The sequence below is a fragment of the Bacillus sp. 1021 genome (assembly GCF_014534735.1).
Lineage (GTDB): Bacteria > Bacillota > Bacilli > Bacillales > Bacillaceae > Bacillus > Bacillus siamensis.
In genome coordinates this window covers 1,140,490-1,194,827 of record NZ_JACVSR010000001.1, presented here as the reverse complement: position 1 = coordinate 1,194,827, position 54,338 = coordinate 1,140,490, and the positions used below count along the sequence as shown (strand labels likewise).

Here is a 54,338-nt window from a genome sequence, read left to right as displayed (position 1 = left end):
GAAAGAGGTCGCGCCGGTCATTGACGTCTCAGCATTCACACATCACGTAAAAGACGTGAAATCGCCGAAACAGTTTTTTGAACAGAACGGAAAAGCGGCATTTGTGGAGGGGCTCAGGCTCAGCCTGCAAAAAGTGACAGAAAGCTGGCTTGAGCAGGAGAAAGAAAGCCTTTCAGCGCGCTATACTGAGCAGGTGCGCCGGCTTCAGGAAAAAATGGCGGTTCAAAGTCTGTCCCAGATCCGCGAGCAGCGTGACACTTATTTACAAGGGCTTTCAGAAAATACCAGTTATGGAGAAATTGAACGTCTTTACGAGGCCGGAAAAGCATGGAAAAAGAAAGATGAAATCCTGAAAATTTAAAAATCGGGTTGGCGGGTATATAACAGTCGTGGTAGACTAAAATGAAAAAAGCGAGATGAAACCTTTTATGTCAGAAGTCCATAAAGCAATTTCAGCACATTCCGCAAAACAGCATCAGCACGTCAAAACATTTGTGCAGCTTGACTATCAGCGTGAACAGGCGATTGAAGAAGCCATTGTAAAATGCAGACGGAATGAACCGTTCACGACAGATGCCATCAACGGCATCACCGCAAAAATGAACCAGCTGGCTGAAAAGGGAATAGTGCCGCAAAGGCGATTCGTAAGTGAAGAAATGGTGAAAGAATTCGTCAGCAGACAGTAATGGTTGAACCTGCCGTGTGTGGCGGCAGCGCTTGCTGCGCATACTATCCGTATCTTCTCTAAGGGGGGATATGACAATGGGCAGAACAAAACTGGGAAACAGAAATGCACAGCAGAATAACAACGCCAAAAAGAAAAACGGCTTCGGACAGAAATTTGATTCCTATGCCGGCCGTGAAGCTGAAAAGCTGATGGCAAGCAATAAAAGACACGGCGAGTAACGTGACGGCAGCATCTTCCAAACGGGAGGATGCTGTTTTTTTACGGCTTTCCTATGGTAAAATAGGAACATTGAATAAAAAAGGAGTTTTCGATATATGAATAACAAATTACTGCTCGTTGACGGCATGGCGCTTTTATTCCGTTCGTTTTTCGCGACGGCCGTGCATCGCAATTTTATGAGAAATGAAAACGGAATTCCGACAAACGGAGTCAACGGATTTTTAAAGCATCTCATTACGGCGGTTGATGCTTTTCAGCCCACACATGTCGTCTGCTGCTGGGATATGGGAAGCAAAACGTACCGCAATGACTTGTTTCAGGATTATAAGGCCAACCGGAGCGAGCCGCCTCTTGAGCTCATTCCGCAATTTGATTTAGCGAAAGAAGCAGCGCGTGAGCTCGGGTTTTTAAACATTGGCATAAAAGGCTATGAAGCGGATGACTGTATCGGTACGCTGTCTGCCTTATTTTCCGGTGAAGCGGAAATTACGATTGTAACGGGCGATAAGGATCTGCTTCAATTGCTGAATGAACAAGTTCAGGTGGCCCTGCTGCAAAAGGGAATCGGCAATTATAAAGTATATACAGATGAGATATTCAGAGAAGAAACGGGAGTTCCTCCAAAAGCGCTGATTGACATAAAGGCGCTGATGGGAGATACAAGCGACAACTATCCCGGCGTTAAAGGAATCGGAGAAAAAACGGCGTACAAGCTGATCCGTGAATACGAAAACATAGAACGGTTATTAGAAAGTCTCGCTTTACTGCCGAAGGGCCAGCAAACGAAAATTCAGCAAAGCTTAAAAGAATTGGAGCTGTCAAGGCAGCTTGCTGAAATACATTGCGAAGTGCCGTTAGTCTGTACGCTTGAAGAAGCGATTTTTTCATTGAAGATGGAAGAAGCATCCTTAATGCTCAGACGCCATCAGATAAAAGGAATTGAAAGGATGCTCGAAAAGCTGAACGCCAGAGAGATCAGCTGATCCCTCTAGCGTTTTGTATTGCTTTTTTTTGCGTTGTTTTCAAGGGCTGATTTCGGGTCTTTGTGCGCATTTCCCTCCATATTTCCCTGAGGATTCACGCCTCCGGTCAGCCGGCCTTTATTTTCTTTTCTCATAGCTGTTCACCTCAATTTTAGGATGAACAGTGTGACGCAATTTCATTCCGGTTATTTATTCAGCCGAACCGCTTTTTTTGCGAGCTGATCGGCTGTCTGGTTCTGTCTGCCGGGAATCCACTTAATAAAAAACAATGGAAACCCGGCCTTTAATCGGACGATTTCATCCACAAACGGCTGGAAAGCCTTATTTTTAACCGCTTCAAGTTCCGCGGCCCGCTCCACGATATCTGAATCCGTCCGGAATGACACGGAATCATATCCGCGGGCGGCACACAGCTTCATTCCTTCAATTAAAGCGAGAAATTCAGCTTCCTGATTTGAATGGTCGCCGATCGGAATTGAGAAAGATTCTGATTTCCCGTCATGCTTAATAAAAATACCGATACCGGACGGACCCGGGTTTCCGGCGCTTGCACCGTCTACATAAATTTCAGCGGGCATCATCCGTCACTCTCCGTTCGGTGTCATTCGTTTTGCCGCATATGCATATGGGACAGAAATGAGTGATACCGCAAATTTAATCAGATAAGTTGAAATAAAAATGCTGAACCATACTCCCGCAGAATAAACACCGATAAAGGCCACGGCAGTGAAGATTAATGTATCCAGCAATTGGCTGAGCGCCGTGCTTCCGCTGTTTCTGAGCCAGAGAAGCCGATCTGAAGGAAAGATTCGCCGAATGGCGGAATATACATAAACATCTATCGTTTGGCTGAAAATAAAAGCCAAGAGGCTCCCGAGCGCAACACGCGGCAGAAAACCGAAAATCGTCTCAAGGGCAGGCTGCGCGATATCTGACGCAGCCGGTTTATATAAAAGAGCCCCCTGCATGGCGCATGTCAATGCGAGCAAAGTGGAAAAGCCGAGCCAAACGGCTTTGCGCGCTTCCCGGGGACCGTATTTTTCGTTCAGCACATCCGTTGCGAAGAAAACGGTGCCGTACATGATATTTCCGAGTGTCGCCGTAAGACCGAACAGCTCAACTGTTTTGACGACCTGCAAGTTGGCGCACACCGTGGCGAAACCGATCCATACAAATAGGCCCGTTTTGCCAAATCCTTTATAAAACAAAAGAACAATGATAAAATGAATGATCGCAAATAAAATCCATAATACATCATTAAACAAAACCTGCTGACTTCCTTTCAATTTGAGAATGGTTTGATTATAGCACACGCCCGTCAACTAATGAATGGTAAGGTGATTTCAATGAATCTTAAGCCGTATATCGAAATAGAAGCAAAAGGAACAGGCCCAGTCGCGTTTTTTTCTGAAGATTGGCTGACCGTTCCGAAAGCGCGCATGCTTGCAAGAGAAGTCAGCCGCTTTCCATATATAAAAGACATTTATTTTGAGGATGAAAAAGGCGCAAGCTGGACGCTAAAAGAGCTGGAAAAACTTACGGAAGAGCTTGCGCACGAACCTGACGACATTACGGTGTATTTCGATGGCGGCTTTGACAAAAAAAGCAGCTTAGCCGGACTCGGAATTGCCGTGTATTATTCTCTCGGCGGCAAACGCCACCGGATACGGAAAAACAAAAGCTTAACGCTTCAGACGAACAATGAGGCGGAATATGCCGCGTTGTACGAAGCGCTTAAGGAAGTGCAGGAACTTGGCGCAAGCAGAAATTCAATCACGATAAAAGGGGATTCCCTCGTCGTTTTGCATCAGCTTGACGGCAGCTGGCCGTGCTATGATGATACGCAAAACGACTGGCTCGATAAAATTGAAGCGCTGCTCGAATCCTTAAAGCTGACACCGACATATGAAGCCGTAAACCGAAAGGAAAATCAAGAAGCGGATGACCTTGCCAGAAAAATTCTTTCGGACGGCCGGCAGATTGAAAGCCGCATAATACTAGAAGGTAACGGAGATGACTGATATTGGATAAAAAAAGCATTTATAAAGAATTGACAGAGCTTCAGGATGAATATTGCAAAGACTGCTTTGTTAAAAAGCATTTCCGCAAGGAGTTCGGAAAAACGCACGCCCATTCTTTCTGCATTAATCAATGCACGGTGGGGGAGAAACTGAAAGCCTACGGCAAGGTGCTGACAAATCAATAAAAAATAAAACCGCAGCTTTTGCGGTTTTATTTTTTGAATTCATCGAGCTGATGCTGGCAATCGTCCAAAAGCATTCGCTGCTTTTGCAGGAAATCTTGATCGAGTGCCTGCAGTTCACTGGATTGTGACATCGTTCTCGCATCCTGAATCGCCTGGTAAGCAGATTCAACCAAAGTTGAATTTTGACCCCGAGTAGCCGCGCCTGTTGTTTTCTGGGCCGTTTCCACTGCTAATTCAAGCTGGCGTTTATCCGTCAGTCCGTTTGGAAAAAATTCAGAGTCCATAAAAAACACCTCCGCAAATAGTTTGGAGATTTTTTTTAGAAATATGTATGGAAAATAGAAAAAAATATAGAAAATAAGCCGATATAACTATTGAACCTGATAATTAGGGCTTATTTACTATTATTCAGGGTATCTTGGGAGAGAAGGGAAAAACCAGCCGTGAATGATAAAGATTTAAAAACAATCCTTCAGCAGACATTTAAAGAAATATACGGTGATTTGGGAAGTTTAGCGGAAATGGCGAAAAAAGGAATGCCGTCAATGGAGAAACAAATTGAAGAAATCGAGCAGCGGTGCAAGCAGAATCTTGTAGCAATCGAGATTCAGACGGCAATCAAATAGGAGAGGCATGCGCCTCTCCTCTATTTGTCATCTGATCAACATGTATTGAGTTTAGAGTTTTACAACATTAGAAGCTTGAGGTCCACGATTACCTTCGACAATTTCAAAAGAAACTTCTTGTCCTTCTTCTAATGATTTGTATCCTTCTCCTTCGATAGCAGTGAAGTGAACAAATACATCGTCTCCGCCTTCAACTTCGATGAAGCCGAATCCTTTTTCGTTATTGAACCATTTTACTTTACCGTTTTGCATATTGCTTAATTCCTCCTAGTACTGTAGCACCTTCGTGCTAAAAAAAATTTTGTCATCATCCAACCGTACGTATGTAAACGTTGTTAAATGATGGTTCAACTATACACCAAATGGGAGCGGGCGTCAAGCGGCCGCTCTCTATTTTTTATCTTTATTTTTCCAGCGGCAAAACTTATCCGAACAAAAAGCACACGAATGATTCGTGTGCTTTTTGTTATGACATTGCCATATCTGCCTTCCCGGCCATCAGTTCAGATTCTTTTATAATGTCCTGCAAAATGACTTCAGAAGAGTTGGGGAGGTGAAGGCTTTTAATATTGTCCTTCATCCGGTTCAGCTTTTCCTCATCCGCAAGAAGGGAGGTGACAGACTCTAAAATTTCTTCGTGGCGGTTGACCACGACAGCCGCACCGCGATCTTCAAAGAAAATGGCATTTTCCTTTTCCTGTCCTGGCACGGGTTTGTACAAAATAACCGGTACGCCGATCGCTGTCGCTTCCGTCAGCGTGATGCCGCCCGGTTTTGTAATCATGCAGTCCGTAATCCGGAACAGCTCGTCGATTCTTTCTACATAGCCGAGCACTTTCAGCCGGTCGGTGTTGCCGCTTTCCAAGCTGCTGAGTGATTCTTTCAGCGAGCCGTTTTTGCCGCATACCACTACAACCTGGACCTGATCGTCATGAACGAGGTTTTCGCACAGTTCTTTTACGTTTTTCAGCACACCATGCGCTCCCGCCATAATAAGAAGCACTTTTTTGTCGGGAGAAAGATTGTATTTTTTATAAATCGGTTCTTTAGGCATCGTTTCCTCGAATTGAGGCCTGATGGGAATGCCTGTGATCTTTACGTTGTTCGGATGAGTGCCGATTTCAATCAGTTTTTCCTTCACATAATCCGTGGCGACATAGTATTTATCCACATTTTCATGAACCCAGATTTTGTGAAGGCAGAAATCGGTCATAACGTTGAACGTCGGGATCACTTTTCCGGTTCTCCGTCTGTATTCCGGTACGACAATCATCGGAAATGTATTGATTATAATGTCCGGCTTATGCTCTTCGACGAGCTGGCCCAGACGTTTATTTCCCATTTTAAAATAAATATTGAATTTGCGTTTATTATAGATTTTGTCAACTCCGTAATAAAACAAACGATAAAACTGTTTCCCGATTGAGAAGCTTTTTAAATAAAGGTATTGAGTAACCTCTGAAACAATCGGATTTGACTCTTGATACAAATTGGAAACCGTAACATCTAAGCCGAGACGCAGACATTGTTCGTAGAGCGTTTTGGCCACTTGAACATGTCCGTTTCCGTAATTTGCAGTCAAAATTAATACTTTTTTATTGGTATTCAAGTAAATTCACCTCAATGTAATCAACAACAAGCAAGCTTCATGCATCGTAAGGAGTTATTGTCTATAGATAAACATAACACAAGTACATCATTTTATAATAAGCGCGGCAACATATTTAAACTAAATTTAATTGATATGTTCCAGTATTTTAAAGTTCTGTTATACCCATACTGAATCAAGAGTATTTTATCATATTTTTGTCACCGTATCACTCAAAACAAAAATTAATCCCATTCATACGGGGTTTCCTGATATACATAATAATTCAGCCAATTCATAAACAATAACGTCGCATGAGCCTTCCAGCGGTTTACAGGTTCTTTCCCGCCGGGTGCAAAATAGTGCTTAGGAGCTTCTACGTTTGAAAGCTTTCTTTCTATATCCCTCTCATACTCCTGAAGAAGCGTATCAGTATCGTATTCCGGGTGACCCGTTAAGAAAATCTGCTTTTCGTCTTTAGAAACGATTAAACAGACACCGGCTTCTTCTGAAACGCTCAGCACATCCAAATCTGAAGCCGATTTCAGCTGCTCCGTATTAATATCTGTATGCCGTGAGTGGGGCACATAGTATAGCTCGTCAAAGCCTCTTACCAATCTCTCGTGTTTTTTAAGAACGGTATGCTCAAACACTCCGAAGATTTTTTTCGGCAGCTCCGTTTTTTCAATGCCGTAATGGTGGTATAAACCGGCTTGAGCTCCCCAGCAGATATGGAGCGTTGAAGTGACGTTCGTTTTGCTCCACTCCATAATTTCCTTTAATTCTTCCCAGTAAGAAACATCTTCAAACGGCAGGTGCTCAATCGGAGCGCCGGTAATAATCATTCCGTCAAACCGTTTGTGGCGGATGCTGGAAAATTCCGTATAAAATTCATCCAAATGCTGCCTTGCTGTATTTTTTGGAGTATGTGTGCTCGGAATTAGGAACGTAAAGTGAACTTGTAAAGGCGAATTCCCAAGCAGCCTGAGGAGCTGGGTTTCCGTTTGGATTTTTTTCGGCATCAGATTTAAAATCACGATCTTCTGCGGCCGGATATCCTGAGAAAAAGCCCGGCTTTCATCCATTACAAAGATGTGTTCACTTTCAAGCACCTGCTTAGCGGGCAGGTGATTTGGTATATTAATAGGCAACATGCCACCTCCGTTATTCCCCGTTAATTTTCTTCATTATAGAAATTTTTAAGCCATTTTTCAATCCATCCCGGCGTAATAAACCGCAATTAACGCATAAAGACAGGATGAAAGCGGCAAAAGGGCATAAATTCGGGGCGGCTCTTTATTATGACGGGCAAAGAGCCGTTTGGTTCCTCGAAAAAAATGTTTACCGGTAAATGGAAGGGAAAAGCGGTTTCCGTTTGTTTTGCATTGTAAAACAGTTAAAATAAATGAAGAATGAAAGTAGGAGGGGCGCAGATGACAATCTACGACATAAACGTACGGACCATAACTGGTGAAGACATGACGCTATCGGCTTACAGGGGCAAGGTGCTGATCATTGTGAATACAGCGAGCAAATGCGGGTTCACGTCCCAGCTCAAGCAGCTTCAGGAGCTCTATGATACATACCGGGAGGAAGGGCTTGAAATATTAGGATTTCCCTGCAATCAATTTATGAACCAAGAGCCTGGAAACGAGGCGGAAATTCAGGAATTCTGTGTGAAAAATTACGGCGTCACATTCCCGATGTTTGCGAAAGTGGATGTCAATGGAGCAGACGCTCACCCTCTTTTCACATATTTGACGGAGAAGGCGAAGGGGATGCTTGGCACAAAGGCGGTCAAATGGAATTTCACTAAGTTTATTGTGGACCGAAACGGCGAGGTCACCGGGCGTTTTTCTCCAAACGTCAACCCGAAGGAGCTTGAAGATACAGTACAGAGGCTTTTGGCTCTATAAGAGGTGACACGGTGAACGAAAAGAAAAAGAACAGCTTATCAATGAAAGAACGGGCCATGACTGGCTTCATTCCCGGATCGCAACACTTCCTGTTTGTATTGCAAAAGAAGAAGGCGCACCGAGGCGGCCGCGCTGGTTCATGGTCTAATTGATGATAACCCAAAGAAAGCCTGACGGCGGGCGGAGTGACAGAACAGCTGGCTGCTTTCAACATCGCGCATGACTCCATTCAGGAGATTGCGGATATGATCACGGGGATGTCATTTTTGCACAGGGAACCGCTGAAAAAACGGCCGCTTTCATTGGAAGGAAAAGTTATTCAGGATGCAGACATGCTTGATGCGATCGGCGCTGCGGGTATCGGCTTAATGAATACAAAAACAGGAGCCGGATTGGCAGAGGAGCAGCATCAATTTCTATTGCAGTTTGCCGCCCGCATTCCAAAAGAGGCCGGCATGGCAAAAAGCTAAGCGGGGCAATAGAACGCTTGTGCAGGCTGTGTTAGAATAAGTGTCAGATTGTGCATAGGAGGACCAATATGAAGATTAAATCAATAGAACCGACGCCGAGTCCGAACACGATGAAAGTGATCTTGACTGAAGAGCTTCCGGCCGGCAAAAGCAACAATTATAAGCCGGATCAGGCAGAAGATGCTCCGGCCGTCGTACGTGATATTTTAAAGATTGAGGGAGTAAAAGGCGTTTATCATGTTGCTGATTTTTTGGCTGTGGAGAGAAACGCCCGTTTTGACTGGAAGGAAATTCTGCCGCAAGTCCGATCAGCCTTCGGAATGGAACAAACGGAGCAGTCTGAGAGCCGTTCTGAACAGGAATCATTCGGAGAAGTGAAGGTTTTCGTCCAAATGTTCAGCGGAATCCCGATGCAGGTCAAATTGACAGACGGCGAACGTGAAGAACGGTTCGGCCTTCCGGAACGTTTTCAAGAAGCCATATTAAAGCTGCGTTCAGAAGCCTCAAATGTCGTATTTGAGCGCTCCTGGAAAGAACAAGGCGTCCGCTTCGGAGATTTTACCGAAATCGGACACGATGTCACAGAAGAGCTTCAGGCTGCTTACAGTGATGAGCGGCTCAAACGCCTGACCGAAGCGGCCGCACAGCAAAAAGGTGAGGCCAAGCCGGCAGTGCAGCGGAAAGCTTATAAAGTGACACCGGATATGCTCGATGATGAAGACTGGAAACAGCGCTATGCCCATCTTGAGCAAATGGACCCGGATGAAGACGATTTACCTGTATTGGAAAAAGCGCTTCATGATCCGAAGACCTCGATCAGAAGACAAGCCGTCGTCTATTTAGGAATGATCGAAAAGCCGTCTGTGCTTCCGCTGCTATACAAAGCGCTTGAAGACAAAACGGTGACGGTCAGAAGGACGGCGGGTGACTGCCTGTCAGATATCGGCGATGCGAGCGCCATCCCGGCAATGATAAAATCGCTCAGTGACTCAAGCAAGCTCGTGCGCTGGCGCGCGGCCATGTTTTTATATGAAGTCGGCGATGAAACAGCGCTGGAAGCATTAAAAGCGGCGGAAGACGATCCGGAATTTGAAGTCAGCCTGCAAGTCAAAATGGCGATTGAACGGATTGAGCACGGAGAAGAGGCGAAAGGTTCAGTCTGGAAACAAATGACTGAAAGCAGAAAAAAAGAACAGCAGTAATAAAAAGGTGCGCCATGCACCTTTTTTATTTGAATTCACTTTTTATAAAAATTATTTAGAATATTGTTGAAAAATGATTCAAAACTCTATATAGTAAGTACAATATTAATTGTTGGAGGGTTTTTATCGAGATACAAAAAGAATACGAAAGCGGACAGGGCGGAAACGCTGTAACTGGAGATATATACAGAATGCGCCCTTAAATAAACTGAAAATTTTAAAAATATCGCACAGTCTAAAAACAGTAGGGGGATCACCATGGCAGAATTACGCAGCAACATGATCACACAGGGAATTGACAGAGCGCCGCACCGCAGCCTGCTTCGCGCTGCCGGCGTAAAAGAAGAAGACTTCGGCAAGCCGTTTATCGCGGTCTGCAATTCATACATCGATATCGTTCCCGGACATGTTCATCTGCAGGAATTTGGAAAAATCGTAAAAGAAGCAATCAGGGAAGCGGGCGGAGTGCCTTTTGAATTTAACACCATCGGAGTAGATGACGGAATCGCAATGGGGCATATCGGCATGAGATATTCGCTGCCGAGCCGTGAAATCATTGCCGATTCAGTTGAAACGGTCGTCTCGGCGCACTGGTTTGACGGAATGGTCTGCATTCCGAACTGTGACAAAATTACGCCGGGAATGCTGATGGCGGCTATGCGGATTAATATCCCGACCATTTTCGTCAGCGGAGGGCCGATGGCAGCCGGCCGCACAAGCGACGGCCGCAAGATCTCGCTTTCTTCAGTATTTGAAGGCGTCGGCGCCTATCAAGCCGGGAAAATCGGTGAAGGCGAACTGCAGGAGCTGGAACAGTTCGGCTGTCCGACGTGCGGATCTTGTTCAGGCATGTTTACGGCAAACTCGATGAACTGTCTGTCTGAAGCGCTCGGTCTGGCGCTTCCGGGCAACGGAACAATTCTTGCGGCTTCTCCGGAAAGAAGAGAGTTTGTGAGAAAATCAGCGGCTCAATTGATGGAAACCATCAAAAAGGACATTAAGCCGCGCGATATCGTCACCGAAAAAGCGATTGACAACGCGTTTGCGTTAGACATGGCTCTCGGCGGCTCAACCAACACAGTGCTTCATACGCTTGCGCTTGCCAATGAAGCGGGAGTCGAGTACTCATTAGAACGCATTAACGAAGTGGCAGAACGAGTACCTCACTTATCGAAATTGGCGCCGGCCTCAGACGTCTTCATTGAAGACCTGCACGAAGCGGGCGGAGTCTCTGCGGCCCTTAATGAATTGGCGAAAAAAGAAGGCGCGCTTCATCTTGACGCGCTGACTGTGACAGGCCGGACACTCGGAGAAACAATAGCAGGTCATGAAGTAAAGGATTATGACGTGATTCATCCGCTTGACAATCCATTTACCGAAAAAGGCGGTTTGGCCGTGCTGTTTGGGAATCTGGCTCCGGATGGCGCCATTATCAAAACAGGCGGCGTACAAGACGGGATTACAAGACACGAAGGCCCCGCTGTCGTCTTTGATTCCCAGGATGCCGCGCTTGAAGGGATTATAAACCGCAAAGTAAAAGAAGGAGACGTTGTCATTATCCGTTATGAAGGTCCAAAAGGAGGCCCTGGCATGCCGGAGATGCTCGCTCCGACTTCTCAGATTGTCGGAATGGGGCTCGGCCCCAAAGTGGCGCTTATTACAGACGGACGTTTTTCAGGGGCGTCCCGCGGCCTTTCAATCGGCCACGTATCCCCTGAAGCGGCTGAGGGCGGCCCGCTCGCATTCGTCGAAAACGGAGACCATGTTATCGTTGACATAGAAAAACGGATTTTGGATGTGCAAGTGCCTGAAGAAGAATGGGAAAAACGTAAGGCGAATTGGAAAGGCTTTGAGCCGAAAGTCAAAACAGGATATCTTGCCCGGTATTCCAAACTCGTGACAAGCGCCAATACGGGCGGAATCATGAAAATTTAAATCAGCGGCCTGAACAATTGAATTCCGGCTCCCTCTATAGTATCCTTGACATCATATAAGGATTTTAGAGGGGGCTTTTTTATGTCAATGGCTTATGAAGAATATATGCGCCAGCTGGTCGTGCCGATGCGCCGCGAGCTGACGGGCGCGGGTTTTCAGGAATTAACGACGGCGGAAGAAGTGGAAAGCTTTATGGAACAAGCTGAGGGCACGACATTGGTCGTTGTCAACTCCGTGTGCGGCTGTGCCGCGGGTCTTGCCCGTCCGGCTGCGACTCAGGCTGTTTTACAGCATGAAAAAGCGCCTGATCATACGGTTACCGTATTTGCCGGTCAAGATAAAGATGCGACTGCAAAAATGCGTGAATATTTTACGGGGCAGGAACCTTCCTCGCCATCAATGGCGCTGTTAAAAGGGAAAGAGGTCGTTCACTTTATTCCCCGCCACGAAATCGAAGGGCATGACATGGAGGAAATTATGAAAAATCTGACAGATGCCTTCGATGCACACTGCTGAAATGCCCGAATTCCGGGCATTTTCTTTTTGGAGAAATAAATGATCACAACCAGTTACAGACCTAGCGAATATACGATACACATAGCACAGTCTCTCAGTGACAGGCTGGGTGACACCTATTGCAGCCGCAATAAACAGCCCATTGAAAAAATGCTGGAACGAGCGGCAAACGATCTTTTGGTCATTGGAAAGGAACGGTTCGAACTTTACACGAAGCAAGGGGAAAAGTTCTTTTTTCACCCGAATACAGCGATGTTCCGGGCAAAGCGGTTTTTGAGAGGGGAAGCCGAGCCGATGTTAAAAGCAGCCGGTTTACGCGAAGGGGACTCCTTTTTAGATTGTACGCTCGGCCTGGCATCCGATGCGATTTTGGCAAGCATGGCTGTCGGAAAAAGCGGACAAGTAATCGGCCTGGAGAAAAATGAGCTTGTCTCATTGCTTGTTAAAACAGGCCTTCAAACGTGGGAAACCGGTATTGAACCGCTCCAAGCCGCCATGAAACGCATTCAAGTCAAGCGTGCCGACTGCGCCGATTATTTGCGGGAGCTTCCTGATTCATCGGTAGATGTCATCTATTTTGACCCGATGTTTCACGAACCTGTTGAAACGTCAGACGGCATTGCGCCGCTCCGTGCGCTGGCAGAAGAAGGTTTTAACGAAGAGTGCATCACGCAAGCCGTTCGGGCGGCGAAAAAATCTGTAGTGCTTAAAGACCATTGGAAAAGCCCGCGGTTTGAACGATACGGCTTCAAGGTGCTGAAAAGAAAAACGGCGCTTTTCCACTTCGGTGTCATTCATGTAAGCTCATGATATCATGAGCTTTTCTTTCGTTAATCAGTGATTTCCATGACGACAAAATAAAGCAGCGTGAGAAGTGATACAGTCGCAAATAAAGCGTTAATCATCTCATCCCCTCCTTTTTTCTCTTTCTTATTGTAAGCGGTTTAGCCGCTCGGTCACAGTTACCAATTTCCCATATTGTATGATCATGCGCTTCCGGACATGACGCCGCGCTTTGTTCTATGCTAGAATATAGGGACAAGAGGACAATAAAACAGAGGGGAACTATCTATCATGAAATTGTGGATGAAAAAGACCCTTGTGGTTCTGTTTACCATTGTAACGTTCGGGCTCGTGTCTCCTCCGGCTGCTCTGATGACAGACAAGCCTTCAGGACAGTCGAGCAGTCTTGAGCAGAATGATTACACCGCTTTTTATGATGAACACTCCCTGCCGGGGGAAGAGAAGGCAGGGCGGGAGCCTGAATTACCGTTTCAATCGTATCAGCAGCAGCTTCTCGGTGATGCTGAAAATCAAGCATTTTTAAAATTCGGCAGCAAAATCTCTCCGGTCATTGAAGATGATTACAGAAGTGAAATTCTGCCGAAAATCGAAGATGTGATCACAGGACATTTAGCCAAGTTTCGAGATGATGAAGCGTATCAGGATGTGGTCATTTCCAGCAAGCCGTCGGCCGGAAAAACCGAAAAAATTTTTCATGTGTATAACAGGCTGACGGGTGAAGATCTTTTAAGATTCCACGTCCGCCGGGATCATCCTCCGCAAGACGGCTACTGGTTTAATTTTCATTACCATACCGCTGAAGACGGATTCCAATCACACCATGAGCTCGGCAGCATTTATTGGGACCGGAATACGCCGCCTGACTGGATGAGCGTGTAATAACGTGAAGAAATAAAAAAATCATTTCTGAGAAATTTTGCAGAAATGATTTTTTATTGTGTTACACTACTAAAAGACTACGTTAAAAGGATGAAAAAGATGAAACAATATAAAGATTTGTGCCGTCATGTGTTAGAAAACGGAGAAAAAAAAGGAGACCGTACGGGAACGGGCACGATCAGCACGTTCGGCTACCAAATGCGGTTTAACCTTCAGGAAGGTTTCCCGATGCTTACGACGAAAAAGCTCCATTTTAAATCAATCGCGCACGAGCTGCTTTGGTTTTTAAAAGGAGACACGAATGTCCGCTATCTTCAGGAAAACGGAGTACGCATCTGGAACGAATGGGCCGATGAAAACGGAGAGCTTGGACCGGTTTACGGCTCTCAATGGCGCTCATGGCGCGGAGCGGACGGCGAGACGATTGATCAAATCTCCCGGCTGGTTCATGACATCAAGACCAATCCGAATTCCCGGCGTTTAATCGTCAGTGCGTGGAATGTCGGCGAAATTGATCATATGGCGCTTCCTCCTTGCCACTGCCTGTTTCAGTTTTATGTCGCTGACGGAAAACTGTCGTGCCAGCTTTACCAGCGGTCGGCGGATGTCTTTCTCGGCGTGCCGTTTAATATCGCGTCTTATGCGCTTTTAACAATGATGATCGCGCATGTGACGGGTCTTGAACCGGGTGAGTTTGTTCATACGTTCGGAGACGTCCACATTTATCAAAACCATGTGGAACAGGTGAATTTGCAGCTGACAAGAGATGTCCGCCCGCTGCCGAAACTGCGGTTTGCGCGCAACGTTGATTCTATTTTTGATTTTACGTTTGAAGACTTTATCATTGAGGATTATGACCCGCATCCGCATATAAAAGGAGCTGTCAGCGTATGATTTCGTTTATTTTTGCGATGGATGAAAACCGGCTGATCGGAAAAGATAACGATCTGCCTTGGCACCTTCCGGACGATCTCGCATATTTCAAAAAAGTGACGACGGGACATACCATTGTGATGGGGCGGAAAACGTTTGAATCAATCGGACGTCCGCTTCCGAATCGGCGTAACATCGTTGTAACTTCACGGGACGAATCCTTATTTCAAGGCTGTACGGTCGCTTCCTCGGCTGAGGAAGTGCTCAAATTGATCCCGGGGAATGAAGAATGCTTTGTAATCGGCGGCGCCCAGCTGTACAGTGCGCTCTTTCCATATGCGGACAGACTCTACATGACTAAAATTCATCATGTCTTTGAAGGTGACCGTTTTTTTCCGGAGTTTAATGAAACTGAATGGGAATTGACATCTCGCAGACAGGGAGTAAAAGATGAAAAAAACCCTTACGATTATGAGTACCTTGTATACGAGAAAAAGAAATAAGCAGGGGGACAAGAATTGATTCGGTACGGCTGCCTTGTGATGTACGTTGTATTTATGTTCATGAAAAATATTCAGGAATATATCAATCTAAAAGAGCTTGACCCGCGGCTTTCTTTTCAAAAACAGATGAAACGGGTGTACGAACAGCCCAAAGCGTTTATGAGAGGCTGCATTGACTTGTCGGGATCGGTAATCAGCATTCATCATGATCGGCCGATACCGGACGGACCTGTATTGTATGTGCATCCCAGATTAGGTGTGGGTGATCTTGTGCTGCTTGCGGGACATCTTGAAGATCCGGCTGGTTTTATCGCCGGCAAGAAAGCTTTTCGGATGCCGTTTCTGGGGAATTGGCTGAGACTGATGGGTGTCATTTGTGACGGAGAAAGCCGGGACGTGCGTCAGGAGGCGGAAGTCAGCCTGCAAAAAGGACAAAGCCTGATTCTTTCTGAAGACGGCAAAATCAATCCGGAGGAACTGGCCCTGCGTTTTGATCTTCCGATTGTTCCGGTCAGCACAACGGGAACAGACCGGCTGCTTCGGGGCAGATTCTTGAAACGGCTGAAACCGGCTGACATTGAATTGCATGTCAAGCCCGCTTATTATCCGGCCGTTCAAAAACGGCTCCGTGCATAAAAAAAGCACAGTCTCTTTACGAGAGGCTGTGCTTTTTTATTTCAGATAAAGGGAACTTTGACACAATAAAATAAAATACAGAAAAACATTGAGGCGCTGCCGCCTAAAACAAAGCTGTGCCAAATGGCGTGATGAAACGGGATCTTTCTCCAAATATAAAAAACGGTGCCGGCGGAATATAATAAGCCGCCGAGAAGAAGAAGGCCGAATCCCGGGCCTGACAGCGAAGCGTACAGCGGTTTAATGGCGACGATAATCAGCCAGCCCATCATTAAATAGACAAGCGTTGAAAAAATGATAAACCGCTTCACGAAAAAGATTTTAAACACGATGCCTCCGAGGGCAAGCGACCAAACGATAATTAAAAGAGTCAGGCCGAGTGCGCCTTTAAGCGGCCCTAATAAAAATGGCGTATATGTCCCCGCTATCAAGACGTAAATCGCGGAGTGATCCACAATCTCAAGAATGTCTTTCGTTTTTTTATGCTGAATGCTGTGCAGGAGAGTCGAGCTGAGATACAGAAGCAGCATTGAGGCGCCGAAAATCGAGAAGCTGGCGATGTCTGTCGGCGATCCGTATTTTACCGCGAAGATAATGAGAAAAATCAGCGCCGGAATCGACAGCAATACACCGATTCCGTGTGTGATGGCATTTGCGATTTCTTCTTTAATCGTGAACAATCAAATGTCCTCCTTTTAAAGGATTTGTTTTTGCAGTGACTGCAAAAAGCCTAACCCTTCTATTGTGATTTTTGTTCCTGCGCGTCCCCGGCCTTTTGTGACATAGTTCATCTTTTCTAAGTAATCAAGCCTGTTTCTGACCTGCTGAGGCGTCAATGTCATTGTGCCGTTCTCACTTAATTCGGATATGCTCCGTCTGCTGGCGGGTTCGCCTTTGGCATTTAAGCCTTTGATTGATTCCAAAATAAACAAAAATTCTTCTTTCTCCATCAATGTCAGGCGCTTTTCTTTTTTCTTGGCGGTTTTCGCTTTCTGGCTGTTTTTGATATAGGGCGGGACATCCTCGGGATAAATCGTACCGCCGGAGGCTGCCGCAGCCATATAATGCGCCGCGTTTTGAAGCTCTCTAATGTTGCCGTTAAAGGTGTGCCGCTCAAACAGCGGATAAACGGACGGATCGAGATGCAATTGCTGCCCAGAGGCTGCCAGCATATGCTGAAGAAGGAGCGGTATATCGCCTTTTCGTTCAGATAGAGCAGGGAGCTGAAGGCATAACACGTGAAGCCTGTAAAATAAATCTTTGCTGAACGTGTTTTCCGTATCGGCAAGATCAGCCGTGCTGCTTGCAATGATGCGGGCGGAAAGCCCGGCATCAAGCTCCGAAAGAAGGCGGGCCTGTACCGACAGCGGCATGTCTCCGATTTCATATAAGAATAATGTTCCGCGGCGGGCCCTATTTAATGCACCTTCAGCACAGAACAGTTCATGATTGAGCCGCTCTTCGCTTTGGCTGCAGTGAACGGTAATAAATAGTTCGCTGTTTCTGCGGGATTTATGGTGGATCGCTGCGGCCATTTGTTTTTTTCCGGTTCCGACTTCACCCGTGATGAAGACCGGCAGATCCGATAAGGCGAATTTGGCGGCCAATCGTTTCGTTTCTAAAAAGGATTTATGTTCGCCGGCTAGCTGATGAAAGGGATCAGATTGTTCAATTACAGTCATGAATTGGCTCCTTTTGGTTCTAATTGGTTTAAGTATAACATGTTTTCACCTTTGAAAATATCTTTTTCTTATGAATCGGTTTATTTAATTTTATTTACGAAATTCAAATAATTATCTTATTATTTGAATATTCATGTTATAATGGCATATTAAATAGGGATTTAAATAAGAAAGGACTCTGTAAATGAAACCGTTACTTAAAGAAGACTCTCTCATCCAGGTAAAAGACATTTTAAAAGCGCACCAAAACGTAAAGGACGTTGTGATACATACGCCTTTGCAGAGGAATGACAGACTTTCTGAGAGATATGACTGCAATATCTATTTGAAAAGAGAAGACCTTCAGGTGGTCAGATCATTTAAGCTCAGAGGGGCTTATAATAAAATGAGACAGCTCTCAAAAGAGCAGACTGAAAACGGAATTGTCTGCGCCAGTGCGGGAAACCACGCGCAGGGGGTTGCGTTCTCATGCAAACATCTCGGCATTCACGGCAAGATTTTTATGCCGTCAACCACACCGAGACAAAAGGTATCTCAAGTGGAGCTGTTCGGAAAAGAATTTGTTGAAATCATATTGACGGGTGACACTTTTGATGATGCATATAAGAGTTCTGCGGAATGCTGTGAAAAGGAAAACCGCACGTTTATTCATCCGTTTGACGATCCGGATGTCATGGCGGGGCAGGGAACGGCTGCCATTGAAATTTTAAATGACATTGACGTTGAGCCGCATTTCCTCTTTGCGAGTGTAGGGGGAGGAGGACTCCTTTCCGGTCTCGGCACGTACATGAAAAACATTTCGCCGGAAACAAAAATCATAGCGGTGGAGCCGAAGGGCGCAGCTACATATTTTGAATCGAAAAAAGCCGGACAAGTCATTGAACTTGAGAAAATCGATAAATTTGTTGACGGGGCGGCTGTGAAAAAAATCGGCGCGAAAACTTTTCAGACGCTTGAAACCGTAGTTGATGACATTCTTCTTGTCCCGGAAGGAAAAGTGTGCAGCACAATTCTCGAATTATACAATCAATGCGCCATCGTAGCTGAGCCGGCGGGCGCATTGTCCGTGTCGGCACTTGATCTGTACAAGGAAGAGATTAAAGGAAAAAACGTCATCTGTGTGGTCAGCGGAGGGAATAACGACATCGGCAGAATGCAGGAGATGAAGGAACGCTCCATGATTTATGAGGGGCTGCAGCACTATTTTATCGTCAATTTCCCGCAAAGGGCGGGAGCGCTTCGCGAATACCTTGATGAAGTGCTCGGGCCTGATGATGACATCACCCGGTTTGAATATACGAAAAAAAATAACAAAAGCAGCGGACCTGCATTGGTCGGTATTGAGCTGAAACATCGGGAAGATTACGGCGCGCTCATTGCCCGGATGGACCAAAAAGGATTTCATTACGTAGAAGTGAATAAAGATCAGGACCTGTTCCACCTGTTAATCTGACTTTTTTTAGAACGGCCGCGCAAAATGACAGACACGCTTTCTCAGATTGTATATAATAAAAAGAAAACAATCGAAAAAGAAGGATTGATATCTTGTTACTCAAAAGCCTAGAGTTCAAACGACAGGACGGGATTCAGGTGAAAGTGACAGAAATACCGGTTGTCACGAAAGGTGAACATTATTTTTTTCAAATTCATCGGCACCTTGAGCTTTATTTGAGAGAAGTTTTTGCTTCACGAAGTGTGAGAACAGTGTATTCATTCCGGCAATATGTTAAGCGCCGTATGAAGTGGAAAGATTACGAGGCCGTTTTCAACCAAGAGGTATTAAAACATAACGCATGACGGCGCGCATTCCTTAGCGCCCTCCTTTTGATAAGGGAGGGTGCGGGGATTTTTTTATGATGAATGCTGTAAGCGTTTTATCCATGGGGGGAATGGAAATGAAAAAAATGAAAAGCTTCGCTGCCGTCATCTGTTTGCTGCTCTTGTGCGCCTGCGGGGGGAAGACGATAAAAGACCCGCTGAACTATCAGATTGAGCCGTTTTCATATCAGAACCAAGACGGAAAAACAGTGTCACTGAAAAGCCTGAAGGGGCATGTCTGGATTGCGGATTTTATGTTTACAAATTGTAATTCGGTCTGTCCGCCGATGACAGCCCATATGACTGAACTGCAAAAAAGACTGAAGGCTGAGAACCCGGATGTGCGGATTGTGTCGTTCAGTGTAGATCCTGAAAATGATACGCCTAAACAGCTGAAAGCATTTGCTTCCAAATATCCGCTTTCACTTCGCAACTGGGATTTTCTGACCGGTTACAGCCAAAAGGACATTGAAGATTTTGCGCTGAACAGCTTTAAAGCAATCGTCAACAAGCCGAAGGGGGAAGATCAGGTCATACATAAAACTTCTTTTTATTTAGTCGGACCTGACGGCAAGGTGCTTAAAGATTATGACGGCGTGCAGAAAGTTCCGTATGATGACATCCTCTCAGATGTCAAAGCGGCTGAGAAGCTCAAGTAAACTGGCAGATTAGACATTTTCAAATCTGAAAAAACATGTTACACTTTCCACTAGTAGACGGGGAAGGAGCAACCAGATTGAAGCTGCGAATGTTCTCATTGATCGCCGGACTGGCCTTGCTTTTATCAGCTTGTTCTGTCCAGCGCACCGGTTCTGATGCTGAAGAACCGAAAACGAAAGATCATATTGTCATAGCTGCGGTCGGAGATTCATTGACTGAAGGAGTAGGAGATTCTGACGGTTCAGGATACGTCGGCAAGGTGGCGGATTCCCTTAAGAAAAAGGGACATGTGAAAACAGTAGATATTAAAAATTATGCGGTGCAGGGCGACAAGACGTCTGACCTGCTTAAAAAGCTTGATGATAAAAAAGTGCAGAAATCATTGAAGGGCGCCGACTATATCTTTTTTACCATCGGCGGTAATGATTTAATGAAGGTGCTCCGCCAGAACGTTATGCAGCTGACGGTTCAGCCGTTCCAAAAAGAAGAGAAACCTTTTGAAAAACGGTTCAAGGCGATCATTTCAAAAATACGCAAATACAATCAAAACGCTGAGCTGGTGTATGTCAGCATGTACAATCCGTTCACATTTACGCTGCCTGAGTTAAAAGAGATTAACGGGGTTGTGACTGATTGGAACCAGATCGCCGCAAAAGAGCTGAAAAAAGATCCTCACGCCGCCGCGGTGAATGTTGAAGACTTGTTCAGTCAAAAAAGCGGCAGCAGCCGGATTTCAAAGGATGATGATTTTCATCCGAATGCAAAAGGGTATGCACTCATCGCCGATCGATTGTACGGCACTATTGAAAAACAAGGGTTACCAGCAGAATAGGGTGAAATGATGAAGAAATGGAAATCGCTGTTTTTTATTCTTCTTGCACTCAATGTGATTGCCGCCGCGGTAATCGTGACATTGATGGTTATGCCGGGAGAACAGGCGAAAATACAAGATGAGACAAAAAGCGAGTACGGCTTTCATATCACCAGCTCCAAAGAATCACTTGCCAGGTTTGTGAATTCGTACTTAAAAGAGAAGGCATCGAATCAGCTTGACTACAAAGTGGATATCAATAACGACGTGCACGTAGCCGGTAAAATCAAGGCGTTCTCAACATCCATTAATGCGGTTGTCACATTTGAACCGTCCGTACAAAAGAACGGAGATGTGGTTCTGAAAGTGACGAAGTTTTCATTAGGTGAATTAAGCCTTCCGATCAGCTTTGTGCTGAATTATATGGACAGCTTTTACGAACTGCCGTCATTTGTGCATGTTCACCCAAGTGATAAAAGCATTGAGGTCCGTCTGTCGGAAATGCCATTAGACAACGGTATGTATGTTAAGGCTGATAAAATCAATCTCGACACGGATGAAATTGAATTTTCCTATTATCATCCGAAGCAATAAGTTTTCATAAAAAAACACAGATCCTTTCTGGGATTTGTGTTTTTTACGTTTCAGCGTTTTTTATCCAGCTTGCTGAACAGTTTGATTAACGTTGCGAGCTCTTCATCAGAGTAGCAGTCAAACCGTTTAAAAAAGTATTCTGTTTTTTTCTGGTTGAAATGATCGACAATTTTCTCCCCGTCTTCCGTAATATGGATTCTGATAATTCGTCTGTCCTCTTTAGAACGGATGCGGGTGATCCATTCCTTTTCTACTAAAGCGTCGGTCACTGCGGTAATGTGGCTTGCGGAGACCTCAAGAATGGGAGCGAATTCCGTAACTTTTTTAGGGCCTTGTTCACTGAGAATCCGTAAAATGGTGAATTCGTTCCTGGACAGCTCTTTATCTAGAATTTCATTAACTTCATTTCTGATTTGTTTAAACACTTTTCGAAGCAAAGCTTCCATATGATACATCATTTGTGTTCTTACTTTCAAATCATGAACCTCCAATATGTAGTCAGCGCGGTATTCGGCTTATGCTTCCCCTGAAGAAAGCAGAATTATTTTTATTCTGTTTATACATGCTATAATATAATAATACCACGTATGAACAAAGGAGGGCACCCGTATGTCAGAAAAAAAAGAAATCGCCACATTTGCAGGCGGCTGTTTTTGGTGCATGGTGAAGCCGTTTGACGAACAGCCTGGAATTGAAAGAGTGGTGTCCGGCTATACAGGAGGCCATACTGAGAATCCGACTTACGAAGAAGTGTGCAGTGAAACGACCGGCCACAGGGAAGCCGTTCAAATCACATTTCAACCAGACATTTTCCCGTATGAAAAGCTTGTCGAGCTGTTTTGGCAGCAGATCGACCCGACTGACGCAGGCGGCCAGTTTGCGGACCGCGGCAGTTCATATCGGGCGGCGATTTATTACCATAATGATGAACAAAAAGAGATAGCTGAAGCCTCAAAAAAACGGCTTGAAGACAGCGGCATCTTTAAAAAGCCGATCGTGACAGACATTTTAAAGGCTGAGCCTTTTTATGAAGCGGAAGGCTATCATCAGCATTTTTATAAGAAAAATCCTGATCACTACGGGCGCTACCGTGTAGGCTCCGGACGTCAAGGATTTCTGGATGAACATTGGAGGGACAGATAGGATGGCTCTAAATAAAGAAGAAAAAATCAAATCATTAAACCGCATGCAATACGAAGTCACGCAAAACAACGGAACAGAGCCGCCATTTCAAAATGAATTTTGGGATCACAAAGAAGAGGGGCTTTATGTTGATATCATTTCAGGAAAACCCCTGTTTACTTCTCTGGATAAATTCGATTCTCATTGCGGATGGCCGAGTTTTACCAAACCGATTGAGGAAGAAGAGGTTGACGAAAAACTGGACACGAGCCACGGGATGGTCCGGACGGAAGTGAGAAGCAAAACAGCGGACTCCCACTTGGGCCACGTTTTTAATGACGGCCCTGGGCCGACCGGTCTCCGTTATTGCATTAACTCTGCGGCACTCCGTTTTATTCCGAAGGATAAGCTGAAGGAAGAAGGCTATGAAACCTATCAGCATTTATTTGAGAAATAGAGCTCAGCAATGAGGCCTGCCGATTTAGACAGGCCTTTTTTCTATGCTTTTTTTTCTTCATGTAATCGTTCAATTATCTTTACGACTGTGTCTGTTGTGATGAGCGGCGCTTGATCGGATTGATATCTGGGGAGATTGACCTTCCTGAATTCAGGGTGTTTGGCGGGGTCCGGCAATATCGCGTAAAGATTGCCCCATTCATATAAAGATTCCGTTTCATGAGGAGAGGTCAGTTCTTCGTGAAGTTTCTCCCCGGGGCGTTTTCCTACTTCAACAGCGGCGGGGCGCGGCAGTCCGTGCCGGATCGCATATTCCTCAAACCCGTGAAGCAGTTCTTCAAGCCTCAGGGACTCCATTTTAAAAATAAACGTTTCTCCGCCCTTTGTAATCGCCGCAGATTGCAGGGTAAGCATTGCTGCGTCATCAATCGACATAAAAAACCTCGTCATATTTTTATCCGTAATGGTGAGCGGGCCGCCATCCATCAGCTGTTCAAATAATATAGGAATAACAGAACCGCGTGAACCGAGGACATTGCCGAAGCGGACCGAACAAAACACCGTACCGCGGTTTTGAACATGATGATTAGCCTGATGAAACAGCTTCTCGGACAACAGCTTCGTAGCTCCCATTGTGTTTACCGGAGAAACGGCTTTATCGGTTTTTTAAGATATTTACTGCATTTTGAGGGACTATCAGTGACGGTGAGATCGAAAACGAAAAATTAAACCTTAGGATGGGGGTGATTTCAAACTGAGCTGGAATTGGCCCTTTTCTTTTTTGTGTCATATTAACGATAACATCTTTGAAGACCATTCTTAATAGCGCGTTCTTTTTCTCTGTGCTTGATTCAATGTGATATTGATCAATTATCTTATTGATGTTGTTTCTGACTGTATTACTGTCTATTTCTGTTTGCGCTTCCTGAGTTCCATTGACCTCATTCTTGGCAATCTGGAGTTCTGCAAATTCTTCATCTAAAACAGCTTTTCTTTTCAAAAAAAGTTCATCAGTGTAAATGCCGCTTTCATATTTCTCGAAGATAAAATTCTCTTTGTTTTTTAATTCTTGTTCTTTTTGTGAAAGATGTTCACATATTTGCTTCTTTGTTTTCACATTATTATTTCCGTCTTCGTATTTAGAAATCATTGAAATGATATGTTTTGTTAAAGTCTTATTATCTAAGTTGTTTAAAGAAGAGAGGTAATCCAGAATGGCATTTTCAACATCGTTATATCTCACATACGTACATTTATTCTTTTTGCAAGTGAGTGATTTAACGTGATAGACACTTTTGGTGCCGTTTTTATTTTCACGCGTTCGCTTAGTTTCGTATTTAGATAATGGTTCACCGCACTTGGAACAAGTGCATACGCCTGCCAATTCACTTAATTCCAATGTATTTTTATTAGGCAGCAGGGGGACTTTGTTTGCAATTTTCTCTTGTGATTGTTGAAATTGTTCTTGATCTATTATGGGGGCATGTGCATCCGGTACTACAATTTGTTCCTTTTCAGGTCTAATTGTTCGTTTACCGTCTTTTGTTTTTTCTCTAACCTTATATTTAACAGTTCCGATATACGCTTCGTTTTGCAGAATTGCTTTAATTGTGTATTGATTCCAGCGCTTTTTTCCTGATGGAGTAGGTATTTGTAATTTTGTTAAGTGAGAAGCAATCGCTGTATAACTATAATCTTTTCCATTCAATCCATTTAAAAAGATGTTAAAGATGAATTGAACGACTTTTGCTTCTTCCTCGACGGGGACTAGTTTGGATGTTTTTTTGTTTAACCTGTATCCAAAAGGCGCTAGTCCGGAAATCCACTTCCCTTGTGCCGCATATGTGTATTTAGCCCCTGTCATACGCTCTCTGGTCATTTCAAATTCTTCTCTGGCCATAAATAATTCAAAACGAATCTGACGCATGTCTGCAGGATTTCGAGGGTCATAGACTTTATATGGTGTAATGATAATCAATCGCTTGCTTTGAAGAAGGTTAACTATTTGTCCAGCATCACTGTAGCTACCGCGGCTGAGTCTTGTTAATTCTTTAACAGCAATTGCCTGGTACTTGCCTTCCTCGAGGTCTTTAAGACATTCTTTAAAAACAGGGCGACCCTCAATGCTTTCTCCTGACCCGATTTCCATTTTTAATTCATAGGGGATTTCAATCGACTTCAGTATTTTATTCATGAGTTCTTTTTGTTCAGTTAGCGTATCTTCGCCTGTTCTTTTTTCTCGCTCCATATCCTGACGAGAGCGTCTAAGATAACCCAAAATATTTGTAATGTTGTAAGAATTAACGATGTTTTTTAACTCCAAAAAATCAGCACCTCCTCTTTATTGTATTTACTGTAAAAACAGAAGTATTCGTACAATATTCTGTCTGACATTGAATACGAAAATAGCCTAATAAATTGTAAGGGCTGTATTCTTTGAGATCCATTCTAATCGTATTCATTTTTTAATTAAACGCCGACTGTCATTAACAGGGTTTTTATTTTGTTCATTTAATCCTTATATGGAAGCGCTTAAGAGAAACTATAACTTGAACACTAAATAAAATAAGCAAAGAACTTAAAACGGTGGGGGACATATCAAAGGAACTTAATATCCCAGACTGGAGTATTCTGAATCTATTTAAGGCAAAAAAAGTGGACAAGCTTTCTTACCCTGAATTGTCAAAGAGGTGAGAGCAAAGGACTTTGATCTGCTATACGATTTGCATTTCAATAAAAAAATGAGTCTAAAAAAAGTTGACCGGAAATATGCCTATTCGCCTCCCTATATCCGTCAAGTTTTTAAGGATCAAGGAATTGAGCACTTGGCGTTTAAAAATCAGAATAAGAATTAGATATATTAACGGATGCATTAATTCTAAAAGCATCTAAGACTGTTTTTGAGAACAGTCTTTTTTGTGTAGTAAATATATCTTAAATTGTGAATAAATATTTGTTCACCGTAGTGATTTCTGAACGGTTTCAAACGTAGGACTGCCTTACCTTTTTTAAACGAATATAATAATAACAGGAAAAAATATAAATGTTTTATGGTATGGTGTTCAATGTGTTAAACAATAAAATTAGGGATAAAGGAGAGTTCAAATTGAAAAGCCTATTTGCTAAAATTCTTTTTATGTTGCTAGCAGCGGTTATAGCCATCCCGACTGTTGGAGCTTCGGCCTCAGAAGTGAAAAAAGCGAGTACTTCTAAACAGGACATGCAATTTACTTATAATCCAACCGAGCTTCAAAAACTTGCTAAAGAATACTCAGTCCCGGCAGTTAAAGAAAAAGGTATTTTAAATGCGGCCGAAGAATTAAAAGGTCTCGAAAATGGTAGTTCACAAGATCAAATGAGTACTATGGGAGCTAAAAGCGCTGCCGCTAAAGAAGCGATTAAGGTTATTAGAGGACTGGCAAATAATGCTTGGGCAAAAGACATATTAGGCACAATGTTCGGAAAATCTACGGTAAATAAGATTATTAAAAATACAAACAAAATTTGTAAAGTTCTCGAAGATATAACCGGAGCTCCTAAAGAGGTTGCTGCTATGGCAAGAAAACAAATCCCACCAGCAATTAAAGGTGCTGTTGGGGCAGGAGTTGCTGAAACAATTGGCATGGCAGTAGAATATATCATCCTTGCTGCAGATTATCTTGTTCTTTAAATTTTAAAATTAAAGGTGATAACATGACTGGAAATCGTTTTGTAGACTGGTGTAACGAGAATAACCTAAATTCTGAAGATGAAACTTTTCTCGTCCAGTTGTCAGCTGCATTTTGTAATTATGAAAATGATAAAGCGAAAGAAATGAGTAAGCAATTATTCATTAACCGATATGGTGAAGAGCTTGGAATTAGCTCTCTTAAAGGAGAGCATCGATCAGAATATGAAGAGATTATTCGTACTTATGAAAAGCATAATCACAGGCAGGGGGAAATTAATATAGATGAACTGCTGCAGGCATTATTTGAGACGGAGATGATGTTATCTTTAAAAGAAAAATTTTGATAAAATCCTAATTGATGTATCATAGGGGTTTAATCAGCCACTATAGACCACAGAGTCCCTCACACGCTCTGTGGTTTTTGAATGTATCCAAATAAAAAAAGAAGCCCCAGAGGACTTCAAAATAATTAATTCTTCTCACATGCATAGTTGTCATTATCCCGATCCATTTTAGATGTATAAGCAGGGTGAGTGCTTGGTACACCATGCGGATATTTCTTTCTCAGCTCTGTGCAGTTTGCAAAGTGTTCAGTTCCCCCAGCAGAAGGGGAGGCTTGTGCAGAGTTAGAAGAGCTGCTTGATGCTGAACTGCTTGAGTTCGATTGATGTGTCTCGGATTGGTGTGTTGTAACTGACTTTTGAGCCGGCTTAGATACACTTACTGATTGCTTCGGTTTCGTTACGCAGCCATTAAATCCTTTATCAGTTGCATAGCCATTCTTACTCCAAATCTTCAAGTCCTTATCTTTCGCAGCCTGCTCATCTTTCTTATACGTGTCTAAATACTTCGTGTTTGGCTCATACACATAAGCTACTCGTGCTAATCCTTCTTTAAGCAGTGTTTCTTGTACTGATTTGCCATCTGCATAAACGTAAGCCAGCATTCTGCCATACTTGTCTGTATGATCTCCTTTATCAAACTCCAGTTGAAGCTTGCCCTTGTTAACCAGCTGTTTGTTTCTTGCTGAAGCATCCTCACCATATGGTTGTACGCAAGAGTTTGGCTTCTTAATTTTAGGCGTGTCAATAAGTAAATAACGAACAGTTTTGACTTCGCCTTTATAGTTAACTTTAATCGTGTCTCCGTCAACCGTTCTGTTTAGTGTTACATCGACCAGCTTTTTCTTATTGTCAGATGTCTTTTTATCCGACGAATCCTTCTTTGAAGCATTTTCGACTTTTTCATTCTTGTCATTAGTACTTTTGTCGTTTGATTGAGTGTCGGTCTTTGTCTCTTTTGCATTCTTTTCTTCTTGCTGCGTTGTTTTAGCTTTGTCTGAATCTGTTTTATCTGTAGAAGCAGAATCAGACCCACATGCCGCCAAAGAAAAGCTTAGAGATAATGCGCCAATACCTAACAGCCATTTCTTCAATGTAATTCCCCCAATTTGTTTGTTCTGTCTCTATATCGGACAAACCTTCCTGATTATGAATATAAAACCGAATATTGTAAATTTGATTTTAGGTAAACATCTGATTTTGAAAATCGAAGAATCTAAAACTATGGTAAAAATCAGATAAGATTAAGTGGAAAGGAGACGTAAATGAAGGTATTTGAAGCATCCTCGTTAATCTCAGCAGCGGAAAAGCGAGCAAAAGAATACGATAAGGTCAGGGAACAATTTATCAATCTCAGAAAAGCATTTCAGGGAATGGCTGATCTAGATGACAGTGAGTTTTCGGGCAAAGGTGCTGATAACATCAAAGCATTCTTTCAAGATCACGCTGGTGTCACAGACAGCTGGCTTGATCTGATCGATATGAAGATTGCTTTTCTTAGCAGTCTTTCTGGAAAAGTAACTGATGCGGGATTGGCCGATTCGTTTGTGGAAGAGTCCTTTTTAGAACATGAGCTGATTCATGCGAAGAATAAATCAAAAGCTATCATGCAGGAGCAACGGAATGAAATGAGAGATATTCTTAATGAGATAAGCGATATCATTCATCTTGATGTTTTCTCGACAGAGGATGTCGATCAAAAGCTGGATTCTGCAGATAAGAAACGGGACAGTACCATACACAAGCTTGGAAAGCTCGATCATGATCTAACGAAGGAATACGCAGAAACCGAAGCGAACGACAGTTCATCCAGGCCGATTTTCAACAGCTTCAACACGGAACAGAGAAAGCGAAAAAGCGTAACCCCTGCACAGCGAGGTCGGTATTTTATGCCGGAAATTCTTTAAAAGAGAGGGGGAGAGGTTATGGTTTCGTACCAAATAAAGAAATTAAAACCCGAAGACTACAATAAGTGTAATAATATTTGGGACATGGAAAAGAAAATGGCTAAGGTGTTTTATGACGAATTAGTAAGCGGCAACAGAATTACTTTTATTTACTTAGTGAATGACGAGTTTATAGGAGAAGGATCGTTAGTTTTTCGAAACGATGACCCAGATTATACCATTCTGAATAAACGCGTTTATCTTTCTCGTATGATTGTTAAAGAAGGATATCGAAATCGGGGGATAGGTGGCATTATTGTTGATTATTTGATTGATTATGCTCAACAACTTGGATATGAGGAAATAACACTCGTGTAGATACAGATAACTTAAACGCAAGGCATCTATATGAAAAGAAGGGTTTTACAACCGTATTATTTCTTGGTGAAGATGAATATGGTGAATATGTAAAACTCCTAAAAGAATTAAAATAAAATTCACGAGAATTATGGTGAATGTATGGGAGGTTACTTTCACAAACGGTGACAGACCGTATCTTATGCTAATCTAATTAGAGTCGTTATTTAAGAGGCGTATTAGCATTTATCCTCTCAAAACCAGTCTGTAATGAAATAAGATACTGTTAGTTTATAGAAAATAATTCCTATTTTGTGTTTTTGTGGTATTATCGAAATAAAAAGGATGAGACAATGAAAAAGAAATTAATTGGAGTCTTGATTATTGTTTGTTCTGTGCTCATGTATAGCATAGGTTCACATCCTCTTAAAAATCAAAGATCCACTGAGGAAGTATTACAAAGTGCATGGGATGAATTTGGCTTATTTAGCTATGGGATTGGAGAAACAGACCCAGTCATATCAATTGGTATGGATAAAACAAAAAGTGAAGAAGAATTACGGCGCTATTTAAACGACAATTTATCTGAGGAAGCCAAAGAAGAATATAAAGTTGAGATCCTTAAAAAGGATATTAATATTTTAGAAAGACAGCATGAAAAGTATTTGGGAAGTAATAAAGCATATTAATACATTGAAGATGCTTATCGAAACCAAATAAAAATAATGGTTTTATTCATAAACAAAGTTTTGCAAATCATTTCAATGGTTTCATTTCCAAAGGGGATGAGCAAGACTCCCTTGAGTGAGCATGCTTTAATGTACAGGAAACTTTATACACTAGTCCCATTTATATGTCGTTAAAAACCTCATACAGTTACCTAAACGAAAAGAACCATGTTAGAAATAGGTTCTTTTTTTGTATTTAAGTTAAATATCTCGCTGTAATTACCGATAAATAACATGTGAAATAATACCAAGTAGGTTAAGGAATTGAAAAAAGTTCTTAGTTTAGTAACAGTTACACTTCTTGCTGTTACAGCGATGTTTTCCATTCACACATCGAAAGCAAAAGCAGTTGAAGCAACACCGCTTTACAGTCTTCAGATTCTTTCTGTCACATCGGATGGAAACGACTTTATATGGGAGCCTATTACAAGCAGCAAGCCAAATGCAACAAATGTTTTGAAAGGTGACAAGCTGCATATTAAAGTTCGTTTTATGGGCTATACAAATTCGACCGTCATTAAAGCAAAGGATGGGAGAAATTTGTTATACAAAGGTGAAGCGAACATATACAAATATGACCCTATACTTGGACAAAACAAAATTGTGATAGGATGGGACAAATACATTGAAATTCCAATGAACGAACTTCCTTCAAATGAGATTCAAGTTGAAGGTCTTGGGAAAAACATGAAAATCATTTATAGCAACGTTGTAAAATTCGAGAGAGGGTGAATGTTATGGAAGGTCTAAATAACTCTTACAATATCACGAAAGATCCGAAGTTTTTAGCGTTTTGCAGTTTAGCGACAGAAGGTGCAGGAATTAGTTCGAATCAGCAATGTTCAATTGGTTTTACTGAATTCAAAGAAGCGCTGGAGAATGGCAAAGTAGTTGATAATAAAAATCTTAAAAGCAGTTCAGAGTTAAATCACCAGTTTGATTACTGGAAGTCCAGAATAACGGGTGGACGAGCTGTAACTGAAACTGATAATCAAGTGTTGGATATCATCAAACAAGCATACAATCTTGGAATGGTTACGAAAGATAATATGCTTTTGAGAAATCAGGCAATTAACGCATATAAAACATCTATTTAATTTAAAATTAAAGCCCCTTCCTAAATAAGGGGCTTTTGCTTTGCAACTTATTCTTTATGTTTAATCTAAAACCATAAAGTCCTGCACTTTTGTTTCTTCTTCAGGCAAATCAAATTCATTAAGCTTCTTTTTAGTACGGATATCAAAAATCCCCATATAGCCACCAATGCCTTTTTTGTTTTCCTCTTGTGAAATCACATAAAGTTTTTGAGCTTTAAACTTTGCATTCATATACGGAAATTTTAAATTGAATTTTTCAAAAGAAAAATCTTTACCGTACTCAAGTAAGCAGGCGTATCCGGATTTATTAATATATGTAACGTAAAATTTACCGCTTTTTTTGTCGTAATACACAGTGTCCGCTTGTTCGAGATCATCAGGATATTTTATGAATTTTGATTTCCATGATCCTTTTTCGATTACAGTTAGTTCATGTTCTGAGCTAGCTACAACATATTTTTCAGAGTGATCAAATAAATCTCCATAGGAAGCTAATCCAATCGTTTTAATAATCTCTTCTGTTTTTCAATCAATGACGTACATAGACATTCCTTGAATGACGTAAATATACTTATCATCGCTTTCTCCCATGGTTACTAGGGAGGGCAAAGTCAGGCTGTATTTTTTATTGAACTTTTTATCATTTACTTTCAGTTCATTTTCATTGGTGTCGACATTATAGGCTTTTACAGAAATATCCTCTCCTTGATACCAAAAAGCAAATGGATTGGATAACTTATGTTCTTTAATGGTGTTGTTTTTTAATGTGTAATAATATGGTTCATGTTCAGCTAACAAGACGATATCGTCTGAAGAGGGGTTTTTTTTCTGGATATATGGTATATCCGGTACCTTAAAGTATCGTTTATTGAATTTTTCTCCTTGTGATGTGGATATGAGTACGCTTTTCTTGATGAGTGGATTTGAATAGATAAAAAAGATTTTATCCTCGGTTGGATTAATTTTAGAAGTACTTACAGAGTGTTCACCTTTATTTATAAAGAATGCATTGATCAACAATATAACTAATGCACCAATTAGAACTCCTGAAATCCCATATAAAACATAAGACTTTTTCATATAACGCTCCTTATCTTTTAGATAAAATAAAAAGCCCACTCGTATGAGTAGGGCTAAATTAATTAATTTTTTAACCTCCGACTGGCCTTTCAGCTACCTGGATGTTAGATGGTGAATCTGTACTCAATTGCGTTAAAGCTACCCCACTTAAAATTACAGTTAAAATAGATACGCAAAGCACAATTTTTTTCATAAGATTCCCTCCACCTGATTCATTTTCTGTTCAGCCCAAATTTTTTCATTGAAAAAGCTGGTTGCTTCTTCAAAAGCACCTATTGATTCAAACCTTTTTGCAGCTATGTAGGACAATTCATCTACACTTTCAAGGTCATTTTGTTGTTTTAAAAACTCAATATAACGGATGCAATTATTGAAGTTGTTTTTTAATTCACCGCAATAAAGGTTATATAGAATGCTAATTTTGGCTTCGTATATCTTATTCTCCATTAATATGAGTCTTTCCTGTGCTTTATTGTAAAAATTAATGGCTTTCATTTTTTCGTCAATTTTAAATAGTTCCTTAATCATCATGAATAAAGAATTTATATAATAATTTGAATTCATCCAAGATTCATTTCCAATAGCTTTTTCGAGAGAATTAATACACTTATCAGGTTTGTCCCAATCAGAATACACGATACTAAGGTTGTGATATAACTGAGCTTCCAAATATTCATCCTTTGTTTCTTGTGCAATTTCTATTGCTTCTAAATAATATGCTTCTGACTCCTCAAACCGTTTCATATCGGAATAGTTTGCAGCCGCAATCATTGTTGAAGTTGCCAGTTTGCATTTATAATCAGGGTGTCGCTTATATATTGTAATTGCATTCTTGATATAGTGTTGTGCCACAATACTTTGTTTAACAAGAGTGTATAAGTAGGAGACCTTGGAGTAGAATTCAGCTGCTTCAATTTCATCCGGAATTTCTGCAAGCTTTTTCTCAGCTAATCCATATAAGTTAATTGCGCGATCATAATTTTTGTTGTATGCCTCGTACATTGCTTCGAATAAATAAAAGTTATATTCCAATTTATCATTCGTTCTTTTTATGAAATTTTCATTCTCTTCAGTGAAATAAGTGTGCTTTTGTAATGGCTCTCCGCGTGAAGAATGCAGCAACATTTTGTGTCTTTCTTCTAGTAAACTGTAATATGCAAGAACTTCTTGATCCTCTTCCATGTCATCGAACAGACTCTTTATCTCTGAGTAATATTTTATTGACTCAATTACCTTTTGTTTTTTTATAGCAATGTACCAATCATTCAGTGTAGTAGCAACAACTTCAGAAGCGATCTTGCTCATCCAAACCCCTCTTTCTGAAAATTTCAAAAATCCCTTGAAAATAATCATAACATAGTCATTGAAAAAATTGTAAAAGGATGTAGAGCTTTTGGGTTTTTCTAATTTGAAAAACGAAAAAAATCCCCTCCTCGTTAGAGAAGGGATGTGATCAGTTTGCTGTTTTTTTCAGAGAAGCAAGCCACTTATCTAATGTTCCAGTGAATCCTTGTTGAACAGCTAATTCATATGCTGATTTCCATCTTTACCGGCAGCGCCAGTAGCTCCAGTAACAATGATAAATATTCAAGGCGGGAGTAAGGGAAATTAACAAAAAAATGTGAGGGAATTTAATTGAAACGATTTATCTTGGTTATACCCTTACTGGCTGCTGTTATTGCCTCTCCAACTCAAATGAAAGCCAGTCCAATGCCTTGTAGTGCACAGTATTCGGAACCGGTGAATCAAAAACAAAAAACGCCCAGGGTGTGGCACTAATCTATAAAGTGCAGTTATACCCGCCAAGTGCTGCGAGAACGAACAGGTGAAATCAGTTGGCGATTTAAACTATATCCAACCCCAAAGGAAGAGAAACTCCTGATTTCTGGAAGGGTTGATTCCATATCGGCTGAAATGACAAATATTATAGTGCAAGTACGCCTTTCAAATTCTAAGACACAAGTAGGGGCCAAGTGTATTAACAAACAATATTCAATCTTGCTATTAGAAATGTAGAGCTCTTATCAAAGAGAGCAATGCGACTGGATCTTTTGTAAAGTGTCAAAAAGGTAATTGCTCGAGAAATTTTGGTGAAAAATGGAGAAGAGTCCATTAAGAGTGCAAAAGACAGCGGTATGAATGATGAGGAATTAAGAATCGTTCTGAAATCAATTCATCATGGACAGAAGAGAGTCTGCAAAAGTCGATATTACGTTTGATTTTGTACATAGAAGACGTCATAAAAAGAAATGGTTAGCTAAAAAAAGGCAAAGAGTCAATGCTCTTTACCATCAGGTGTTTTCCTTAAGCGGTCTGCCATATGCTTAATTAAACTCAGCGCAGCAGTCACTAATCCAATAACTAAAACAATTTCAAGTAAAAGGATAAATCCAAAATTTAAACCGCGACTTTCAAAGTAATCACCAGTAAAAAAGAGCAATTGATAAATTCCAAGCATTAGTACAATAAAGGAAGCGCCTATAATAGCCAGAGACTTTTTAGAGAACTCCTTAGTATGTTCAAAATTATAAACCAATAAGAACAAAAACAGACAAGCCATGGCGATCTTTTGAGTCAATGAATCACTTGCTGAAAACTCATGCACAAGTAAGGAGATAATTAACCCAGTCATTCCGATTATTTTGTTCAATATATCACCTGCTTTGTATAAGTATTTCCTTAGATGTCAGCTTACCAATTAAAGATGATATTCTCAACATAATGCAGTTTAAAGTTAACTTAAAATGTGATTCATTAAGAAAGGGGTTGAAATATGCTCGCTTCTCAAAAAGGGGAGCAAGTAAGCAGGCTTATTAAAAGAAGGGTTAGACAATGATTAAAATATAAGGCTATTCCAAGATGATTATTGCAATGGTGAGTGGGTTGAAATTGATAGACTAATAAATGGTTTCATAAGAGCCGAGTCAAATAATATTGAAATTATTGATATTAAATACAGGACGAACTCATAATGCAGCTGGAGCACTAGGAAACTGATTACTTTACCAATATGAATAAATTAAAGAGGTGCTTTATGCTGGTGACAATAAAGAAGTAGCCTTTAGCAAAATTGATGGCACTTCAGGCAACAGACTAATAATAGATGTCGGAATCATTTATTGTTTGTAATTGAATAGCTTATCGAAGATTTACCTTGAATACAATGCATTGCCAGTTGCTTGTCCAGCAAATGTTAATTTGTTTTTCGTAAGATTTATACCACTATTTGAATTAGGAGGGTTAAGACAAAAAGCTTTAGATTTTACCTTCAGCAGAGCTAGTAAGCTTAGTTGAAAACCTATAATTGTCGGTTTCAGCAGATGCGGTAGTGATAATGCTCAGAGAAAGAATGGTCACCGTGGTACAAACGATAAACTTAAACAACTTTCTCAAATTAAACACTCCTTTCTTGGGCTGCTGCAATGATTTCACCATCTAAAACAGTACCATTGAGCATATCAAGATTCGAGAGTCCTGGGAACTTTCTTGTTACTTTATTGTTGTGACAAGTATAAAGCTGGAAGGTTCAGTGTGAGCTTGAGGAGTTGAATTGCTTAGAGAAAGCACTGTACGAAGAGGGGTTTTAATTCAATGAAGCAGACATTAAGTCTGCTTTATTGAACATTTTTCCTTTTATATATGCATTAAGTTCTCAGCAGCTGTCCGCCCTTAAGATTTTAAATTCTGGGTACGATCAGACTTCTTAGGGAAAATACATTCTAACAAAAGAAAAAATAAAGTTAATCCTAATGATAGTTTAAAATTGTCGGTATTCCCAATTGAACATAAGATACCCACTATATAAATAAATAAAAACCTAAACAACGAGGCGAATATAAACTTGAAAAAGTTATCTCCAATGAGGTGCCTTCCAACAGCCACAAAAATATTATCAAAAGTAAAAGAATAAACAACCATACACACACTCATAATAACTATATGATTAAATCCTATTTCTAATTCAAAGAAGCTTACAAGCACATTTGCTGATCCTGTTGCAAATAAGATTATCACCATTATGACTGAAGTAGGAATTAGTGATAAAACCAAAGCTCCTATTACTGTAGATAATAAAAATTTTTCATTTGTGTTTTTTTCTGCAGCTTCTTTCTTTTCTCCTCTGTACATAAAAATAAAAAAGACGATGAGAGATAAAAGATAAATTGATAACGTCATAAAAAGCAGATTCATGGTGATCTCTCCTTACCTAATTAAAACAAAAGAGTGAAGGTTGTAAGCCTCACTCTCTTGTTTTTAATGTATAGTTATACCAAAAAGAACACAACAACCTTCGCAATTAACTGAGCATCAGCTAATGGAATTCCGGCTTTCACTAATGCCACAGTAACAGCTGTTTCTCCGAAATTTGTAAGTTCATCTATAACGTCCGCCGCTTTGTGTCCCCACTTAGAACAAGCATCACCAGCTTTTTGAGCCCATTTATATGGGATCTTTTTAATAAGGTTTCCTAAAGCGGGGCCACCAACCCTAAGTGCTTTTACTAATATTTGTTTAGCGAAAGGAATGCCCTGTGTATGTACTTCAGAATTTGAAGCTAAAGGAGCCTGTCCGCTAGTTTGAACTACAGGTGCTTTTTTACTTTCTGCTGCACTTGCATAGCCAGGAGAAACAACTGATATAGCCAGCACAGCTAACGTGAACACCATGATAAATGAAATAAGTTTTTTCTTCACTTCTTCATCCTCCTTAAATAACCATTAGTTTAATATATTTGCAATATATTAAATATTTGTAATAAGGTCAATATATTCCTTGAGAATTTTCAGTTATAAAAGAAGGAACAAAAATTTTAAAAACATACTTTTGTTATTATACGAGACACAACTTTTTTTAAAAAGAACCGAAAGTCTCATTGGGAATGCCCATTTTATGCCCTGGAGAAGATTCATTAAAACTGTAGTTTTAACAAAAAAGAAGTTAAATAGTAAGTGGTTTGCTTTGTGATTTTGGGGCAGGAGTAAATGCCAAAGAGCTCAATCAAAGTAGGACTGATACTGAAAGCAACTACCACCAACTAATCAATGTACTTAAGACCGCCTCAAATATTAAGAATCCAAGTTTTTCGACAACTGCAGATGATTGGCAAGATGCCGGAACTACATACGGCAATACCAAGTTTGACAAGTATTCGACTGCTGCAGTCGTTCAAACATTAGGGTTTGCATTAAATTTGCCAACAGGGGGATGGTCTTTTTATTTAGCTAGGTTAGCTAATATGATCATTCTGGGTGAATATAAAATTGTTTACTTTAGGATAAGCAGGAATTTAAGAGGGCAGGGGCAACTCTAATGACAAAACACTATGTAACGATTTATGAAGATAAGGATCGAAAGAAAAAAATCGGGAGTGACAGCTTCATCATCACAGACAAAGGCGGCCTAAAAGTTGCTAAAATGTAAAGAACAAAACATAATCCTCCCTTAAGTGGGGGATTACATGCTGTTTATTATGCTGTAAACTAATGCAACAACAAACAATGGATATGAGATAATGGCAATTAATTTTGAGGATTTACTCTTATTTTTTTCAAATGTGTATATGAGTGCAAATCCTAAAAAGAATATTGTGACAAGCCAAGAGGAATAGGCCGGGAACAATACAATAAGTAAGATAATAAGAGTGGATAACGCGAAAGAAGAGTTTAGCGTTATTTTCTGATTGTTTTCCAAATGAACCACCTCCTTACATGTATTCCCCCATATAAAAACACTTAAACATTATATTTAAGGGAGCTTGATTAAATGATTAACATTTTAAGTGAAGAGCAAGATGAAGCAATCTGGTATTTCAAGAACAAGCTGAACATATCCTTAATAAATTTTGAACTGCTTAGAGATAAACACGAAGGAATATCATATTGAACAGAAATAATGTCTTCAAATCTGACCTCATTCTTCATTTGCTTATCTTTTGTTGAGGATGTGTTAAAGCTGGTGAGAGTTCAATTGGATACTAGTGAAGAAGTAATGTTCATTGACGTTGGTTCTATATATGAAGCATTCCTGCCACAATGTTTATTTGTGGATTGTTGACTCAGATGATGAGAAGGCATATTTATATTTTCTAAGGCTGAATGATAATTGGAGAGTAATTGAAAAAGACTATAGGAATGCGGATGCCAAGAACCATTTTTGAATTACTGAGTACCGTGAACAAAGCTGCTTTCCCATATTCATATGCGAAGAGATCGTTTCTGAACGCTGGATAAAGAAAAAAGTAAACCATACATATTATTTGAACAAGCTTTGCGAGGCTTTGATAAAGAAAGAACAGTCAAGAGACGAACCATTACATACATATAATACTCCTGTGAAAGCGGGGGTGTAGCTTTGGAACCTTACCAACGTTATGAGGAATTAAAAAAGAAAACAATAAAGGTTGTCCATAAAGATAATTACGGTATCCGCTATATAAATCAGGATGAAGCAAGTAATGACTTAGATGAATTTTATAAACAATTTGCTCAGCATTTATTGGAGGCTGCTTTGGAAAGGAGTGCAGAGTAAGCTTCTTTTTTTGATTTGTTTGTAGTCAGTATCTTAATAAACGGCTTTATCGGTACTGATATTAATCACATGCGCCACCTCTTGCAGCAAAGCGGCTTCTGCGACATTTTGTCCGCCGATAAGGTTGGTTTGAATGGCTTCAAACGGATGATCCTCACAAGTCGGAACCTGCTTCAGCGCAGCGGCGTGAAAGACAATATCAACACCTTTCATCACTTGGTTTACTCTTCTGTAGTCACGTACATCGCCGAGCACAAATGACAGTCTTTGTTCATCCGCGTATTTTTGTTTCATCACATATTGTTTGCTGTCATCTTTGCTGAATACAATGACTTCTTTAGGCGTTAAGAGCAAAAGGCGTTTAACAATTTGGCTTCCGATTGACCCTGTCCCGCCGGTGACGAGAACAGTTTTATCGTGAAAAAATGGTTTTAGCTCTACTGCTTGCTGTTTAGGCATGGCTTATCCTCCAACTCTCGTTTCTCTACCATGCATCATATGTTGAACAATTTCAGCGAGTTAATGAAAGCAACCAATAATTCAAAAATTAGAGAAAATCATTAATCTGATGCGCTTTCATTTCGCTTGATCCAATTAATAGAAAAAGAATTACTAACAAATCATTGTACTAAATATTCACTTGTAATTCTGCTCCCGTCTTTTTTTCTTCTCTCAACACGAATTTTCACTTTCTTACAATTTTCACAAAAACTTAACACTGATGATTCTGTATGTATTTTACAATTGAAGTGCAGGTTTAAAAAAGGAGGAAGTAAAATGAATCATTCAAAAACACTTTTGTTAACCGCGGCAGCCGGACTGATGCTCACATGCGGTGCCGTTTCTTCTGAGGCCAAGCATAAGCTGTCTGATCCTTATCATTTTACCGTCAATGCGGCGGCGGAAACGGAACCTGTTGATACAGCCGGTGATGCGGCGGACGATCCTGCGATTTGGCTGGACCCCAAAACTCCTCAGAACAGCAAATTGATTACGACCAATAAAAAATCAGGCTTAGTCGTTTACAGTCTCGATGGTAAGATGCTTCATTCCTATAATACCGGGAAACTGAACAATGTTGATATCCGCTATGATTTTCCGTTGAACGGAAAAAAAGTCGATATTGCGGCAGCATCCAACCGGTCTGAAGGGAAAAATACAGTTGAGATCTACGCCATTGACAGAAAGAACGGCACATTGCAAAGCATTACAGATCCAAAAAATCCAATTGCATCAGCAATTGATGAAGTATACGGTTTCAGCTTGTACCACAGTCAAAAAACGGGAAAATATTACGCGATGGTGACAGGGAAAGAGGGCGAATTTGAGCAATATGAATTAAAGGCGGACAAAAATGGATACATATCCGGCAAGAAGGTAAGGGCATTTAAAATGAATTCTCAGACGGAAGGAATGGCAGCAGACGATGAATACGGCAGTCTTTATATCGCGGAAGAAGATGAAGCCATTTGGAAGTTCAGCGCCGAACCGGACGGCGGCAGTAACGGAACGGTTATCGACCGAGCCGACGGCAGGCATTTAACGCCTGACATTGAAGGATTGACAATTTACTACGCTGCTGACGGTAAAGGCTATCTGCTGGCATCAAGTCAGGGAAACAGCAGCTATGCCATTTATGACAGACAAGGACAGAACAAATATGTGGCGGATTTTCGCATTACAGACGGGCCTGAAACAGACGGCACAAGCGATACGGACGGAATTGACGTTCTGGGCTTCGGGCTGGGGCCAAAATATCCGTTCGGTCTTTTTGTCGCACAGGATGGGGAAAATATAGATCACGGCCAAAAGGCAAATCAAAATTTTAAAATAGTGCCATGGGAAAGAATTGCTGATAAAATCGGCTTCCGCCCGCAGGTCAATAAGCAGGTTGACCCGCGAAAACTGACCGACAGAAGCGGAAAATAAACATACAAAAAGCAGCTTGGATAAGCTGCTTTTTCATGTGAAGAGCGTTTCATGAGAAAGTATCGGAGCGAATAGCCGTAAGCACGGCCGGAAGCTGGTCATACGTGTAAGCCGGCACTGTCTCTTGATAATTAAGTGCCGCAATTCGTTCACGTTCAGTTGGGTTTGTCATATAAAATAGGATCTTATCCGCAAAATCCGCAAGCCCGCTGTAAGAAACAAAGGATGAAAAAGGGGGCGCGGGAGATAGATCTGTCAGCTGAAATGTCTGACAGGCCGCAATGTCAAAGCTTCTCGTATTTAAACTGATATTTTGGATGCCGCGTCCATTCTGATTGAGCGCAAACCGGTAAGAACGGTGCGGGTTTAAGACCACGTCTGTGCTGTTGTAATACAATGCGGCATGTTCAGGTTCAATCCATTCATCCATTATGAGCACATTTTTCTGTCTGGCGATTGTTTTAGGCAGATGTCTGCGCCATCCCTTCCCGATGATACGAAGCGTATACGGAAGCTTCGCCGCTGCTTTCACGAGTTCAACGCGATTCGGATACGGATATCCGATCAGAAGCAGATTGGTGTGAAGAGAAGCGTCAGGCGCTTGTTTCGTAAAAATCCGCTGATTAACGGGAATCGGGACATAATATACGTGCTGTAAGCCCATTTGCCGATAAGCATCAAGAGCGTTTTGTTCTATGGTCAAAACGGCATCGGCGAGCGGGGCGATTTTCGCGCTCACATCAAAATAAAAAGGGTCCTCCGTCAGCCATAGATAGACGGGAATCTGCTCTGTTCTCAGCCATTGAAGCCATTCTGACGGAATACGGTCGCCCGCCATCATCAGACTGATGTCAGGTTTGAATGCCCGTATGCTGCTGATTGTATCTTCCTGAAGCTCAGAAACAGAAAAAAAGCGGACGGAAGACTGTAAAAAAACTTCCTCGATCCAGCGGTCAAAATACGTGTAAATGCCTTTATATCCTGAACGGATATATAGAACGTTCATCTGCTGTTACGAAGTGAAGGTGACACTTTCGACTTTGTCAACGTCAAGCAATGTTGTAGCAGAGCCTGCCGGTGTAACGGAATTTTCCTGCGTAACATAAACAATTCCGTGAACTTCGTCAAAGAAAACAAATTGAACCGGACCGATCATGTCTCCTGAATCCATCACAATGCTGATAACAGTGCCGGGCTGAACTCTCGCAAAAATCCATCTCGCTGCTAATGAAATGCCGCTTCCTAAAACAGATTGAGCGCTGAGACTGTCTTGCGCAGCTGCTTCATCCACTTTTGCATCAATTGCCGATTCTAATAAATCTTTTATATTGTTTTCCACGTTATCTCCTCCATCTGTGCCGCTAGATAAAGCGCTGTTGTCAAATATAGGGTTCAAAAGAGTTTTCAATAGCTTCTTTTTGAGCTCTAAACGATCCTCACTCATGGGATCATACACCTCCTTTAACTATTTCAACCTCACGTTTATTCATATTCCTGATTGGTGTGATTGGTATAAGTCGAATGCCGTTTTGCCGTATTTTTTTCATATTTAATAAAACCGTTGAATTTAGAATCAGGCTTTATCTGCCTATGCGGATTGCAAGAGTGCGACATACGTTGTATAGATGAAAAAAAGAAGGAGAGGAATTAATTTGGATTCGCAAGAAACTGTAAAACACGGGGGTTTTGATGAGGAATTTCATCTTTTACTGCTGCTTCTTCTTTTGGTATCGCGTCAGCCGTCAGGAGATCAATCAGATTTGCGGCGTCAGCTTGTGATGGCAAAAGAGCTTGGAGTTCCTGTTTCACGTGTCAATCTGGTTAACGGCAGCACATTGCAGAACGTGATTGTCAAAGAAGTGCTGTCAGATTTGGCCGTTTTTCAAAATCCTCTCAATAATACGAGATCAAATGTCGCGATTTCAAGCATCGTCAGCTGGGGTGCTTTTTAATACCAGATATCAGGCTCTGTCATTTTCGGAGCCGTTTTTTATGTGTTCAGAAGGGGTGATGGGATGGAAAAGAAGATCTCGATTATCTTAACGAGTTACAACAAACCGGATCTCGTGAAACAGGCGATTGAAAGTGTGTTGCAACAGACCTACAGCAATTGGGAGCTGTTTATAATGGATGATCATTCAAATGAAGAAACCTCGGCGGCCATCAGTACGTATATAAAAGATCACCGCATATACTATTACAACAGTTTTATCAATCCGGCTGAACGGCTGAAATCGACCCGGTATGCCGTTTTGATTAATGATGCGCTTACACGGATTAAAGGTGAATACGTCACTTATCTGACGGATGACACCGTATATCATCCGGATAGACTCAGCCGCATGGCGGAAACGCTTAATCAATGCACCGAATTTGATGCCGTCTATTCCAGTCAGAAGGTGGTGCATGTAAACGAGCGCGGAACAGAGCAATTCCACTTTTATCGTTTTGCTGATGACGTGCTTGACCAGGCTGCTTTTCTCGTTGATCACTGTTCAGTGATGCACAGGAAATCATTGCTTCGGTGTGTGAAGGAGAAGTACGGCAGTTTTTGGGACGAAGATGTCATGCATTGGAATCACGGAGACTCTGTTTTTTGGAGCAGGCTCAACACATTTACATCATTTCTGCCGATAAAAGAAGTGTTGGATACGACCTATAAAACACCCCACTCATTCCAGAATACGTATCAATCGCTTCCGTCAGAGCTGGTTGACGGGTCTTTTGTAAAGGGGACGGATCAGAAAGTATATCAGCTTGACCGGAATAAAAGAAAGCTTGTCAATGAGCGCTGGCGACCGCTATATGAAGGAAGAGCCGTCGTCATTCCGGATCCTTTTTTATTTCAATACGAGGAAGAGAACGCTGCCGGTATTCCGAATTTTCAGCTCGTCACGGATCAGTGTCATATCTATTTTGTAGAAGACGGGACGAAAAGGCTGATTGATCTTAACGCCTTTCGCTTTTACCAATTTAAACGCCGCGGCATCCTGGCTTTAGAACGGGATGAAATCCAAGCGCTGCCGGACGGTCCGCCGATCAGATGGGAGAGATCGGGCTGTGTTCAGCATATTCCCGGAAGAATGCTGTTTCGCATTGAACGTGAATTTTATGTTTATTTGAGAGGGGTTCTCCATCCGATCAGTCAGGATGTAGTGAAACGCTTTTTTGCGAATCAGAAGGCGGTACCCATTTCCTTTCAACAAATTAAACAATTACCAATTGGAAAGCCGTTCTATCCGATGTACGATGAAATTATAAGAAATCTCAATATCACAAAAGGATGAGAGATGCAGTTGGATGTGTAAGGAAAAGGAGAGCTTTTATGACCGATCAATTTGCTAAAACCGAGAAACAATATATTGAGCTTACTTCCGGCATGCAGAGGTTCGAGCATTACACTGTGTATAGAGACCCTTTGCTGCCGCAGATTTTTTCACATAACTTTGTTCAGCTGCACCGTACATTTCCGTTAGACGGACTGCTTCCGTTTTTTGCGTCTGTTCCGAACATGCTTCAAACCAATTATATTCATGTGAAAGCGTCACCGGAGCACACATTTCCGCTTCTTCTGAAACAAACATTGGTAAAGCAGGGATACGTAGTGGAGGATGAACTGTTTTTTGCAAGGAAGCTGGAAAATGGGGACCGGCAGGCCGGACATCCTCTCACCGCTTGGGGAACGGAAAAAAGTCTTGCTGACGGGTCATCTATTATGAACATTTATGATGCCCTTTACATTGGCGAGGCGGCGGCCGAACAAAAGCTTGAGCGGAAATATCCTTTGTATAAGGACGGGACGGTTTTGCTTGTCGTGTGCTACAGCGATGCCTCCAGAACGATTCCGATCGGCTGCGGAGAGCTTTTCATCAACAAAGTGGATAAAACCGCCAAAATTGAAGAAGTTGCCATTCTGGATCAATTCCAGCGGAAAGGCTACGGGACGATATTGATGAACGAACTGATGGCTGCGGCGAAGCTGAACGGCATGGAAACCGTATACCTTGTGGCGTCCGGGATGGACGGTGTAAACCGCTTTTATGAGAAACTCGGCTTCAAAAGATTTCGGCGTGTGCATACAATTTTTCATTATTTTCTTACATAGATGGGCATTCGCATAAAACAATTGGGAGTTGGCCCGCATACAATGCCGTATATCGTAAGAAGAAAGGGTGATTCGTATGTACGGATACGGATATGGGGGATGCGGCAGTTATGGCTTTGGATACGGCGGCTGCGGAGGCGGAACCAGTACATTCGTGCTGATCGTGGTATTGTTTATTTTATTAATCATCGTCGGTGCGGCTTTTATTTGTTAGACTGAAAAAATCCTATCATGCAAATCAGCCTGCAGAGAACATCACTTTCTGCAGGCTTTTTGTTATGTTCATGTTGAAAGTCAGCTTGAAAAACATTTTAATACATATTACTTTTCTGAAGAAGGGGGCGAAAATGTGAAAATAACGATTGAAGAATGACCTGAATCAAGAATTGCTTATTTTCGAAACGTCGGGGAGTATGGGGGAAAGCAAAATAAAGAACTTATGGAGTCTTTTAAAAATTGGGCGCAATTGAATGGACTGCTTGATCATTCTGTCATTTTAGGAATTCCGCAAGATCATCCGAATCGTACGCCTCAAGAGAAATGCCGCTATGATGTTTGCGCTGTTATTCATCAAGATCATGTGCCTGAACCGGCTCGGATCGGTACATTTTCCGGAGGCAGGTACGCTGTTTTCTTGCTTGATCATACGAAAGAGGCAGTCAGTGGATTTTGGAAAACTGTTTTTTCAGAGATTGAAAAAAATAATCTAATCGTAAGAGAACAGCCCATTATCGAAAGGTACACCTTACAAAAGGTGAATGATCATTTGTGTGAAATATTGGTCCCCATACAGTAAAGAAGACGGGGATTTCCGCCTTCTGCTTATGCCGATTCCGATCAAAATGGCGGCGGTTTTGAGCTGAGCAGATAAATAGCAGAACTGAGAACGCTCTTCAGGCTGTCGGGACATCTCCGGCAGCCTGTTTTACAGAAAGGTAATTACTGCAAAAAAACTTTCTGAAGGATAAGAATGCCGTTATTCATCTGTTCATACAATGAAGCAAATGGGTTTTCGAGGTGGAAAGATATGGGGAGTTATTTAATCAAACCGGAGCTTGACGGGATCTATCCGACAGTCAGCCATGGAAAAGGATCATATGTGTATGATCTGGAGGGGAACAAGTATCTTGACGGGGCATCGGGAGCGGTCACTTGCAATATCGGCCACGGGACGGAGGATATTATACAAGCTTTAAAAGAGCAGCTTGACTCCGTTTCGTTTGTGTATCGCTCGCAATTCACCAGTGCGCCGGCAGAGGAGCTGGCTTTATTTCTGGCTGATCATTTGCCGGGCGGGCTGAATTGGTCATTTTTTGTAAACAGCGGCTCAGAGGCAGTTGAAACAGCGATGAAAATGGCCGTTCAATATTGGCAGGAAAAAGGCCAATACCAAAAATCCGTCTTTTTATCAAGATGGGGCAGTTACCATGGAATAACTTTGGGAGCGCTTTCATTATCGGGGTTTTATGAACGGAGATACCGTTTCACCCAGCTGCTTGAACGGTTTCCTGCCGTTTCAGCGCCGAATATGTACCGTTCAGAGCTGCAGGGAGAGGAATTTGTAAAAGCTGCGGCAGAGGAGCTGGAAACGGCTGTTAAACGGATAGGCGCCTCATTTATCGCCGGTTTTGTCGCAGAACCGATTGTCGGAGCAGCCGGGGCTGCCATCACTCCGCCGGCAGGCTACTATGAAGCACTTGAGGATGTCTGCCGCAAGCACCGTATTTTGTTTATCGCGGATGAAGTCATGACGGGGCTCGGAAGAACAGGACGGATGCTTGCTTTTGAGCATTGGGGAATCGTGCCTGATATCGCGGTGCTTGGAAAAGGGTTAGGTGCCGGTTACGCTCCGATTGCGGCAGCCGTTGCCTCTGATGACATTATTGAAACGATCAAGCGGGGATCCGGGGTCATTATGAGCGGGCATACGTACAGCGCCAATCCATACTGTGCAAGAGCGGCGCTTGAGGTGCTTCGCTATGTCAAGAAACACGGGCTGCTTCAGCAGGCAGAGGAAAAAGGCGCAATACTGAGGCAGAAATTAGAACAAATCAAAGAGTGCAGCGGGGTGATCGGGGATGTCCGCGGAAAAGGCCTTCTGATCGGGGTGGAGTTCGTCAAAGATAAAACGACAAAGGAAGTTTTTCCGAAAAAACAGGCGTTTACAGAAAAAATGATAACAGAAGCAAAAAAACGGGGGCTGCTGATTTACCCTGCAAAGCCCGGCATTGACAGCGGCGAAGGAGATGCCGTCATCATCGCGCCGCCGTTGACGGCTTCCCATGCTGAGCTGGATGAACTGTCAGATCTATTTTCACTAGCTGCAGAAGAAGCAGAAAAAATGATGAAGAGGGATTGAACTGACATGTCTATTTTTCATAAAAAAATCGATATACATGAAGCCATTGCCGATGTCAAGGACGAATCTGTCATCATGTTCGGCGGTTTCGGGGGTGTGGGGTCTCCTCCGTCATTAATTGAAGCGATTTTAGAAAGCGGCGTTAAAGAGCTGACCGTCATCTGCAACGATGCCGGCTTTCCGGAAATCGGTATCGGCCCGCTTATCGTTCATAAACGGGTGAAACGGCTGATCGCTTCCCATATCGGTTCAAACCCTGTAGCGGGCAGACAAATGACTGACGGAACGCTGGAGGTGGAATTTTCGCCTCAAGGGACGCTTGCCGAACGGATTCGCGCAGGCGGAGCCGGGCTTGGCGGTATTTTAACGGATATCGGGATTGATAACGCCATCGTTTGCGAGAACAAAGAAACCGTAACGATTGACGGAAAGCCCTATTTAGTTGAAAAAGCACTGACGGCTGATTTTGCTTTTGTGTCGGCACATACTGCTGATGAATTCGGGAATCTGACATATGACAAAACGGCGCGCAACATGAATCCTCTGATGGCGGCTGCGGCTGAGAGAACCTTTGCTGAGGCGTCAGAGATTGTGCAGACCGGCGAACTTGACAGCGAGCATATTGTAACACCGGGCGTTTTTGTGGAGGGTGTCGTGCAAAGTGAAGGAGTGAAATGGAAATGGGCTTGGGAATAGCGGAAAGAGAGAGTATCGCAAGGCGGGCCGCCAGTGAAATTACCTCAGGCATGATTGTCAACCTGGGGATCGGCATTCCTTCTTTAGTGCCGAACTTTCTGCCGGCCGGCATGGAGGTGATGCTGCAGGCGGAAAACGGCGTTCTTGGGATAGGAGGAAGTCCCGAGCCCGGAGCAGAAGATGAACTCTTATGCAATGCCGCCGGATTTCCCGTCAGCACGGTAAAGGGAGCCTCATATTTTGATTCAGCTCTGTCTTTTGCCATGATCAGAAAAGGGCTGATTGATATTACCATTTTAGGCGCATTACAGGTCAGCCGGACAGGTGATCTCGCCAACTGGCTCGTCCCGGGGAAAAAAGTGCCGGGAATGGGCGGGGCAATGGAGCTTGCCCAAGGTGCGAAAAAAGTGGTTGTCGTCATGAGGCACACCGATCAGAAAGGCCGGCCGAAATTAGTCGAAACCTGTTCATTGCCGCTTACGGCCTCGGGCTGTGCAGACCTCATTATTACAGAGAAAGCCGTCATCAGCATAGAGGATGGGACTTTTGTTCTTGAGGAACTGCTGAATGGTTCGACGATAGACGATGTCATCCAAACGACGGATGCCGAAATCAGATTGGGAGAATGTTTTCTGAAAAGGGGGCCTGTCCATGGAGCAATTAGAAAAGAAAATTACTGAGTGGGCGGAAGAAAATGCGGCAAAAGCGGTAAGTCTGCTGAAACGGCTGATCGGAGAAAAAAGCACGTTCGGACATGAATTTAACGCACAGGCAGTCGTTTTAGAAAAACTGAGACAGTTTGACATGGATATTGATGTGTGGGAACCGAATGTCAAACAATTGAAAGAGCATCCTTATTTTGTATCCGAACGCAAAGACTTTCATGAAAGCCCGAATATCACCGCCGTAAAGAAAGGAGCCGGCGGCGGAAGATCATTGATACTGAACGGACATATTGATGTTGTCCCGGAAGGAAATCCCGCCGCATGGACGTATGAACCGTTTACCGCTGTTGAAAAGGATGGCAAAATTTACGGCCGCGGTTCAACGGATATGAAAGGCGGCAATACAGCTCTCTTGTTTGCATTAGAAGCGCTTGAAGCCTGCGGGGTTACGTTAAAGGGAGATGTTCTCTTTCAAAGTGTCGTAGATGAAGAGTGCGGCGGCGCAGGAACGCTTTCGGCGGTTATGAGAGGCTATAAGGCTGACGGGGCGCTTATTCCGGAACCGACTAATTTAAAGCTGTTTGTGAAGCAGCAAGGGTCTATGTGGTTCCGCATTACGGTAAGAGGATTGTCCGCACACGGCGGCACTCGCTATGAAGGGGTGAGCGCGATCGAAAAAAGCCTGCATGTCATCACAGCGCTTAAAGAGCTGGAACACGTCCGCAACGCCCGCATCACTGACCCGCTTTACCGGGATGTTCCGATTCCGGTTCCCATTAATATCGGCACCGTCCAAGGCGGAACGTGGCCATCTTCGGTAGCTGACCGTGTCGTGATAGAAGGCAGGTGCGGGATAGCTCCGGATGAAACGCCTGAAGCCGTAAAAGAAGAGCTCGCAAGCTGGCTCAAAGATTTGGAGTACCGGGATGAGTGGTTTAAACACCATCCGGCGGAAGTTGAATGGTTTGGAGCTCAGTGGCTTCCGAACGATCTCCCGGAGGACCATCCGCTGATTTCCGCTTTGGAATCATCTTTTGAGAAAATGAAAGGGGCAAAACCGATACGTGAAGCGTCTCCGTGGGGAACGGACGGGGGGCTTTTGCATCATGCGGGGCAGACGCCGGTCATTGTTTTCGGGCCGGGAGAAGTCAAAGCGGCGCACCAGGCAAATGAATATATTGAAGTCCGGGCGTTAATTGATGCCGTCAAAATCATTTCTCTTTTTATGATGGAATGGTGCGGGGTGGCAGATGGGGGTGGCAAAGCTGATAAAGGAACTGAGGGCTGAAAGCGGATCGGCCGAGATTGATGCAGACCGTTTCAACGAGCGGATCAGGGTCATTCGTTATGACGGACAGCCAGAGATGCTTATCCCGGCTGTTTTGGCAGAAGCGAAGCAAGAAGGGGCCCAAAAGGTGATTTTCTTTGCCAAGCGCGGCGATGAGCCGGAACTTGTCAAGCATCTCTTTATTCAGGAGGGGGTCATAGACGGATATTACAATGGGAATGAGGCTGCTGTGATGGTGCGTTATTTATCAGAGAAACGGAGACAGGCAGATTCATATGTATCGGAAGATTCGACTGTTGACCGTTTATATGAGACACCGCCGCGGAAACTGACCCAGACAGAAAGCAAGCTCATATTCAGAAAAGCGGATGAAGATGATGCAGACCGCTTATCGCACTTATATAAACATGTTTTTCTCACCTATCCGACTCCTGTCTTTAACCCCCTTTATATAAAAAAAACAATGAGAGAAAACACCATCTATTATGCCGCCTTCGATCAGGAACGTCTTATCGGCGCGGCAAGCGCGGATCTCAATCCTGTATTGGGGCACGCTGAAATGACCGATTGCGCAGTTTTGTCAGATTACAGAGGAAATTCCGTAACGGCACACCTGTTTAAAGCCTTGGAGCAGGAACTTTCGGGCCGGGGAATCATTCATCTTTTTTCCTTGGCCCGTGCAGCCTCTTACGGGATGAATGCCGTTTTGTATCATGCGGGATACGGCTACAGAGGCAGGCTTGTGAACAACTGCCGGATTTCAGAAGGGCTCGAAAATATGAATATATGGTGCAAGACATTACGTTTCAGCCATTCATAAGGAGGAATTCGTTTGACAAATAAGTGGTTTCAGCCGAAGCGTCATTGGAAGGAGATTGAATTATGGAAAGATGTGCCGGAAGAAAAGTGGAATGATTGGCTGTGGCAGCTCACTCATACTGTAAGAACCGTCGATGACCTGAAAAAAGTCATTCATTTGACCGAAGAGGAAGAAGAAGGCGTCAGAATGTCTGTAAAAACGATTCCTCTGAACATTACGCCTTATTATGCTTCCTTAATGGATCCCGATAACCCGAGATGTCCGATCCGCATGCAGTCTGTGCCGCTGTCAGAAGAAATGCACAAAACGAAATATGACCTCGAAGATCCGCTGTTTGAAGATGAAGATTCGCCGGTGCCCGGCCTTACGCACCGCTATCCCGACCGCGTTCTTTTTCTCGTGACAAACCAATGCTCGATGTACTGCCGGTACTGCACCAGAAGGCGCTTTTCCGGGCAGATCGGGATGGGCGTGCCGAAAAAACAGCTTGATGCGGCGATCGCTTATATTCGGGAAACGCCTGAAATACGTGACTGTCTCATTTCCGGCGGTGACGGGCTTTTAATTAACGATCAGATTCTCGAATATATTTTGAAAAACCTTCGCGACATTCCTCACCTCGAAATTATCCGGATCGGAACGAGAGCGCCTGTCGTTTTTCCGCAGCGGATAACGGATAACCTTTGTCAGATTCTGAAAAAATATCATCCGGTCTGGCTGAACACTCATTTTAATACGAGCATCGAACTGACGGAAGAATCGGTTGAGGCGTGTGAAAAGCTTGTCAACGCAGGTGTTCCGGTCGGAAACCAGGCCGTTATTTTGGCGGGCATTAACGATTCGGTGCCGATTATGAAAAAGCTCATGCATGATTTAGTGAAAATCCGCGTCCGCCCGTACTATATTTATCAATGTGATTTGTCAGAGGGAATCGGTCATTTCAGAGCGCCCGTGTCAAAAGGTCTGGAAATCATTGAAGGGCTGAGGGGGCATACAACTGGCTTTGCCGTGCCGACCTTTGTCGTCGATGCCCCGGGCGGAGGCGGTAAAATCGCCCTGCAGCCGAACTACTTGCTCTCCCAAAGTCCGGAGAAAGTTGTGATCAGAAACTTCGAAGGGGTGATTACATCTTATCCCGAGCCGGAAAACTATATCCCGAATCAAGCTGACGACTATTTTGAATCTGTTTTTCCGGGAACGATGGCAAAACGCGAACCGGTCGGACTAAGCGCTATTTTCGCGGATAAAGAGATCTCTTTCACACCGGAAAATGTATCGAGAATCAGCAGGAGGAAAGCGTTTACGTCTAACCCTGATCATGAAACGCTGAAAGACCGGAGGGAAAAGAGAGATGAATTAAAAGAAAAGAAATTTATAGCACAGCAGAAAAAAGAACAAAAAGAAGGCTCGGAAGTCGGAGGTGAATCGCCGTGAAGCCATGCGAGTGGTGCGGCAATCAGAAGGCGTCAGCTTGTCAGTCGGCTGTATACTGGGAGCTTCCTGACGGTACGAGGGCCATAGAAATTACAGACACACCCGCGTTCGCTTGTTCTTCCTGCGGCATGACGTATCAGGAGGAAGCGGTCATAGGCGAAATCGAAAATCAGCTTTTTTTAGTCGACGCCAAAAAATTACCGGAAACACTCACATATCAAGAGCTGATGCGGACAGAACGGATATTGAAACGGAATTATTTTGACTTCTCCTAGTCTTCTTTTGTTGTAATTTCACTTTTGAAATGTATAATAGTACAACAAAAGACAGTCATCAGGAGGGGAAACCCATGAAATCCTTTTACCATTATTTAATGAAATACAGGCATCCTAAGCCGCAGGACGCAATCAGCCGATTTGCGAATCAGGCATATGAAGACCATGGCTTTCCGAAAACGTCAAGCGATTATCATGAGCTCAGTTCGTATTTAGAACTGAGCGCCGATTATTTAGAAACGATGTCGACATTTGATGAGGCTTGGGAAAAATATGAGACCGAGGTGCATTACGCCTGACGAAAAACCGCACATGACATTGTGCGGTTTTTTTGACATGTTGAACAGGTGCAGAAATGGATATTTCCTGTGGTTTTCATGCCCATGCGAAATAATGACGGCCGGCATACGATAGCGTATGACAGTCCGCGGCAAGGGGGAGACAGCATGAAGCCAAATAAACCGAAATTTCAAGTGGGAGATATCGTGGTCGTCGTGATGTACGGAACCGTCGGCACCATTACGAAGGTTCATCAAATTGATAAACATTATCTTTACGAAGTCAACCATAATGAAGTGCTTTATTTTGAATCGTCTATCCAGCTTTATAAAGATTATGAGGGCGTAATTGTTGATATGGAAAAATTGGATATCGAATATGAGTTTCTGATCGGCGACGTCGTATATGTAAAGGACTACGGAAAAGAATTATTCCGTATCATCGGCCACAGAACTGAAATATGGAGATATTTAGAGGATGGCTGGGAGGATATTATTTATGAGCTGACTCGGCTGAAAGACGGAGAGTGGCTTGAAACGGAGGAAGAGGATCTCACGCTGGTTCTGAGAAAATATGAAATGGATCAGTTTGTGCATCAGCTGCTGTTTGTCCACTATGTTGGGGAAGCATCTCATGAGATCGGCGAGGATACCGCCGCGTCCGCTCTTCTTCAGTTTGAAGGCGATGCTGATGATCTTGATACTCTGCATGTGCTGGCGGTATCGATTGTAGATGAGCTCCTTGATATTTATAACGATTATAAGATTCTTTATGATATGTTCGGTGACGAAGAATATAAAGATATGATGAATTTTGTGCTGGAAAGCCTGCGGGAGCATTTCAGCTAGCCGGCAAAAAAACGGACGGTGACATATAAAAACCAGGGCAGACAGCCGGCAAAGATTACAAATGACATTCCTTTCAGCACTTTTTCCAATACGATATCAAATCCATCTCCGTCCAAAAAAGCCATCATTTTCGTCATCATCTTTTCTCCCTCCGGGGGCTTGTTTTTTAAAAAGTATATGAGCGGACAAAGCGTTTAGAACTTTCGGGTATAATTTGAAGGTTTTTTTCATAAAACATAAAAAAGGAGGCGGTGTTTGCATGAAAGAAATAGATCTTGTGATTGACACAGAAGAGATAGCCGATTTTTTTTACAGTCAGCTTGCTATGCGCGGGTACATACCGAGTGAAGAGGAGATCTTTGAAATAGCCGACATCACCTTTGATTATTTATTAGAAAAATGTATGATAGACGAAGAGCTTGATGAAGACTGAAACTGCGGAACCGAAGTGAAAAAAGCTTCGGTTTTTTCAATCGGCTCGGGAGAATGAAAAATGGGGGGAAAACGTTGTACAAGCCAGCAGGTCTTTTCGCATTGTTTATTCTGCTCGCAGCAGCCATCCGGATCGATGCTGTCCGGGTTTTTGACGAGAGGGTGATAGAAGCGGCGGTCAGGATCAGGGCTGCCTGGCTGAATGAATTGATGTTATGGATAACAGAGCTCGGCACGACTGCGGTGCTTTTACCGCTTCTTCTTTTGACGGGAGCGGCCCTGTATATGTACAAAAAAACGCCTGATGTTGTGTTTTTGCCGCTTCTCTTCCTCA

At 42.7% G+C, this 54,338-nt stretch carries 68 protein-coding genes and 10 pseudogenes (2 of these 78 only partly in view); 52 read left to right on the top strand and 26 right to left on the bottom strand.

Annotation, left to right across the window (positions count from 1 at the left end; genetic code table 11):
• From dynA to ICW23_RS05710, 4 genes are all read left to right on the top strand, one after another.
• On the top strand, positions 1-361 hold the final stretch of the coding sequence (dynA, locus tag ICW23_RS05725; protein ID WP_188154164.1) for a dynamin GTPase. The gene continues 3,221 nt to the left of window position 1, outside the view; 361 of the gene's 3,582 nt are visible here — the last part of the coding sequence; the start codon falls outside the window, past its left edge; its stop codon occupies positions 359-361.
• 67 nt (positions 362-428) lie between these two features.
• Entirely contained in the window at positions 429-686 is a 258-nt protein-coding gene (locus ICW23_RS05720; protein WP_016936698.1) for a YpbS family protein, read from the top strand.
• Between the two features lie 76 nt (positions 687-762).
• A complete protein-coding gene (locus ICW23_RS05715) occupies positions 763-906 on the top strand; it encodes a hypothetical protein (RefSeq protein WP_003153570.1) in 144 nt (47 codons plus the stop codon).
• A gap of 96 nt (positions 907-1,002) precedes the next feature.
• Positions 1,003-1,890 (top strand): 5'-3' exonuclease, encoded by an 888-nt coding sequence (locus ICW23_RS05710; protein ID WP_095241694.1) that lies wholly within the window; start codon positions 1,003-1,005, stop codon positions 1,888-1,890.
• A 5-nt stretch (positions 1,891-1,895) separates the two neighbouring features.
• On the opposite strand, the gene sspL is transcribed toward ICW23_RS05710, so the two are convergent.
• From sspL to ICW23_RS05695, 3 genes are read right to left on the bottom strand one after another with little or no spacing between them, the layout of a single operon-like run.
• The gene (sspL, locus tag ICW23_RS05705) at positions 1,896-2,024 is read right to left on the bottom strand and encodes a small, acid-soluble spore protein L (protein ID WP_003153575.1); all 129 of its coding nucleotides are present in this window, start codon (positions 2,022-2,024) and stop codon (positions 1,896-1,898) included.
• Positions 2,025-2,075: 51 nt separating this feature from the next.
• Positions 2,076-2,468 (bottom strand): reverse transcriptase-like protein, encoded by a 393-nt coding sequence (locus ICW23_RS05700; protein ID WP_029575232.1) that lies wholly within the window; start codon positions 2,466-2,468, stop codon positions 2,076-2,078.
• 6 nt (positions 2,469-2,474) lie between these two features.
• Entirely contained in the window at positions 2,475-3,155 is a 681-nt protein-coding gene (locus ICW23_RS05695; protein ID WP_016936695.1) for a queuosine precursor transporter, read from the bottom strand.
• An 81-nt stretch (positions 3,156-3,236) separates the two neighbouring features.
• Here ICW23_RS05695 and ICW23_RS05690 point away from each other — a divergent pair, with 81 nt between their 5' ends.
• Both ICW23_RS05690 and ICW23_RS05685 read left to right on the top strand, forming a co-directional pair.
• Entirely contained in the window at positions 3,237-3,911 is a 675-nt protein-coding gene (locus ICW23_RS05690; protein ID WP_016936694.1) for a ribonuclease H family protein, read from the top strand.
• 2 nt (positions 3,912-3,913) lie between these two features.
• Positions 3,914-4,096: a zinc-finger domain-containing protein gene (locus ICW23_RS05685; protein WP_003153581.1), complete on the top strand. Its 183-nt coding sequence runs from the start codon at positions 3,914-3,916 to the stop codon at positions 4,094-4,096.
• Between the two features lie 26 nt (positions 4,097-4,122).
• On the opposite strand, the gene ICW23_RS05680 is transcribed toward ICW23_RS05685, so the two are convergent.
• Positions 4,123-4,380 carry a DUF2564 family protein gene (locus ICW23_RS05680; RefSeq protein ID WP_016936693.1) on the bottom strand — a complete coding sequence of 86 codons (258 nt, stop codon included), beginning with the start codon at positions 4,378-4,380 and terminating at the stop codon, positions 4,123-4,125.
• Between the two features lie 159 nt (positions 4,381-4,539).
• Here ICW23_RS05680 and ICW23_RS05675 point away from each other — a divergent pair, with 159 nt between their 5' ends.
• On the top strand, positions 4,540-4,722 hold the full coding sequence (locus ICW23_RS05675; protein WP_012117812.1) for a hypothetical protein: 183 nt from the start codon (positions 4,540-4,542) through the stop codon (positions 4,720-4,722).
• A 51-nt stretch (positions 4,723-4,773) separates the two neighbouring features.
• Here ICW23_RS05675 and cspD read toward each other — a convergent pair whose 3' ends face one another.
• The 4 genes and pseudogenes from cspD to metA form a co-directional block, all read right to left on the bottom strand.
• A complete protein-coding gene (cspD, locus tag ICW23_RS05670) occupies positions 4,774-4,974 on the bottom strand; it encodes a cold-shock protein CspD (protein ID WP_003153604.1) in 201 nt (66 codons plus the stop codon).
• Positions 4,975-4,989: 15 nt separating this feature from the next.
• Positions 4,990-5,101: pseudogene (locus tag ICW23_RS05665) on the bottom strand (hypothetical protein); the annotation flags it as partial.
• Positions 5,102-5,188: 87 nt separating this feature from the next.
• The gene (locus tag ICW23_RS05660; protein ID WP_016936692.1) at positions 5,189-6,331 is read right to left on the bottom strand and encodes a diglucosyl diacylglycerol synthase; all 1,143 of its coding nucleotides are present in this window, start codon (positions 6,329-6,331) and stop codon (positions 5,189-5,191) included.
• Between the two features lie 224 nt (positions 6,332-6,555).
• A complete protein-coding gene (gene metA, locus ICW23_RS05655; protein ID WP_016936691.1) occupies positions 6,556-7,461 on the bottom strand; it encodes a homoserine O-acetyltransferase MetA in 906 nt (301 codons plus the stop codon).
• Positions 7,462-7,743: 282 nt separating this feature from the next.
• On the opposite strand from metA, the gene ICW23_RS05650 reads away from it, so the two are divergent.
• The 10 genes and pseudogenes from ICW23_RS05650 to ICW23_RS05605 all read left to right on the top strand — a co-directional run bounded on the left by ICW23_RS05650 (position 7,744) and on the right by ICW23_RS05605 (position 16,044).
• Positions 7,744-8,226 (top strand): glutathione peroxidase, encoded by a 483-nt coding sequence (locus ICW23_RS05650; protein WP_016936690.1) that lies wholly within the window; start codon positions 7,744-7,746, stop codon positions 8,224-8,226.
• Positions 8,227-8,263: 37 nt separating this feature from the next.
• Positions 8,264-8,696: pseudogene (locus ICW23_RS05645) on the top strand (HD domain-containing protein).
• 68 nt (positions 8,697-8,764) lie between these two features.
• A complete protein-coding gene (locus ICW23_RS05640) occupies positions 8,765-9,898 on the top strand; it encodes a conserved virulence factor C family protein (RefSeq protein WP_016936689.1) in 1,134 nt (377 codons plus the stop codon).
• Between the two features lie 258 nt (positions 9,899-10,156).
• Positions 10,157-11,833: a dihydroxy-acid dehydratase gene (gene ilvD / locus ICW23_RS05635; protein WP_016936688.1), complete on the top strand. Its 1,677-nt coding sequence runs from the start codon at positions 10,157-10,159 to the stop codon at positions 11,831-11,833.
• Between the two features lie 81 nt (positions 11,834-11,914).
• Entirely contained in the window at positions 11,915-12,349 is a 435-nt protein-coding gene (locus tag ICW23_RS05630) for a BrxA/BrxB family bacilliredoxin (protein WP_003153619.1), read from the top strand.
• A 39-nt stretch (positions 12,350-12,388) separates the two neighbouring features.
• Entirely contained in the window at positions 12,389-13,159 is a 771-nt protein-coding gene (locus ICW23_RS05625) for a class I SAM-dependent methyltransferase (RefSeq protein WP_016936687.1), read from the top strand.
• Between the two features lie 264 nt (positions 13,160-13,423).
• Positions 13,424-14,032 carry a YpjP family protein gene (locus tag ICW23_RS05620; protein ID WP_188154163.1) on the top strand — a complete coding sequence of 203 codons (609 nt, stop codon included), beginning with the start codon at positions 13,424-13,426 and terminating at the stop codon, positions 14,030-14,032.
• Positions 14,033-14,131: 99 nt separating this feature from the next.
• Complete coding sequence (locus ICW23_RS05615) at positions 14,132-14,926, top strand: thymidylate synthase (RefSeq protein ID WP_016936685.1); 795 nt, start codon at positions 14,132-14,134, stop codon at positions 14,924-14,926.
• On the top strand, positions 14,923-15,408 hold the full coding sequence (locus ICW23_RS05610) for a dihydrofolate reductase (protein WP_095241690.1): 486 nt from the start codon (positions 14,923-14,925) through the stop codon (positions 15,406-15,408). Before ICW23_RS05615 ends, ICW23_RS05610 begins: the two co-directional genes overlap by 4 nt.
• A 15-nt stretch (positions 15,409-15,423) precedes the next feature.
• A complete protein-coding gene (locus tag ICW23_RS05605; RefSeq protein ID WP_188154162.1) occupies positions 15,424-16,044 on the top strand; it encodes a lysophospholipid acyltransferase family protein in 621 nt (206 codons plus the stop codon).
• A 41-nt stretch (positions 16,045-16,085) separates the two neighbouring features.
• Here ICW23_RS05605 and trhA read toward each other — a convergent pair whose 3' ends face one another.
• Entirely contained in the window at positions 16,086-16,724 is a 639-nt protein-coding gene (gene trhA / locus ICW23_RS05600; protein ID WP_016936682.1) for a PAQR family membrane homeostasis protein TrhA, read from the bottom strand.
• Between the two features lie 15 nt (positions 16,725-16,739).
• Positions 16,740-17,726 carry a sigma 54-interacting transcriptional regulator gene (locus ICW23_RS05595; RefSeq protein WP_060962504.1) on the bottom strand — a complete coding sequence of 329 codons (987 nt, stop codon included), beginning with the start codon at positions 17,724-17,726 and terminating at the stop codon, positions 16,740-16,742.
• A 184-nt stretch (positions 17,727-17,910) separates the two neighbouring features.
• Here ICW23_RS05595 and ilvA point away from each other — a divergent pair, with 184 nt between their 5' ends.
• The 5 genes from ilvA to ICW23_RS05570 all read left to right on the top strand — a co-directional run bounded on the left by ilvA (position 17,911) and on the right by ICW23_RS05570 (position 21,609).
• Positions 17,911-19,179 (top strand): threonine ammonia-lyase IlvA, encoded by a 1,269-nt coding sequence (gene ilvA, locus ICW23_RS05590; protein ID WP_045926138.1) that lies wholly within the window; start codon positions 17,911-17,913, stop codon positions 19,177-19,179.
• A 92-nt stretch (positions 19,180-19,271) separates the two neighbouring features.
• Entirely contained in the window at positions 19,272-19,523 is a 252-nt protein-coding gene (locus ICW23_RS05585) for a DUF2535 family protein (protein WP_047474519.1), read from the top strand.
• Between the two features lie 98 nt (positions 19,524-19,621).
• A complete protein-coding gene (locus ICW23_RS05580) occupies positions 19,622-20,203 on the top strand; it encodes an SCO family protein (RefSeq protein ID WP_029575231.1) in 582 nt (193 codons plus the stop codon).
• Positions 20,204-20,280: 77 nt separating this feature from the next.
• Positions 20,281-21,036 carry an SGNH/GDSL hydrolase family protein gene (locus ICW23_RS05575; RefSeq protein ID WP_016936677.1) on the top strand — a complete coding sequence of 252 codons (756 nt, stop codon included), beginning with the start codon at positions 20,281-20,283 and terminating at the stop codon, positions 21,034-21,036.
• A 9-nt stretch (positions 21,037-21,045) separates the two neighbouring features.
• A complete protein-coding gene (locus ICW23_RS05570) occupies positions 21,046-21,609 on the top strand; it encodes a YpmS family protein (RefSeq protein WP_016936676.1) in 564 nt (187 codons plus the stop codon).
• Positions 21,610-21,659: 50 nt separating this feature from the next.
• Here the strand turns inward: ICW23_RS05570 and ICW23_RS05565 are convergent, their stop codons facing one another.
• Positions 21,660-22,085, bottom strand: a complete 426-nt coding sequence (locus ICW23_RS05565; protein WP_188154161.1) for a MarR family transcriptional regulator — start codon at positions 22,083-22,085, stop codon at positions 21,660-21,662.
• 133 nt (positions 22,086-22,218) lie between these two features.
• On the opposite strand from ICW23_RS05565, the gene msrA reads away from it, so the two are divergent.
• Both msrA and msrB read left to right on the top strand, forming a co-directional pair.
• Positions 22,219-22,752 carry a peptide-methionine (S)-S-oxide reductase MsrA gene (msrA, locus tag ICW23_RS05560; protein WP_016936675.1) on the top strand — a complete coding sequence of 178 codons (534 nt, stop codon included), beginning with the start codon at positions 22,219-22,221 and terminating at the stop codon, positions 22,750-22,752.
• A gap of 1 nt (position 22,753) precedes the next feature.
• Positions 22,754-23,188: a peptide-methionine (R)-S-oxide reductase MsrB gene (msrB, locus tag ICW23_RS05555; RefSeq protein WP_016936674.1), complete on the top strand. Its 435-nt coding sequence runs from the start codon at positions 22,754-22,756 to the stop codon at positions 23,186-23,188.
• Between the two features lie 41 nt (positions 23,189-23,229).
• On the opposite strand, the pseudogene ICW23_RS05550 reads toward msrB, so the two are convergent.
• Positions 23,230-23,850: pseudogene (locus ICW23_RS05550) on the bottom strand (polysaccharide biosynthesis protein); the annotation flags it as partial.
• Positions 23,826-25,510: pseudogene (locus ICW23_RS05545) on the bottom strand (recombinase family protein). The pseudogenes ICW23_RS05550 and ICW23_RS05545, both read right to left, overlap by 25 nt.
• Before the next feature lie 720 nt (positions 25,511-26,230).
• On the opposite strand from ICW23_RS05545, the gene ICW23_RS05540 reads away from it, so the two are divergent.
• Positions 26,231-26,857 (top strand): hypothetical protein, encoded by a 627-nt coding sequence (locus ICW23_RS05540; RefSeq protein ID WP_016936671.1) that lies wholly within the window; start codon positions 26,231-26,233, stop codon positions 26,855-26,857.
• A 23-nt stretch (positions 26,858-26,880) separates the two neighbouring features.
• Complete coding sequence (locus tag ICW23_RS05535) at positions 26,881-27,201, top strand: hypothetical protein (protein WP_016936670.1); 321 nt, start codon at positions 26,881-26,883, stop codon at positions 27,199-27,201.
• Positions 27,202-27,326: 125 nt separating this feature from the next.
• Here the strand turns inward: ICW23_RS05535 and ICW23_RS05530 are convergent, their stop codons facing one another.
• Positions 27,327-28,292 (bottom strand): thermonuclease family protein, encoded by a 966-nt coding sequence (locus ICW23_RS05530; protein ID WP_188154160.1) that lies wholly within the window; start codon positions 28,290-28,292, stop codon positions 27,327-27,329.
• A gap of 171 nt (positions 28,293-28,463) precedes the next feature.
• On the opposite strand from ICW23_RS05530, the pseudogene ICW23_RS05525 reads away from it, so the two are divergent.
• From ICW23_RS05525 to ICW23_RS05505, 5 genes and pseudogenes are all read left to right on the top strand, one after another.
• Positions 28,464-29,054 (top strand): annotated as a pseudogene (locus ICW23_RS05525) (T7SS effector LXG polymorphic toxin); the annotation flags it as partial.
• 69 nt (positions 29,055-29,123) lie between these two features.
• Positions 29,124-29,462 (top strand): GNAT family N-acetyltransferase, encoded by a 339-nt coding sequence (locus ICW23_RS05520; RefSeq protein ID WP_223152202.1) that lies wholly within the window; start codon positions 29,124-29,126, stop codon positions 29,460-29,462.
• Between the two features lie 332 nt (positions 29,463-29,794).
• On the top strand, positions 29,795-30,130 hold the full coding sequence (locus ICW23_RS05515; protein ID WP_016936667.1) for a YolC/YozM family protein: 336 nt from the start codon (positions 29,795-29,797) through the stop codon (positions 30,128-30,130).
• 303 nt (positions 30,131-30,433) lie between these two features.
• A complete protein-coding gene (locus tag ICW23_RS05510; protein WP_016936666.1) occupies positions 30,434-30,901 on the top strand; it encodes a DUF4879 domain-containing protein in 468 nt (155 codons plus the stop codon).
• A 5-nt stretch (positions 30,902-30,906) separates the two neighbouring features.
• Positions 30,907-31,266 carry a hypothetical protein gene (locus tag ICW23_RS05505; RefSeq protein ID WP_045926142.1) on the top strand — a complete coding sequence of 120 codons (360 nt, stop codon included), beginning with the start codon at positions 30,907-30,909 and terminating at the stop codon, positions 31,264-31,266.
• Between the two features lie 60 nt (positions 31,267-31,326).
• On the opposite strand, the pseudogene ICW23_RS05500 reads toward ICW23_RS05505, so the two are convergent.
• The 3 genes and pseudogenes from ICW23_RS05500 to ICW23_RS05490 all read right to left on the bottom strand — a co-directional run bounded on the left by ICW23_RS05500 (position 31,327) and on the right by ICW23_RS05490 (position 33,651).
• Positions 31,327-32,346 (bottom strand): annotated as a pseudogene (locus ICW23_RS05500) (hypothetical protein).
• A 70-nt stretch (positions 32,347-32,416) separates the two neighbouring features.
• Positions 32,417-32,539, bottom strand: coding sequence for a phosphatase RapK inhibitor PhrK (gene phrK / locus ICW23_RS05495; RefSeq protein WP_016936664.1), 123 nt, complete (start codon positions 32,537-32,539; stop codon positions 32,417-32,419).
• The gene (locus tag ICW23_RS05490) at positions 32,536-33,651 is read right to left on the bottom strand and encodes a Rap family tetratricopeptide repeat protein (RefSeq protein WP_016936663.1); all 1,116 of its coding nucleotides are present in this window, start codon (positions 33,649-33,651) and stop codon (positions 32,536-32,538) included. The genes phrK and ICW23_RS05490 overlap by 4 nt, the downstream gene beginning before the upstream one ends.
• Before the next feature lie 330 nt (positions 33,652-33,981).
• Here ICW23_RS05490 and ICW23_RS18925 point away from each other — a divergent pair.
• A pseudogene (locus ICW23_RS18925) lies at positions 33,982-34,354 on the top strand (YoqH family protein).
• A 267-nt stretch (positions 34,355-34,621) separates the two neighbouring features.
• Here the strand turns inward: ICW23_RS18925 and ICW23_RS05485 are convergent.
• The 5 genes and pseudogenes from ICW23_RS05485 to ICW23_RS18915 form a co-directional block, all read right to left on the bottom strand.
• A complete protein-coding gene (locus ICW23_RS05485; protein WP_016936662.1) occupies positions 34,622-34,996 on the bottom strand; it encodes a YoqO family protein in 375 nt (124 codons plus the stop codon).
• A 762-nt stretch (positions 34,997-35,758) separates the two neighbouring features.
• Positions 35,759-35,866 (bottom strand): annotated as a pseudogene (locus ICW23_RS18920) (ATP-dependent DNA ligase); the annotation flags it as partial.
• Positions 35,867-36,015: 149 nt separating this feature from the next.
• A complete protein-coding gene (locus tag ICW23_RS05480; RefSeq protein WP_188154159.1) occupies positions 36,016-36,537 on the bottom strand; it encodes a hypothetical protein in 522 nt (173 codons plus the stop codon).
• A 74-nt stretch (positions 36,538-36,611) separates the two neighbouring features.
• Positions 36,612-37,040: a hypothetical protein gene (locus tag ICW23_RS05475; RefSeq protein ID WP_188154158.1), complete on the bottom strand. Its 429-nt coding sequence runs from the start codon at positions 37,038-37,040 to the stop codon at positions 36,612-36,614.
• Positions 37,041-37,800: 760 nt separating this feature from the next.
• A complete protein-coding gene (locus ICW23_RS18915; protein WP_045926144.1) occupies positions 37,801-38,037 on the bottom strand; it encodes a hypothetical protein in 237 nt (78 codons plus the stop codon).
• A gap of 72 nt (positions 38,038-38,109) precedes the next feature.
• Between ICW23_RS18915 and ICW23_RS18910 the strand changes: the two are divergent.
• The 3 genes and pseudogenes from ICW23_RS18910 to sprB all read left to right on the top strand — a co-directional run.
• A pseudogene (locus ICW23_RS18910) lies at positions 38,110-38,214 on the top strand (hypothetical protein); the annotation flags it as partial.
• Between the two features lie 319 nt (positions 38,215-38,533).
• Positions 38,534-38,695, top strand: a pseudogene (locus tag ICW23_RS18905) (hypothetical protein); the annotation flags it as partial.
• A gap of 2 nt (positions 38,696-38,697) precedes the next feature.
• Entirely contained in the window at positions 38,698-38,874 is a 177-nt protein-coding gene (gene sprB, locus ICW23_RS05465; protein WP_016936657.1) for a recombination directionality factor SprB, read from the top strand.
• A 33-nt stretch (positions 38,875-38,907) separates the two neighbouring features.
• Here sprB and ICW23_RS05460 read toward each other — a convergent pair whose 3' ends face one another.
• Positions 38,908-39,333, bottom strand: a complete 426-nt coding sequence (locus ICW23_RS05460; RefSeq protein ID WP_016936656.1) for an SDR family NAD(P)-dependent oxidoreductase — start codon at positions 39,331-39,333, stop codon at positions 38,908-38,910.
• Between the two features lie 318 nt (positions 39,334-39,651).
• On the opposite strand from ICW23_RS05460, the gene phyC reads away from it, so the two are divergent.
• The gene (phyC, locus tag ICW23_RS05455) at positions 39,652-40,803 is read left to right on the top strand and encodes a 3-phytase (protein ID WP_188154157.1); all 1,152 of its coding nucleotides are present in this window, start codon (positions 39,652-39,654) and stop codon (positions 40,801-40,803) included.
• A gap of 49 nt (positions 40,804-40,852) precedes the next feature.
• Here the strand turns inward: phyC and ICW23_RS05450 are convergent, their stop codons facing one another.
• Together ICW23_RS05450 and ICW23_RS05445 are read right to left on the bottom strand one after the other, a co-directional pair.
• Positions 40,853-41,809: a CgeB family protein gene (locus ICW23_RS05450; protein WP_188154156.1), complete on the bottom strand. Its 957-nt coding sequence runs from the start codon at positions 41,807-41,809 to the stop codon at positions 40,853-40,855.
• A gap of 6 nt (positions 41,810-41,815) precedes the next feature.
• Positions 41,816-42,247 carry a hypothetical protein gene (locus ICW23_RS05445; RefSeq protein WP_016936653.1) on the bottom strand — a complete coding sequence of 144 codons (432 nt, stop codon included), beginning with the start codon at positions 42,245-42,247 and terminating at the stop codon, positions 41,816-41,818.
• 208 nt (positions 42,248-42,455) lie between these two features.
• On the opposite strand from ICW23_RS05445, the gene cgeC reads away from it, so the two are divergent.
• From cgeC to ICW23_RS05375, 14 genes are all read left to right on the top strand, one after another.
• Positions 42,456-42,755, top strand: a complete 300-nt coding sequence (gene cgeC, locus ICW23_RS05440) for a spore maturation protein CgeC (RefSeq protein WP_016936652.1) — start codon at positions 42,456-42,458, stop codon at positions 42,753-42,755.
• 63 nt (positions 42,756-42,818) lie between these two features.
• The gene (locus tag ICW23_RS05435; RefSeq protein ID WP_188154155.1) at positions 42,819-44,090 is read left to right on the top strand and encodes a glycosyltransferase family 2 protein; all 1,272 of its coding nucleotides are present in this window, start codon (positions 42,819-42,821) and stop codon (positions 44,088-44,090) included.
• A 38-nt stretch (positions 44,091-44,128) separates the two neighbouring features.
• The gene (locus ICW23_RS05430) at positions 44,129-44,908 is read left to right on the top strand and encodes a GNAT family N-acetyltransferase (RefSeq protein ID WP_016936650.1); all 780 of its coding nucleotides are present in this window, start codon (positions 44,129-44,131) and stop codon (positions 44,906-44,908) included.
• A gap of 76 nt (positions 44,909-44,984) precedes the next feature.
• Positions 44,985-45,122, top strand: coding sequence for a YjcZ family sporulation protein (locus tag ICW23_RS05425; RefSeq protein ID WP_016936649.1), 138 nt, complete (start codon positions 44,985-44,987; stop codon positions 45,120-45,122).
• A 171-nt stretch (positions 45,123-45,293) separates the two neighbouring features.
• Positions 45,294-45,704, top strand: coding sequence for an AraC family transcriptional regulator (locus ICW23_RS05420; RefSeq protein ID WP_316936458.1), 411 nt, complete (start codon positions 45,294-45,296; stop codon positions 45,702-45,704).
• A 231-nt stretch (positions 45,705-45,935) separates the two neighbouring features.
• Positions 45,936-47,267 carry an aspartate aminotransferase family protein gene (locus ICW23_RS05415; RefSeq protein ID WP_188154154.1) on the top strand — a complete coding sequence of 444 codons (1,332 nt, stop codon included), beginning with the start codon at positions 45,936-45,938 and terminating at the stop codon, positions 47,265-47,267.
• A gap of 6 nt (positions 47,268-47,273) precedes the next feature.
• The gene (locus tag ICW23_RS05410) at positions 47,274-47,963 is read left to right on the top strand and encodes a CoA transferase subunit A (protein ID WP_188154153.1); all 690 of its coding nucleotides are present in this window, start codon (positions 47,274-47,276) and stop codon (positions 47,961-47,963) included.
• Entirely contained in the window at positions 47,948-48,643 is a 696-nt protein-coding gene (locus tag ICW23_RS05405) for a 3-oxoacid CoA-transferase subunit B (RefSeq protein WP_188154152.1), read from the top strand. Before ICW23_RS05410 ends, ICW23_RS05405 begins: the two co-directional genes overlap by 16 nt.
• A complete protein-coding gene (locus ICW23_RS05400) occupies positions 48,615-49,916 on the top strand; it encodes a peptidase (RefSeq protein ID WP_395941013.1) in 1,302 nt (433 codons plus the stop codon). Before ICW23_RS05405 ends, ICW23_RS05400 begins: the two co-directional genes overlap by 29 nt.
• Positions 49,894-50,736, top strand: coding sequence for a putative beta-lysine N-acetyltransferase (gene ablB / locus ICW23_RS05395; RefSeq protein WP_223152262.1), 843 nt, complete (start codon positions 49,894-49,896; stop codon positions 50,734-50,736). Before ICW23_RS05400 ends, ablB begins: the two co-directional genes overlap by 23 nt.
• A 12-nt stretch (positions 50,737-50,748) precedes the next feature.
• Positions 50,749-52,170 carry a lysine 2,3-aminomutase gene (gene kamA, locus ICW23_RS05390; RefSeq protein WP_095241685.1) on the top strand — a complete coding sequence of 474 codons (1,422 nt, stop codon included), beginning with the start codon at positions 50,749-50,751 and terminating at the stop codon, positions 52,168-52,170.
• The gene (locus ICW23_RS05385; RefSeq protein WP_095241684.1) at positions 52,167-52,445 is read left to right on the top strand and encodes a YokU family protein; all 279 of its coding nucleotides are present in this window, start codon (positions 52,167-52,169) and stop codon (positions 52,443-52,445) included. Before kamA ends, ICW23_RS05385 begins: the two co-directional genes overlap by 4 nt.
• Positions 52,446-52,519: 74 nt before the next feature.
• Positions 52,520-52,744, top strand: coding sequence for a YozE family protein (locus tag ICW23_RS05380; protein ID WP_095241683.1), 225 nt, complete (start codon positions 52,520-52,522; stop codon positions 52,742-52,744).
• 147 nt (positions 52,745-52,891) lie between these two features.
• Entirely contained in the window at positions 52,892-53,572 is a 681-nt protein-coding gene (locus ICW23_RS05375) for a hypothetical protein (RefSeq protein WP_016936639.1), read from the top strand.
• Here ICW23_RS05375 and ICW23_RS05370 read toward each other — a convergent pair.
• A complete protein-coding gene (locus tag ICW23_RS05370; RefSeq protein ID WP_014418137.1) occupies positions 53,569-53,712 on the bottom strand; it encodes a hypothetical protein in 144 nt (47 codons plus the stop codon). The two genes, ICW23_RS05375 and ICW23_RS05370, sit on opposite strands and share 4 nt — an antisense overlap.
• A 119-nt stretch (positions 53,713-53,831) precedes the next feature.
• Between ICW23_RS05370 and ICW23_RS05365 the strand changes: the two genes are divergently transcribed.
• Both ICW23_RS05365 and ICW23_RS05360 read left to right on the top strand, forming a co-directional pair.
• Complete coding sequence (locus tag ICW23_RS05365; protein ID WP_013352563.1) at positions 53,832-54,005, top strand: YozD family protein; 174 nt, start codon at positions 53,832-53,834, stop codon at positions 54,003-54,005.
• A 74-nt stretch (positions 54,006-54,079) separates the two neighbouring features.
• Positions 54,080-54,338, top strand: the 5' end (the start) of a protein-coding gene (locus ICW23_RS05360) for a phosphatase PAP2 family protein (RefSeq protein ID WP_095241682.1). 353 nt of this gene lie beyond the right edge of the window; 259 of the gene's 612 nt are visible here — the first part of the coding sequence; the start codon lies at positions 54,080-54,082; its stop codon lies off the right edge, out of view.

What these genes read in the sequence shown, in the direction of transcription:
- ICW23_RS05610 (WP_095241690.1), top strand. Translation starts at nt 14,923, where the DNA reads ATGATTTCGTTTATTTTTGCGATGGATGAAAACCGGCTGATCGGAAAA.
- ICW23_RS05425 (WP_016936649.1), top strand. Translation starts at nt 44,985, where the DNA reads ATGTACGGATACGGATATGGGGGATGCGGCAGTTATGGCTTTGGATAC.
- ICW23_RS05540 (WP_016936671.1), top strand. Translation starts at nt 26,231, where the DNA reads ATGTTTTATGGTATGGTGTTCAATGTGTTAAACAATAAAATTAGGGAT.
- ICW23_RS05405 (WP_188154152.1), top strand. Translation starts at nt 47,948, where the DNA reads ATGGGCTTGGGAATAGCGGAAAGAGAGAGTATCGCAAGGCGGGCCGCC.
- ICW23_RS05415 (WP_188154154.1), top strand. Translation starts at nt 45,936, where the DNA reads ATGGGGAGTTATTTAATCAAACCGGAGCTTGACGGGATCTATCCGACA.
- ICW23_RS05490 (WP_016936663.1), bottom strand. Translation starts at nt 33,651, where the DNA reads ATGAGCAAGATCGCTTCTGAAGTTGTTGCTACTACACTGAATGATTGG.
- ICW23_RS05595 (WP_060962504.1), bottom strand. Translation starts at nt 17,726, where the DNA reads ATGACTGTAATTGAACAATCTGATCCCTTTCATCAGCTAGCCGGCGAA.
- ICW23_RS05445 (WP_016936653.1), bottom strand. Translation starts at nt 42,247, where the DNA reads ATGAGTGAGGATCGTTTAGAGCTCAAAAAGAAGCTATTGAAAACTCTT.
- ICW23_RS05450 (WP_188154156.1), bottom strand. Translation starts at nt 41,809, where the DNA reads ATGAACGTTCTATATATCCGTTCAGGATATAAAGGCATTTACACGTAT.
- ICW23_RS05535 (WP_016936670.1), top strand. Translation starts at nt 26,881, where the DNA reads ATGACTGGAAATCGTTTTGTAGACTGGTGTAACGAGAATAACCTAAAT.
- ICW23_RS05580 (WP_029575231.1), top strand. Translation starts at nt 19,622, where the DNA reads ATGAAAAAAATGAAAAGCTTCGCTGCCGTCATCTGTTTGCTGCTCTTG.
- ilvA (WP_045926138.1), top strand. Translation starts at nt 17,911, where the DNA reads ATGAAACCGTTACTTAAAGAAGACTCTCTCATCCAGGTAAAAGACATT.
- ICW23_RS05680 (WP_016936693.1), bottom strand. Translation starts at nt 4,380, where the DNA reads ATGGACTCTGAATTTTTTCCAAACGGACTGACGGATAAACGCCAGCTT.
- ICW23_RS05380 (WP_095241683.1), top strand. Translation starts at nt 52,520, where the DNA reads ATGAAATCCTTTTACCATTATTTAATGAAATACAGGCATCCTAAGCCG.
- ICW23_RS05480 (WP_188154159.1), bottom strand. Translation starts at nt 36,537, where the DNA reads ATGAATCTGCTTTTTATGACGTTATCAATTTATCTTTTATCTCTCATC.
- ICW23_RS05570 (WP_016936676.1), top strand. Translation starts at nt 21,046, where the DNA reads ATGAAGAAATGGAAATCGCTGTTTTTTATTCTTCTTGCACTCAATGTG.
- ICW23_RS05365 (WP_013352563.1), top strand. Translation starts at nt 53,832, where the DNA reads ATGAAAGAAATAGATCTTGTGATTGACACAGAAGAGATAGCCGATTTT.
- ICW23_RS05375 (WP_016936639.1), top strand. Translation starts at nt 52,892, where the DNA reads ATGAAGCCAAATAAACCGAAATTTCAAGTGGGAGATATCGTGGTCGTC.
- ICW23_RS05630 (WP_003153619.1), top strand. Translation starts at nt 11,915, where the DNA reads ATGTCAATGGCTTATGAAGAATATATGCGCCAGCTGGTCGTGCCGATG.
- ICW23_RS05720 (WP_016936698.1), top strand. Translation starts at nt 429, where the DNA reads ATGTCAGAAGTCCATAAAGCAATTTCAGCACATTCCGCAAAACAGCAT.
- ICW23_RS05625 (WP_016936687.1), top strand. Translation starts at nt 12,389, where the DNA reads ATGATCACAACCAGTTACAGACCTAGCGAATATACGATACACATAGCA.
- ICW23_RS05400 (WP_395941013.1), top strand. Translation starts at nt 48,615, where the DNA reads ATGGAGCAATTAGAAAAGAAAATTACTGAGTGGGCGGAAGAAAATGCG.
- phrK (WP_016936664.1), bottom strand. Translation starts at nt 32,539, where the DNA reads ATGAAAAAAATTGTGCTTTGCGTATCTATTTTAACTGTAATTTTAAGT.
- ICW23_RS05505 (WP_045926142.1), top strand. Translation starts at nt 30,907, where the DNA reads ATGGAAGGTCTAAATAACTCTTACAATATCACGAAAGATCCGAAGTTT.
- ICW23_RS05410 (WP_188154153.1), top strand. Translation starts at nt 47,274, where the DNA reads ATGTCTATTTTTCATAAAAAAATCGATATACATGAAGCCATTGCCGAT.
- ICW23_RS05700 (WP_029575232.1), bottom strand. Translation starts at nt 2,468, where the DNA reads ATGCCCGCTGAAATTTATGTAGACGGTGCAAGCGCCGGAAACCCGGGT.
- ICW23_RS05640 (WP_016936689.1), top strand. Translation starts at nt 8,765, where the DNA reads ATGAAGATTAAATCAATAGAACCGACGCCGAGTCCGAACACGATGAAA.
- ICW23_RS05620 (WP_188154163.1), top strand. Translation starts at nt 13,424, where the DNA reads ATGAAATTGTGGATGAAAAAGACCCTTGTGGTTCTGTTTACCATTGTA.
- msrA (WP_016936675.1), top strand. Translation starts at nt 22,219, where the DNA reads ATGTCAGAAAAAAAAGAAATCGCCACATTTGCAGGCGGCTGTTTTTGG.
- ICW23_RS05430 (WP_016936650.1), top strand. Translation starts at nt 44,129, where the DNA reads ATGACCGATCAATTTGCTAAAACCGAGAAACAATATATTGAGCTTACT.
- cspD (WP_003153604.1), bottom strand. Translation starts at nt 4,974, where the DNA reads ATGCAAAACGGTAAAGTAAAATGGTTCAATAACGAAAAAGGATTCGGC.
- ICW23_RS05650 (WP_016936690.1), top strand. Translation starts at nt 7,744, where the DNA reads ATGACAATCTACGACATAAACGTACGGACCATAACTGGTGAAGACATG.
- ICW23_RS05460 (WP_016936656.1), bottom strand. Translation starts at nt 39,333, where the DNA reads ATGCCTAAACAGCAAGCAGTAGAGCTAAAACCATTTTTTCACGATAAA.
- ICW23_RS05520 (WP_223152202.1), top strand. Translation starts at nt 29,124, where the DNA reads ATGGTTTCGTACCAAATAAAGAAATTAAAACCCGAAGACTACAATAAG.
- sspL (WP_003153575.1), bottom strand. Translation starts at nt 2,024, where the DNA reads ATGAGAAAAGAAAATAAAGGCCGGCTGACCGGAGGCGTGAATCCTCAG.
- msrB (WP_016936674.1), top strand. Translation starts at nt 22,754, where the DNA reads ATGGCTCTAAATAAAGAAGAAAAAATCAAATCATTAAACCGCATGCAA.
- ICW23_RS05615 (WP_016936685.1), top strand. Translation starts at nt 14,132, where the DNA reads ATGAAACAATATAAAGATTTGTGCCGTCATGTGTTAGAAAACGGAGAA.
- ICW23_RS05515 (WP_016936667.1), top strand. Translation starts at nt 29,795, where the DNA reads ATGAAAAAGAAATTAATTGGAGTCTTGATTATTGTTTGTTCTGTGCTC.
- phyC (WP_188154157.1), top strand. Translation starts at nt 39,652, where the DNA reads ATGAATCATTCAAAAACACTTTTGTTAACCGCGGCAGCCGGACTGATG.
- ICW23_RS05715 (WP_003153570.1), top strand. Translation starts at nt 763, where the DNA reads ATGGGCAGAACAAAACTGGGAAACAGAAATGCACAGCAGAATAACAAC.
- ilvD (WP_016936688.1), top strand. Translation starts at nt 10,157, where the DNA reads ATGGCAGAATTACGCAGCAACATGATCACACAGGGAATTGACAGAGCG.
- ICW23_RS05690 (WP_016936694.1), top strand. Translation starts at nt 3,237, where the DNA reads ATGAATCTTAAGCCGTATATCGAAATAGAAGCAAAAGGAACAGGCCCA.
- ICW23_RS05710 (WP_095241694.1), top strand. Translation starts at nt 1,003, where the DNA reads ATGAATAACAAATTACTGCTCGTTGACGGCATGGCGCTTTTATTCCGT.
- ICW23_RS05370 (WP_014418137.1), bottom strand. Translation starts at nt 53,712, where the DNA reads ATGATGACGAAAATGATGGCTTTTTTGGACGGAGATGGATTTGATATC.
- ICW23_RS05435 (WP_188154155.1), top strand. Translation starts at nt 42,819, where the DNA reads ATGGAAAAGAAGATCTCGATTATCTTAACGAGTTACAACAAACCGGAT.